The following is a 53,925-nucleotide window of genomic DNA, read 5'->3' on the forward strand; positions in this document are numbered from 1 at the left end:
TAGCAGGGGATTCTTTAAAAATAGGCGTACCTTTGCAGACTTTTAAAAATGAGGCGCTTATATGACAGCTATTAAAAACATTGCAATTATTGCTCACGTTGACCACGGAAAAACTACCCTGGTTGATAAAATAATGTATCATTGCCGCTTGTTTCGCGACAATCAAAACACCGGGGATCTTATCCTTGATAGTAACGATCAGGAGCGGGAACGTGGTATCACCATTACCTCCAAAAACGTTTCTGTAGTTTATAAAGACACTAAGATTAACATAATTGATACTCCTGGTCACGCCGATTTTGGTGGGGAGGTAGAAAGAGTATTGAATATGGCCGATGGTGTATTGCTTTTGGTTGATGCCTTTGAAGGTCCTATGCCTCAAACCCGATTTGTTCTTCAAAAAGCTATCGATCTTGGGCTTAAGCCTTGTGTGGTTGTAAATAAAGTAGATAAACCTAACTGTACTCCGGATGAGGTTCACGAGAAGGTTTTTGACCTGATGTTTGAGCTTGGAGCTGAAGAATGGCAGCTTGATTTCCCAACTGTTTACGGCTCTGCCCTGAATAACTGGATGAGCGATGATCCCGATGTTAAAACCGAAAATATAGAGCCGCTTTTAGATATGGTTCTTGAACATATTCCTTCTCCAAAGATCGAAGAAGGAAGCCCCCAAATGCTTATTACTTCTTTAGACTTTTCTTCTTTTACCGGAAGGATTGCCATTGGCCGCCTTCAACGTGGTACCCTAAAAGAAGGAATGCAGGTTTCTCTTGTAAAACGAGACGGATCGATTAAAAAAACGAAAATAAAGGAGCTTTTTACTTTTGAAGGTCTTGGTCGTTTAAAGGTTCAGGAAGTTCAGGCTGGAGATATTTGTGCACTGGTTGGGCTAGAAGGTTTTGAAATTGGAGATACCATAGCCGATATTGAAAACCCGGAAGGGCTTAAAACCATTGCTATAGATGAGCCTACCATGAGTATGCTGTTCACGATCAACGATTCACCTTTCTTCGGTAAAGATGGTAAATATGTTACCTCCAGGCACATCAAGGAACGTTTGACCAAGGAATTGGAGAAAAACCTTGCCTTAAGGGTAGAAGAAACCGATAGCGCCGATAAATTTTTGGTGTACGGGCGTGGTGTAATGCACCTTTCTGTTTTAATCGAAACGATGAGAAGAGAAGGTTACGAGCTTCAAATAGGTCAGCCGCAGGTTATCATCAGGGAAATTGATGGAGTGAAAATGGAGCCTGTAGAAGAGTTAACCATTGATCTTCCGGAAGAAGTTTCAGGAAAAGCTGTAGAAATGGTGACGATTAGAAAAGGGGAGATGCTTAGTATGGAAACCCGTGGTGAGCGTATGATCATCCAGTTTATGATTCCTTCCAGAGGAATAATCGGGTTGAGAAACCAGTTGCTTACCGCTACCGCCGGGGAGGCTATCATGGCCCACCGCTTTAAGGAGTACCAGCCATTAAAAGGTGGAATTCCACAGCGACAAAACGGTTCACTTATCTCTATGGAAAAAGGAAAAGCTATTCCATATTCTATCGATAAGCTTCAGGACCGCGGTAAATTTTTCGTAGATCCGGGTGAGGATATTTATGAAGGACAGGTTATTGGTGAAAATTCTCGTCAGGATGATATGGCGGTGAATATTACTAAAACCAAGAAACTTTCTAACGTACGTTCTTCCGGAGCCGATGATAAGGCTAAAATTGTACCTGCAATTAAATTCTCGTTGGAAGAAGCCCTGGAATATATTCAGAAGGATGAGTATGTAGAGGTTACTCCAAAACATATAAGATTGAGAAAGATCTATCTTACCGAGAACGAGCGCAAAAGAAATAAAATAGTTTAAGATAATTAATGATAAAAGACGTCATAGCAAAAGCTGCGACGTCTTTTTTATTTTTGCTGAAATATGGAAATATTAGGAATAAGTCTTACCGAATGGATTGGCTATATCGCCTCTTTTTTTGTGGCGATATCTTTTTTTATGAAGAATATCATCACCCTTAGAATTGTAAATACCATTGGCTGTATTGCTTTTATTGTTTATGGCGTATTGATAAATTCCTGGCCGGTGATCGCTACAAATGCAATAATTGTGGGTGTGAATTTCTATTATCTGTTTATTAATAAGACTCCTGTTCACGTGCCGGCAGATGAGGTGAAGCCTTAAGCTGGTACTTTAAGATTCGCTAGAGGGCAATTAAACCGATTTTTGCACCACCTCGAATACTCTTTGTCCGTCGCATTTCAATGTTTTAGAGGGATATTTTAGTAGGAGCGCATAATCGTGCGTGGCCATAAGAATGGTGTTTCCGTTTTTACTTATTTCCTGAAGAACTTCCATTACTTCTACTGAAGTTTGAGGATCGAGATTCCCGGTTGGTTCGTCGGCCAGAATGAGTTCTGGGTCATTGAGCAGGGCCCTGGCAATAGCCACCCGTTGCTGTTCTCCTCCTGAAAGCTGATATGGAAATTTAAATCCTTTGCTTTTCATTCCTACTTTGTCCAGTACCTCATCGATCTTGTGATCCATCGCATTTTGATCTTTCCAGCCGGTAGCTTTAAGAACAAAAAGCAGGTTGTCTTTTATATTTCTATCGGTGAGCAGTTTGAAATCCTGGAATACTACTCCCAGTTTTCGTCTTAGATAAGGAATGTCTTTTTCCTTAAGGGTTCTAAGATTATAATCTACTATGGTGCCTTCGCCTTCAGTAAGAGGAAGATCCCCGTAAAGGGTTTTCATGAAACTACTTTTTCCCGTTCCGGTCTTTCCGATAAGGTATACAAACTCCCCTTTGTTTACGGTTACATCAACCTCTGATAATATTAAGCTTTCCCGTTGATAAATAGCGGCATTTTTTAGGTCCAGGATGGTCTCTGACATAGATTTATGATTTAAGGGTAAAAGTAAGAACTAATTTCACATAGTCAAACAGCTTATAGCTTAAGATTGTTTCCGAATAACGGGAATAATAAAATTGAAATTGTGGAAAACAATTGCTTATTTTTATAGTTCTTAAATCCTAAACTTTATGAGACCCGTATTATTAGTAATCGTAATTCTTGTTTTCTCTATTAATTTTTCAACAGCACAGCAAGGGGAAGCCCTGCATCCTATTGTTAAAGGTTTTGGAGGCGTCTATGAGATCGAAGATGCAGTTGAAATACCTGAAAATAAAAAAACGAAGCTTCTGATTGATCTAACGAAAGCAGAAACCAACAGAAGTAACCCCGATGCTGAACCTGATTTCTCTAATCCTATTTGGGGACTCATAAATACTGCACGCTTACTCAATCTACATGGCGTAGGGGGAGTGTCTAAGGAAAATCTGGAGGTTATCTTGGTAGTCCACTCGAAGGCAGTAATGTCTCTCCTGGCTAATGAAACTTATCAAGATTTTTTCGAAACCAAATACGATAATCCAAATCTGCCAATCCTGGAGGCTTTGCACAAGGCCGGGGTAAGGATTGTGGTCTGTGGGCAATCGCTTTTAGCCAGAAGTATAAAAAAAGATCAACTATTCAAACATACAGAAATTGCTCTTTCTGCCTTAACCACAATTTCCAAAAGAGTACAGGAGGGTTATGTTGTTTACAATTTCTAAGTGTCTTTAAATAAATCACAATTTGTTTTTTAGTTTCTTTATTCCAGCTACTTGCATTAGTTTGTTTGGAGAGGTTCAACTGCAAAACCATTGTTCAGCTTAAATAACTTCTTCTTCAGAAAACCAAGGATATTCTATTTTTTTGCCCTTAACATAATTATCACTTTAAACCTGCGTTAATAAAGCAGCGTTTAAATATCTTTGACCATCAACTTAAATAAACATTCATGAGACTTAACAAGGCATTCCTGCTTATTGCTTTTCTTTTTCTCTCTGGTTCGGGAATTGCACAGCAGTCGGCAGCTTATACTCACGAGCTGGCCGATTTTAACCGTGCGCTCGAGCTTTATAACAATCAACAATATCTCGCTGCTCAAAATCTTTTTGATGAGGTTATGGATGAGACCGAAGACGAAAAAATTAAAGGAGATTGCGCTTACTATATCGCCAATGCTGCGGTACGGCTTAATCAACCCGGCGCCGACAGGCTGATGGAGCGCTTCGTAACCCGTTATCCAACCAGCACCAAAACCAATACGGCCTATATTGATGTGGCCGACTATTATTTTGAAACCGGGAAATATTCACTTGCCCGTAAGTGGTATGACAAGGTGGATGAAGGGAGTTTGGGTCGCAAAGACCGTGAACGCTACTACTTCAACAATGGGTATGCCTATTTTAGAGCAAACCAGTATGACCAGGCAAAAACTTATCTGGAACGGGTTCGCGATTCAAAAGAATATGGTTCCCAGGCAAAATATTATATAGGTTACATGGCCTATGAAGGTGATGACTATGAAGCAGCCAATGAAAATTTTGAACAGCTTAAAGATAATGAACGCTACAGCGAAAACCTGTCTTATTTCCAGGCCGATATGAACTTCAAATTAGGGAACTTTGAAGAAGCAATAAAATTAGGCAAGGAACAATTACCTAATTCCACCAGGATCGAACAATCTGAACTCAATAAAATAATTGGGGAAAGTTATTTCAACCTTCAGCAATATGAAGAGGCTATTCCTTATTTGAAGGAGTATCGTGGAATGCGCGGAAGATGGAATAATACCGATTACTACCAGTTGGGATATGCCTATTACAAGCAGGGCGATTATGAGAACGCGGTTTCAGAATTCAATAAAATCGTTGATGGTAAAAATGCCGTGGCTCAAAATGCTTACTATCACCTGGCACAAAGTTACCTGAATCTGGATAAAAAACAAGAGGCCTTGAACGCTTTCAAAAATGCCAGTGAAATGGACTTTGATGCGAAAATAAAAGAAGATGCACACCTTAATTACGCCAAACTCAGCTACGAAATCGGGAATTCCTATGAAAGTCCTTCGCAGGTGCTTATTACTTTCCTGGAAACTTATCCGGATTCGGAAGCAAAGCCTGAGGTTGAAAGCTTGCTTATAGATTCCTTTATTACTTCAAAGAATTATGAGGAAGCGATGCAACTTTTAGAGAACAATCGCAACTTTAGCGATAAGCAGGCTTACCAGAAAGTAGCTTACTACTACGGGTTGGAGCTTTATGAAGAAGGTGATTATCAGGAGGCGATCAGAAATTTTGAAAAGGCCCTCTCAGAACCTCGCAATCCCAGGATTACCGCACAGGCTACCTACTGGAAGGCCGAGAGTGAATATAGTATAAACCGAATAGACGATGCGATCATAGGATACCGTGAATTCAGCGGAATGAGCGCTGCCAGGGGTACTCCTGAAATGGAAAACCTGGATTATAATCTAGGTTATGCTTATTTCAAAAAAAATGAATATGCCCGTGCTGCCGATTATTTCAAGAAATATTCTTCAGATAATTCCAGGGATGGCGAAAGAAGAAATGATGCCTTGTTGAGATTGGGAGATAGTTATTTTGTGACCAGCCAGTACTGGCCGGCCATGGAAGCATACAATAAAGCCATTGATAATAATGTATCAAACAGCGATTACGCAGCTTTCCAAAAAGCGATCAGCTACGGATTTGTAGATCGAAACGAAACTAAGATCCAGGAATTAAACAGTTTTGTAAACCGTTATTCCCGTTCTTCTTACCGGGATGATGCTTTATACGAATTGGGGAATACTTATGTGGCCATGAACAATACTTCCCAGGCTATTCAGACCTATGATCGTTTGATTAGGGATGTTTCAGGAAGTTCGTTTGTGCCTAAAGCAATGCTGAGGAAAGCTTTGATCTACTATAATTCAGACCAGGGAGAAAGGGCGCTTAGTGATCTTAAGAAAATAGTATCCAACTATCCTAATACTCCTGAAGCTATGCAGGCGGTGTCTACCGCAAGAATGGTATATATTGATCTTGGTCGAACCGATGAATATGCCAACTGGGTTAGAAATGTTGATTTCGTTGAAGTAACTGATGCTGATCTGGATGACACTACCTATGAAGCTGCCGAGAATCAGTATTTCAATAATAATAATGAACGCGCCCTTAGCGGGTTTGAGAAATACCTTCAGAGCTTCCCGAATGGGATTCACTCGATAAATGCTAATTTCTATCTTGCCCAGCTTTATTATCGCAAGGGTGACAAAGAGAAGTCGGAAAGGCATTATGAATTCGTGGTGAACAAACCCAAAAATGAATTCACCGAGCAGTCTTTAGCGAGATTATCAGAAATTAAATTGGAAAAGGGCGAATACAGTCAGGCTGTTCCATTACTGGAAAGATTGGAAAAAGAAACCAGTTCCGAAGAGAACAGGATCTACGCCCAATCTAATTTGATGAAATCTTATGATGAATTGGATAGGCCTGATCTAGCTGCTTCTTATGCTGAAAAGGTGCTTGGAAATTCCCAGGCCGATACGCGTGCCAAAACCGATGCACAATTGATTGTAGCACGATCGGCTATTAAGAATGGAGATGAAGCCCGTGCCAAATCTGCCTATGCTGAAGTTCAAAAGAATGCCAAGGGCGAACTTGCTGCTGAAGCTTTGTATTATGATGCCTATTTTAAGCATAAAGATGGAAATTATGAAGCTTCTAATGCCGCCATACAGATCCTGGCAAAAGATTTTTCAGGATACAAGCGCTGGGGTGCCAAAGGTCTTGTGTTAATGGGTAAAAACTTTTACCAGCTTGACGATGCCTACCAGGCCACCTATATCCTTGAAAATGTGATCAAGAATTTTGGGAACTATCCCGACATTGTACAGGAAGCCAAAACCGAACTATCAAGCATAAAAGCTGAAGAGGCCAAAACGAACTCCTCAGTAGAAACAAATAATTAAAAGTCACTCAATCTACCTGAATATGAATAAAGTTTCGATAAAAGGAAGTCTGTTTTTAAGTTTATTCTTGCTAAGCGGAGTTCTTTTTGCCCAGGACCCCATTGGAAGTGAAACCGTAACTGTAGTAAAGCCATATACTCCCGAAGTGGGAGATGCTAATAAAATAAGGGTGAGTCCGGTTCGGGCAGATTCTGTAGACCTGGAAAAGAAACCGGTAAAATACAGTATATTTTCTGTGCCGGTAGCTTCAACTTTTACCCCTTCCAAGGGCCGTGCTACAACCGTGGAGCGGTCGCGACCTATTAAAGTTTACGATAACTATGCCACTTTGGGCTTTGGAAACTATACCAATGCCCTGGCCGAATTTTACAGTAATCTGGAGGTGAACCGAAGCGATAACTTCGGAATATATCTTCGGCATAATTCTTCGCAGGGAGGAATAGACGGAGTTGTTCTGGATGACAAGTTTTACGATACCGAAATGAATCTTAGTTATACTTCCCGTAACCGTGATCTGGGATGGAAAACCGAGCTTGGTGGAGAACATCAGTTGTTTAATTGGTATGGGCTCGAACCATCGGTTAAGCTTTCCGATACCGAAATTGCGTCCATAGATCCAAAGCAGAATTACTTTTCGGTGCATGCCGGTGGGGAAATTGAGCTCTACGATTCCTTTTTCGATAATGCTGAAGCCACCTTCAGGTACACAGGAGATTCCTATAAAACGGCCGAAAACCATCTTGACGCTACCGGAACTTTTGAATTTAATATCGCCGATGAACTTATCACCACAAATATTTATGCCGATATTTTGAATACTAAATATGAGGACACCTATTTCAACAGCGGATCTGGCCTGGATTTCACCTTTATGAATTTTGGTGTAAGTCCAAGTTTGTTGGTGTTGAGGGATGATCTTACCCTGGATCTGGGACTTGCATTCTTCTACAGTATGGATGCTGAAAACTCTGACAATAATTTTTATATCTATCCGAGAATATCGGCAAGTTATCGCCTGGCCGGGGAGTATTTTACTGCCTATGCGGGAGTAGAGGGAGATCTTGAGCAAAATACCTATTATAATTTCGTTCAGCAAAACCCATATATTTCTCCCACCACAGAAATACGGCCTACCAATAAGGAATACAATGCCTATGTTGGCGCTAAAGGTAAGTTGAGCAATAGTATTGGATACAACCTGAGAGGTAGTTATGTTTCTGAATTCGATAAAAGTTTATTTCGAAGAAATCCTTACGGAAGTATTGAAAATGAAAACGACTATACCTACGGAAATTCATTCAATGTGCGTTATGATGATGTTAGAACCCTTTCGGTGTTTGGGGAAATAAGCGTAGATGTAAATCGGGATTTCAGACTGGCTTTAAACGCTGAAGCTTTTGATTATTCTACCGATACTCAAACCGAAGCCTGGAATTTACCAGATTTTAAAGCCTCATTAAACGCCGATTTTCAGATCACCGAGAAATGGTATTCGGGAGCCAATATATTCTACGTAGGAGAAAGAAAGGATTTGAGGAGTTATGGAGATCCGCAATTAATGGATACCGCTCCTGAAACAATTACTTTGGATTCCTATCTGGATCTGAATGCACATTTAGGATATCGTTTTAACGACCAGCTTTCGGCTTTTGTGAAAGGGAGTAACCTATTAAATAACGATTATTACCCTTGGACCAATTTCCAGGTTCAGGGGCTTCAGGTGTTGGCAGGAGTGACTTATAAATTCGATTTCCAATAAGGTGAATTTTTAATAAAAATTTAAAAGCATCCCGGATTTCGGGATGCTTTTTTGTTTCTAATTAAATCTTATTTTTAAAAAATTCCGGAATATTTCGGTGTTTTTCAGTGTATTTACCTGTAAATCAAGATATTATTGATTTTGTGTAATTGCATTACTTAACATTTAGGCAACATTGGTAACTAAAAAATAACATAATATTGCAGCGCATAAATTTTAACCTATTTCTATCCCCAAATTAAATGGCAAAGGCAAAGAAATTTTATAGAGAAGACCGGAGTAAACCCTATTTGAATATTCTGGACGTTCTGGTAAAGGAGAAAACCTTTCTGGCAATTGTAATAATTGGTATTATCATGGCCGGAATTGCTTCCGGTTATGCCCAGGCCGGCATGTGGCTGGGTTTCTTTTTCGCAGCATATGCGACAGTAGCTAACGACAGTATACAGTCTTTAGGTACTTTTATTGAAAGTAATAAGGCAAAACGATGGTGGGTTTTATGGCTCTTCGTTGGAACTATTTTCCTGCTAACCGTGAGTTTTAGTTGGGTAGTTTTTGACGGAGACGTTACTTACCAAAGATTACTGAGCCCCGATGGCACCTCTAAATACCCACATCCTGAACATTTTAGCTTCTGGCAGATTATAGCGCCCTTGGTATTGCTTATCCTTACCCGGATGAGAATGCCGGTCTCTACCACCTTCCTGATCTTAAGTGTATTTAGTGCCGATACTTCCGGCATAACCTCGGTAGTTTGGAAGAGTTGGAGTGGTTATATAATGGCATTTATCCTGTCTTTCCTGGTATGGTATTTCTCCTATAACATGATCAAAAAATACTTCAAAAGCAGGAAAGCACACGGGGCCTGGACAGCGGTACAGTGGACTGTTAGTGGTACCCTGTGGGCCGTATGGGTAATGCAGGATGGTGCGAACATTGCTGTTTTCCTTCCAAGGCAGCAAAGTTTATTTGAATTTATAATTTTCGCTCTTACTATTTTCTTCGGTCTCGGGGTTTTATTCTACCTGCGTGGAGACAGGATCCAAAAAGTTGTTAGTGAAAAAGTGAGAATTTCAGATATTAGGGCGGCAACCCTGGTCGACCTTACTTATGTCATTCTGTTAATTTATAAGCTTTTTATAAGTACTGTGCCTATGAGTACAACCTGGGTATTCCTGGGGGTAATTGGTGGTCGTGAGATTGCGATAAGCCTTGCCCGAACCAAGAAAGGCAAGAAACACCGGAAGAAAGCCGGTAAGATGATCTTTAGAGACTTCGCCTATGCGATGGCCGGATTGTTCGTTTCGGTAGCGCTTGCAGCTGCGGCAAACCCCGGAATCAGAGAGGAGATCGCTACAGCAATTTCCAATCTCTTTTAAACCGAATTAAATAAATTAAGATAAAAAATGCGCCTTACCTGAGGCGCATTTTTTATTTTTAGACAAAATAAATTTAAAATGAAGAAATTACTACTTGTTTTAAGTCTGCTTGTTTTTCTGAATTCCTGTAATTCTGAAGAAAAAGAATCGGTAGATCTCTTGGTGTATAATGCGAAAGTATATACCGTGAATCCAGATTTTGAAACCGCCGAAGCTTTTGTAGTAAAAAACGGGAAGTTTTTGGAAACCGGTACTACAAATGCTTTAAGAGAAAAATATAAAGCAAATGAAAATCTGGATGTAGGAGGAAAAGCGGTTTTTCCTGGATTCATTGATGCGCATGCCCACTTTTTCGGTCTTGGTCTTCAGCAGCAAAAGGTAGATTTAACCGGCACTAAGAGCTTTGAAGAGGTAGTAGAGCGGATTGTGGCTTTCCAGGAAGAAAGAAACGCCGATTTCATCACCGGTCGTGGTTGGGATCAGAACGATTGGGAGGCGAAGGAATTTCCTGTTAAAGACACTCTGGATCAACTTTTCCCTGATACTCCCGTCGCTATAACCCGAATAGATGGGCACGCACTTCTGGCGAACCAGGCTGCTCTGGATCTTGCCGGGATCACTTCTGAAACTCCTTTTGAGGGTGGCGATATTGAACAAAAAAATGGAAAATTAACCGGTATCCTCGTAGATAACCCGATGGAGTTGATAGGTGATGCACAACCGGCGCCTTCACGGGAAGAACAGATTACTGCATTGCTTGAAGCACAGGAAATCTGTTTCAGCTATGGTCTCACCACGGTAGATGATGCCGGAATTAACAAAAGTACCGTAGAGCTAATCGATAGTTTACAGCAGGCAGGCGAGCTTAAAATAAGAATTTACGCTATGCTGAGTAATACCGATGAAAACCTTGATTATTACCTTGATAAGGACCCTATAAAAAGTGATAGGCTTAATGTTCGTTCGGTTAAATTTTACGGTGATGGTGCATTGGGCTCAAGAGGGGCTGCTTTAAAGGAAGAATATAGTGATCGCCCGGGGCATTTTGGAGCTTTGCTCTCTTCTCCTGAAGATTTTAAAAAAACAGCAGAAAGAGTAGCAAAATCAAAATTTCAGCTCAATACGCACGCCATTGGAGACTCTGCTAATTATTTAGTTTTGGAAACCTATGATAAATTGCTTCAGAATGGGGAAGATCGTCGCTGGAGAATTGAGCATTCGCAGGTAATCGATGAGGAAGATTTTAAATATTTCAGTAAAAATATTATTCCATCGGTCCAGCCAACCCATGCAACCAGTGATATGTACTGGGCAGAAGACCGGTTGGGGGAAGATAGGATAAAAGGAGCTTACGCCTATAAAAAACTTCTCGACCAGGCGGGAGTATTACCATTAGGTACTGATTTTCCTGTAGAAAAGGTGAGTCCGTTTTTAACCTTCTATGCTGCTACAGCCAGGCAGGATACCAACCAATTCCCTGAAGATGGTTTTATGAAAGAGCAGGCACTTTCACGGGAAGAAACTTTAAAAGGAATGACAATCTGGGCCGCCTATGCTAATTTTGAAGAAGAGGAGAAAGGAAGTATAGAAGCCGGGAAATTTGCAGATTTCATTATTCTGGATAAAGATATTATGGAAATCGAAGAGAAAGATATTCCCGGCGTAGAAGTACTGGAAACTTATGTTAACGGAGAAAAGGTAAACTAATCCATTTTGCCAAATTGAATTATCTTTGCAACTCAAAAAAACAGAAAAAATGAAAGACGGATTATATGCAAAATTCCATACCAGCAAAGGAGAGATTATTGTTGAACTGGAATATAAAAAAGTGCCGGGAACGGTTGGAAACTTTGTTGGACTTGCTGAGGGGAACCTGGAAAACCAGTCTTTTCCACAAGGCAAACCTTTTTATGACGGATTAAAATTTCACCGGGTTATCCCTGATTTTATGATTCAGGGAGGAGATCCCCAGGGAACAGGAATTGGTGGCCCCGGTTATAAATTTGAAGATGAAATCCATCCCGATCTTAAACACGATGCTCCTGGAAAACTCTCTATGGCCAATGCTGGTCCCGGAACTAACGGGAGTCAATTCTTCATCACACACGTTGAAACTCCCTGGTTAGATGGAAAACACAGTGTTTTTGGAAATGTAATTTCCGGGCAGGACGTAGTAGATGCAATAGAGGAAGGAGATGAGATTAAAAAACTGGAGATAAAGAGAGTAGGGGAGGATGCAGAACAATTCAATGCTGTTGAATCTTTCCGGAATTTTAATGGAGCAAAAGCCGAACGTGAAGCCGCTGCCAAGAAACGGGAAGAAGAGCTTATGGGGGAACTCTCTCAAGGCTTTAAAACCACCGAAAGCGGACTAAGATATAAGATCGAAAAAGAAGGAAAAGGACCAAAAGCCGAAAAAGGCAAAACAGTATCGGTGCATTACAAAGGAATGCTGGCTGATGGGACTGTTTTTGATTCCTCCTTTAAAAGAAATCAACCGATAGAATTTCCACTGGGTGTGGGTCATGTTATAGCAGGTTGGGATGAAGGTATTCAGTTATTGAAAGTTGGAGATCAGGCACGTTTCGTGATACCGTCGCATCTTGGGTATGGAGATCGCGGTGCAGGAGGAGTTATTCCCCCCAATGCAAGTCTTGTATTTGATGTAGAGCTTGTAGATGTAAAATAGAAGGAAGTTTTATCTATAAAAAAACCTCATAGCCGTAAGACTATGAGGTTTTTTAGGACTAGACAAGACTATTTTGACTCGGGTTGTGGAGTCATTCTTAAGTAAGGCTTTATTTCTTTAAAACCTTTTGGGAACATTTCTTTCGCTTCTTCATTAGAAACTGAGGGGCTAATCACCACATCTTCTCCTTTTTTCCAGTCGGCCGGAGTAGCAACCTTCTGGTAGGCGGTTAGCTGAAGAGAGTCGATAACCCTAAGTAATTCCTCGAAATTACGACCGGTACTTGCCGGATATGTGATCATGAGTTTAATGGTTTTGTCTGGTCCTATCACGTAAACAGAACGCACAGTAAAGGTTTCATCTACTTTTGGGTGCATCATGCCGTATAGTTCAGAGACCTTCCGGTCTTCATCGGCAATAATGGGAAAATCTACTGTGGTATTCTGGGTTTCATTAATATCCTTAATCCATTTTTTATGCGACTCTGAATCGTCAACACTTAAGGCTAGGACTTTAGTGTTTCGCTTGGCAAATTCCTCTTTGTATTTGGCCACAGCTCCTAATTCAGTAGTACACACCGGGGTAAAATCGGCAGGGTGAGAAAATAAAACACCCCAGCTATCTCCTAAATAGTCATAAAAATTTATTTTTCCTTCTGAAGTTTCTGCATCGAAATTCGGTGCTTTATCTCCTAATTTTAAACAACTCATATCTGTATATTTTTTTAAAATTAAACTTCTTATAAATTTAAGAAATCGAAATCCATATAAACTGCGAAATATCAGGCTTTGGCAGAGTTTAAGAAAAGATTAACGCAAGTCTTAATTTAAAACGAAGGAAGGATAGTTGCGGTGGAAGACTGATGTGCGATTTTCCTATTAGAGCCAACTTAGAGATTAGGTTTGTTTTTCCATTTAATGTTACATCCCACACTGGGTTTTTGGTTATTAGACACCTTTTTATTTGAGAGTACGGCATCCATAGCTTCCCTAAGGTCTCTGCCATTAACCGGAATTCCGTTGCCCGGGCGTGAATCGTCCAGTTGTCCACGGTAAATGAGTTTTAATTCGTCGTCAAAGAGATAGAAATCGGGAGTACAAGCCGCATGATAGTCACGAGCTACAGTCTGGGTTTCATCGTATAGGTAGGGGAAGGAAAACTGGTGTTTTCTTGCTACCTCCTCCATATTATCCGGATGATCTGCAGGGTGACTTTCCACATCATTGCTCATTATGGCGGCAAAACCAAAACCCTGCACACGGTAATCTCCTTCCAGGCGAACAATTTCTTCGTTCACATGTTTTACAAAGGGACAATGATTGCAGATGAACATGATTAAAGTGCCTTTGGTTCCTTTTATTTCATCCAGGGTATAAATATTTCCACTAATTACATCTCTAAGGCTAAAATGTGGTGCCTTTGTGCCTAAAGCAAGCATGTTTGACTGGCTACGGGACATATTTTCTTTTCTTATAAATTTACAAATTATCGCCGGTTTATCCTGATTTGTTTAATTTTCCTGAAAATTATGTACAATGGAAATCTCATGGAATGATTTTAAAAAAGTAGACATGCGGGTTGGTACCATAATAGAAATTCAGGATTTTCCTGAAGCCATGAATCCTGCCTATAAAATGAAGATCGATTTTGGAGAAAAATTAGGAATCAAAAAAACTTCAGCACAAATCACCAAACGCTATAAAAAAGAGGAATTACTAAACCGGCAAATTGTGGCTATTGTTAATTTTCCGGTTAAACAGATCGCCAATTTTATGAGCGAATGTCTGGTGTTGGGGTCAGTAGGTGAAAATAATGATGTGGTATTGCTTCACCCCGGGATGCAAGTGGAAAATGGCCTCCGAATAAGTTAGGGGCTGAAAATTATGGGAAACCTATTTGTTTAATTCAGCATATAAAAAGGGCCGAAAGTTAGAACTTCCGGCCCTTTAAAATTTTTATTAAAGTTAATTACATTTCATCTCCAAAGAATATCGCATTCATCAGGAGTTTATTGGTTCCAAACCAAAATGCTCTGAAGTTAGTGTTATCTGTAAACAGGATTACATTGCCCTTTTTCATTCTGGCGTGCTTAAAGGGAACTGTCCCCGCGATAGAATCAAGATTGGGTTTGCTTATATAACCGCTTAATAATGGTTCTTCTGAATATTTTAACGGGTTCTTGTAGCTCTGTTCATCGGCTTTAATGAATATAGTAGTGTTCCTGAAGAGTGCAATTTTATCATCTTTATATCCAAAATTAACCGGATGTGACCGGTCGATATTGGCCTCAAAGATAGCGCCACCAATACCCTGTGCTCCAGTAAAATCCCTTCGGTCTTCAAAAGAAATATTTTCGGCTACCAAAGTATCTTTCTTGATTTCCATTTCCATAAAATCGTGGCGTTTGAACCAGCGGGCCATATTTCGATAGCCTATAAGGGTTCCTCCATTTTTAACCCAGGTTTTAAGTTTATCGGCTTCATTCTTGCCCAATCCATTGCCGTTGCCCCAGGTATTCGGGATGATTATATCGGTATAGCGGCTGAGGTCGGCACCGGAAAAGCTCCGTAGATCCAGTTTAGTGATCTTCATATCATAACGCTGGTCGAACAAGTGCCAGATCTCCCCGGCATCATAGGGAGTTATTCCGTCGCCAACTACCAAGGCCACTTTCGCAGGCTCCAGAGCTCTAAACTTCCTGCTTCCAAGGTTAATTCCATTGGTGAGACCAGTGTTGATAGCGTTTATTTCTACATTGCTTTCTTCGGAAACCTTCTGAAGGAATTCATGAAGCTCTGAAGCATCAAGCTTCTGATTTTGAACCGGAATTAAAATGGTACCGTAATCATATTGCTTATCCCCGTTGCTGAACTGCTCCATGCCAACCTTTGCGCGAAGATCCTTTTCCAGGATCATATCCAGCGCTTTTGGGGCATAGAAATCGTGCCACTCCATTAAATAGGCATATTCAGATTTTTGGGGAGCAGAGATTACCGGTTTTCTAAGTTCCTGAATCTCCTTTCCGGCATTTCCTATTCGCACGTTATTGGCAAAATCAAGATTGAAAGCCATAGGAAAATTCCAGGCCGAAATATCGTAGAATAAACTATCCTGGAATTCGGTCCTTTTTTCAAACATAGCTTCCACCAAGCGGTGTTGACGCTGGTTTTTTGGTACTACGTAAGTGTTTCCTTTTTTGAATTGCTTTCCGCCAGTTTCAAAATTCTCTTTTAATTCGTGAATTTTAACTTTGTGTTTTTTTAGAATTTTGGCGAGTTCGTAGGCCGAAGAGGCATCTTTAGTACTTCCGAAAACCCAGGCGCCTTTTCCTGCCGAATTTCTTGCATTCTTGTAAAAATCGCGCTGGTAGTTCAGCAGTTTTACACGCATATTTTTAGCGGCTTCCAGGGTTGAAAGTGCTGCGGTGAACTGGTTTCTAATAGTGAAAGGGAAAGTGAGAATCCCGTTATCGGTCTCCTGGGCGTGCCCCCGGGAACTAGCTTGTTCAAAGAGAATTCCTATGCCGCCATTGATATCGGGGAAGGTAGAGCCTTTTCCATAGTAAAAATCGTCGTAATCCTCTTCGGTGTAATAGAAAGAACCAAGCTCATCAAAAGCTGCAGCATGGTAAGTACCTATTTCCATGGTTAGTTCCTGGTTGATATCCGGCGTTAAAGGATGCGTTCTGGAAGGGATTCCGGGCTGAAAGAAAAAGGTGGAGTTGGAACCCATTTCATGATGATCGGTTAAAATATTCGGGTACCATTTGTGAAAGGTGGTTAGTCTGGCCTGAGATTCGGCCAGTTGCCCCGGAAGCCAGTCCCGGTTCATATCAAACCAGTAGTGATTGGTACGTCCACCCGGCCATATTTCCCGGTATTCACGATCCTGGGGATCGGGGTTTATATTTTTGCTTTTGTTGGTGTTAGCCCAGTAGGCAAATCGTTGCAAGCCATCTGGGTTAAACACAGGGTCAAGCAGGATAATAGTATTTTGAAGTAAGTCTTCAATTTCATTGCCTTCAGCGGCAGCGAGGTGATAGGCTAATAATAGCGCTGCATTGGAGCCGCTTGCTTCATTTCCGTGAATGGAAAATCCCTGATTCACCACTACTGGCATATCTTCAGTATTGAGGGAAGCAGAATTTTCTTCGATTAAAGCCAAATGGTTTTTCCGTATTTCCTCAATATTTTGGTGATTTTCTTCAGAAGTTATGGTTAATAAGACTAGGGGGCGGCCTTCGTATGTATGTCCGCGGGTTTCCATGCTGATGCGGGGACTAAGTCTCTCAAGTTCCCTCATATAATTAAGAAGTAGATCGTGGCTTACGTGCCATTCTCCAGGGACATAGCCAATGATGTCCTGGGGTTTTGGTATATCCTGATTGTAGGTAACATCTTCTGGTAAATAATAATCCAGGCTTAAATCTTCCTCCTGGGCCTGTAACTGCAGGCAAAAAATGAGGCTTAAGGCAGTAATTATAACTCGCATATGTAATTGGTTTTTAATTCCTGAATATAAAAAAACCGTCCGGAATGATCAGGACGGTTCTTAGATAAAATTCTAAAGTAATTTTTAGATGTCATCAAAACTCACATTAGTAAATTTTTCGGCCGGGCTTTTTTCACCGTTTTCAGAAGGTTCGTTGTCATATTCCTTCTTGTAATCTTTCTGATGACGCTCGCTAATTACTTCCTCTCCCTTTTCGGAAACAATGAAATCGGTCATTTCCTGGAGGATCTCGTGGAATCCTGCAAAATCTTCTTTGTAAAGGTAAATTTTGTGTTTTTTGTAGAAAAAAGACCCATCGTCGTTGGTGAACTTTTTGCTCTCAGTAATAGTGAGGTAATAATCATCGGCACGGGTGGCTCTAACATCAAAAAAGTAAGTTCTTCTTCCGGCCCTTAACACTTTAGAGAATATTTCTTCTTTCTCCATCATTCCATTATCACTCATAAATAGATTCTTTAATAGTTAGTTTTTGTGTAGCTCAAAAATCTAAAAATTTTTAACATTCCCCAAAATTATTTCACATTTCTTTTTCATTTAACTGTTTTGCATAAAGTTCTTTATAGTAGCCTTCCTGATTTAATAATTGGGAATGAGTGCCTTGTTGAACTATCTGGCCGCCTTCCAGAATTATGATTTTATCGGCATTCTTTGCTGAAGAAATTCTATGACTTACAATGATGGTGGTTTTGTTAGTGGAAATCCTGAAAAGATTACTAAGAATTTCCTCCTCCGTTTCGGTATCTACAGCTGAAAGACAGTCGTCAAACAATAGGATTTTTGGATCATGAATAATAGCACGGGCTATGGAAACCCTTTGTTTTTGTCCTCCGGAAAGGGTTATACCGCGTTCTCCCAATACGGTATCATAGCCCTTACTGAAGCCTATAATGTTTTTATGCACCGAAGCATTTTTAGCGGCTTCGATAATTTCCTCCTCGGTTGCATCGGTTTTCCCGAATTTGATATTGCTCTTTATCGAATCGCTGAAAAGGAAAGCGTCCTGTGGCACATAGCCAATACTTTTTCTAAGACTTTCCAGGTTAAGTTCCTGTATGTTTTGGCCATCGATAGTGATTTCTCCATCTTCCACATCATAAAGCCTTCCTATGAGTTCAAGGATGGTAGACTTTCCTGCTCCTGTTTTTCCGATTATGGCGAGGGTTTCTCCGTTATTAATTTCAAAAGAAATGTTTTTTAGTGCAGTGATGTTGGTGTCATCATAGGTGAAACTCACATTTTTAAAAGCGATGTTTCCACCAATATCATCCGGGGTCTCCTTTGGGTTGGTAATCTCAGGTTCCACATCAAGAAATTCATTTATGCGCTCCTGTGATGCTTCTGCCTGTTGCACTAAAGAAGTTACCCACCCAATTGAAGCGATTGGCCAGGTTAGCATATTTACATACAGCAGAAATTCAACAATGACTCCCAGATCTATTAGGCCATTTATGTATTGGCGGCCACCAATATAAATTACCAATACGTTGCTTATCCCGATAAGTAAAACCATAAGGGGAAAGAAAAAGGCCTGGACCTTAACCAGAGCTATATTTTTATCCCGGCTTCCGTTAGAAAGCTCGGTGAAATCTTTATTGGTTTGTTGCTCTATGCCGTAGGATTTTATTACTGCGATACCGCTAAAGCTTTCCTGGGTGAAGGTATTTAACTTAGAAAGGTACTGTTGTACAACCGTACTTCTTTTATGAATGGCGACACTGATTTTGTAAATGGCGAAAGAGAGCACCGGCAAGGGAAGAACTGTATATAGCGTTAATAAAGGAGCAGCTTCAATCATAAAGATCAATACAACAACGCTGGAGGTAAGGGTGGTAACGCTATACATTAAAGCGGGACCAAGGTACATCCGTACTTTGGTTACATCTTCGCTAATGCGGTTCATGAGGTCCCCGGTTCGGTTTTTCTTATAAAAATTAAGGGATAATTCCTGGTAATGTTTATAAATCACGTTTTTAAGGTCAAATTCGATATGCCTAGAAACCACAATAAATGTTTGTCGCATTAGGAATGTAAAAAAAGCAGCTATAAGTGTGGCACCTATAATGAGCAGAATATTCCAGGCGAGTTCATCTTTTACGACCTCGATATCGGTGATCTCCCCATTGATGTATTTTTCGATTACATTGGTAGACCTCCCTGCCAAGGGAATATAGAACAAGGCGAAGATTCGCGCTGCCACCGTAATGATAAAACCAATTACCAGTCTCCATTTATATTTGAGAAAAAATTTATTGAGGGATTTAAGGTGTTTCATTCAGGATAAACCAATTTTTTGAGAATATGCCATTTTAACAGGTCTTAAAATCCTCTTTATTAAATTATTGATTATTTTTGCTAAACGATTTTCAGAAATATTGAAAATCATAATTTTAAAACCTTACAAGTTATGCAAGTTGACGTTCTAAACGCTAAAGAGCTTAAAAAAGCCGCACCGGTATTCGGACAGCTTTCTTTTGACAACCATGAACAGGTGGTTTTTTGTAACGACAAAGATACAGGATTAAAAGCAATAATAGGAATTCACAATACTGTTTTGGGTCCTGCCCTTGGCGGTACCAGAATGTGGAACTATAGCAGTGAATGGGAAGCCCTTAATGATGTGCTTCGGCTGTCCCGCGGTATGACCTTCAAGAGTGCGATCACCGGTCTTAACCTTGGTGGTGGAAAAGCCGTTATTATTGGGGATGCTAAAAAAGATAAGACTCCGGAACTGATGAGAAAATTCGGGGAATATGTTCATTCTTTGGGTGGAAAATATATCACTGCGGAAGATGTAGGGATGGAAACTTCAGATATGGATACAGTAAGAGAGGTGACTCCTTACGTAAGCGGAATTTCAGAATCTAAAGGAGGTTCTGGTAACCCGTCTCCAATTACGGCTTACGGGGTTTACATGGGAATGAAAGCCGCTGCTAAATATAAATTCGGCACAGATAATCTGGAAGGAAAATCGGTGATGGTGCAGGGTATTGGTCACGTGGGTGAAACTTTGGTAGATTATCTAACAAAAGACGGTGCTAAGGTTTACATCAGTGATATTAATGAAGAGCGGCTGGAAGAAATCAAAAAACAATATGGTGCAGTTATTTTTGAAGGTTCAGATGTGTATAGTGCCGATGTTGATATTTATGCTCCTTGTGCCCTTGGTGCAACGGTAAACGATCAAACTATAGATCGTTTAAAGGCAAAGATCATAGCGGGAGCAGCTAATAACCAGCTTGCCGATGAACTTGTACACGGGAAACTGCTTCAGGAAAAAGGTATCGTTTATGCGCCCGATTTCCTTATCAATGCCGGAGGTATTATTAATGTATACGCCGAGCTTGAAAAGTACGGTAGAGAAGAAATTATGCGTAAGACTGAAAATATTTACAATACTACTTTGGAAATCCTTCAGGCTGCCGAAAAGAATAATATGACCACTCACTTTGCCGCACTAAAAATTGCACAGCAAAGAATTGATGACAGAAAAAAACAAAATTTGAAGTAATCTATTTCAAAAGTTTGATATTTTTGCAGGGCGAAAGACAAAATCTTTCGCCCTTTCTAATTCTAAAAAAGTTCTTTTACAGTTATGTTGACAAGAAGACATATTCGGGTTAAGGTGATGCAATCGCTTTATGCCTTCAACCAAAGCCAAAACGATAATCTGGCAACAGAAGAAAAATTCCTGCTTAAAAGTATGGAGGAGATGTACGATCTGTTTCTTCTTCAGCTTAGTCTTATTACAGAGATAAGACAAAACGCCGAAACTTTTTTAGAAAAATCCCAACTAAAACACCTCGCTACCATCGAGGATAAAGACCCAAACCGTAAATTCTTAAACAACAGGGTTTTTGCACTTCTCAATAATCACGAAGCTCTGCAGGAGACTTTGGAAGATCGCAAAATCAATCATTGGAAGATGGATGATGAGTATGCTGCTATTATCTGGAATGAGCTAAGGCAGAGTGAAATGTATGAAAGATACATGGAAACCCGCGAGTCAAGCTTTAAGGAGGATAAGGACTTTATCGTTAGAGTTTTTAAAGATATTATCGTTCCTAATGAAAAGTTATACGAATATCTTGAAGATAAAAAATTAACCTGGCTGGATGATCTGCCTTTGGTAAATACTGCTATTCTTAAATTGCTTCAGAAATTAAAAGACCAGCCCGGGAATTCCTTTAATTTGCCTAAATTATTTAAGAGTGAAGATGATAAAGAATTTGCCAGGGAACTTTTTAGAAAAACTTACCTCAACGATGAGATGTTGGCCGATGAAATGCTGGGGAAAACCCCAAACTGGGATAAAGACCGTATTGCCGAAATAGATATGTTACTTATAAAGATGGCTATTTGTGAATTTCTGAAATTTCCTTCGATTCCTGTAAAAGTAACTATAAATGAATACCTGGAACTGGCCAAGGAATACAGTACTCCAAAAAGTAGTATTTTCATCAATGGGGTTCTGGACAAACTTTCAAAGGAATATGCCGAAAACGGTAAACTAAATAAAATAGGTCGTGGCCTTATGTAGCACCGAATTTTTTAGTAATTTTAACCTTTAAACCTAAAAAACAAGTAAAATGAAAAAAGGAATTTTAATGATAGCAGCAGTAGGGGCGATGCTATTCACTTCTTGTAAAGATAACAGCTCTAATGCCTCTGAAAAAGTGAAAGCAGAAAATGTTGAAACCGCAGCCGAACGTGATGCTCAGGCTACTGTTTATCCTGAAATCTCTTTTGAAGAAGAAGAACATGATTTTGGTAATATCCCAAAAGGTGAAGCCGTAGAGCATACCTTTAAATTCACCAATACAGGAAAAGCTCCTTTGGTTATTACCAATGCCAGCAGTTCTTGTGGATGTACTGTCCCAACTTATCCTAAAAATGAATCTATCCAGCCTGGAGAAACCAGGGAAATGGTTGTGAAATTTGATGGATCAGGAAAAGGGCAGGTAACCAAAACAGTTACCTTGAACGCGAATACCGAAAGCGGTAAGGAACGTATCAGGATTAAAGCTTTTGTAGAATCTGATGAAAATGCGAGTTAATAAATGGATCAATTAACCCAGTTTGCCCCAATAATTTTAATGTTTGTAGTGGTGTATTTTTTTATGATACGCCCGCAAATGAAACGCGCTAAACAAGAAAAAAACTTTGCTGCCGAACTTAAAAGAGGTGACCGTATTGTCACCAAAAGTGGTATGCACGGTAAGATTGTTGATTTTAGCGAAAAAAATAATTCGGTAGTTATTGAAACCGGTGCAGGAAAAATCACTTTCGACCGCTCTTCTCTTTCTATGGAAATGAGCAGAAAGCTTAACGAGCCGGCAAAACCTGAAAAGGAGAAAAAATAACTATCCCTTATCTATAAAAAAAACCTCACAGAATTCTGTGAGGTTTTTTTATGCGTTCATTTCAGAGAAATTTACTGAAATCTTTTAGAAGTAAGTTCAGCGATTTTTACGATCACTTCTGCAGCTTTTTGCATACTCTCTGCTGGGATATATTCGTATTTTCCATGGAAGTTGTGACCTCCTGCGAATATATTAGGACAAGGCAGGCCCATATAACTAAGTTGGGCACCATCGGTTCCGCCACGTATTGGTTTTATGATTGGCTCTATATTCACTGCATTCATCGCCTCCTCAGCAATTTCTACAATATGCATTACCGGTTCGATCTTTTCACGCATATTGGCATATTGATCCTTCAGCTCAATTTCTACACATTCCCTGCTATACTGTTCGCAGATCTCATTTTTTAGATCCAGGATCATATCTTTCCTGGCCTCAAAATGTTTTTTGTCATGATCGCGAATAATGTATTCCAGACTGGTTTGTTCAACATCTCCTTTAATATTGCTTAAATGAAAAAATCCCTGGCGATCTTTAGTGTGCTCTGGTGTTTCCAATCGTGGTAGAGAATTAATGAAATCCTGGGCGATGAATATGCTGTTTATCATCTTGTCTTTGGCATAACCCGGATGAACACTTTTCCCCTGAACTGTCACAATAGCCTGCGCAGCGTGGAAGTTTTCAAATTCAAGTTCTCCAATCTGGCTGCCATCCATGGTATAGGCCCATTCGGCACCAAATTTTTTCACATCGAACTTATGTGCACCTTTACCGATTTCTTCATCAGGAGTAAAACAAATCCTTATTTTTCCATGTGGAATATCCGGGTTGTCCAGCAGATACTGCATGGCGGTCATGATCTCTGTAATTCCCGCTTTATCATCGGCGCCCAATAAGGTGGTGCCATCGGTGGTGATAATGGTTTGACCTTTGTAGTTGGCTAATTCTTTAAAATATTCAGGTGAAAGGATTATGTTTTTTTCTTTGTTTAATACAATATCGCCACCGTCATAGTCTTCCAGAATCTGGGGATTCACGTTGGCACCACTAAAATCTGGGGAAGTATCAAAATGTGAAATGAAACCTATAACAGGCACTTCGTGAGCTACATTTGCAGGGAGCGTGGCCATAACATAGGCATTTTCGTCTAATTCGACCTCGTCCATTCCCATTTCACGGAGTTCCTGGGCTAATTTATTGGCAAGAACCCACTGTTTTTCGGTGCTGGGAGTAGTGTCGCTGTTGGGGTTACTTTGAGTGTCTATTTTAACATAGCTCACAAAACGATCTATGATGTGCTGTATGTTGGTCATTGGTTAGTAGTTTAGCCAAAAATAGACATTCGATAAATCGCTTCAAAACCTTTTAAGAATACACTAAGTTATTTTATGATTTCCTTTATTTTTGCACAAACCAACTACCATGTATAAATCACTTGTCAGGTCGCTTTTATTCCATTTCGACCCGGAATGGGTTCATGAATTCACTTTTAAAAGTTTACGAAATTTCGGCAAAATCCCGGGCCTTTCGACGATGTTACGTAAAAAATTTCAGCTGAATGATCCGCGACTGGAACGGGAAGTCTTCGGAATTAAATTTAAAAATCCTGTTGGCCTTGCTGCTGGTTTTGATAAGGATGCAAAACTATACAAGGAACTTAACGATCTTGGATTCGGTTTTATAGAAATTGGTACGCTCACTCCAAAACCACAACCAGGTAATGAAAAGAAAAGACTGTTTAGACTCAAGGCAGATGAGGCAATAATTAATAGGATGGGTTTCAATAATGGTGGGGTAGATGCTGCAGTAAAACGTCTCAAGGCTAATAAAAATGTAATTATTGGTGGAAATATTGGAAAAAATAAGATCACGCCTAATGAGAAGGCTGGTGAGGATTATAAGATTTGCTTTGAAGCCCTCTTTGATTACGTAGATTATTTTGTGGTAAACGTGAGCTCGCCAAACACTCCAAATCTAAGGGAGCTCCAGGATAAAGAACCGCTTACAGATTTGTTGAATAGCCTGCAGCAATTAAATTTAACTAAACCCAGGCAAAAGCCTATTTTGCTGAAGATCGCTCCCGACCTTACCGATGCACAACTGCTTGATATCATTGATATTGTAAAGGAAACAGGGATTGCCGGTGTGATTGCAACCAATACCACGATTTCCCGGGAGGGATTAACCTCAGAAAGCAAAAATGAAACCGGGGGGCTTAGTGGTAAGCCTTTGAGAGAACGTGCTACCGAAGTGATTCGATTTCTCTCTGAAAAAAGCAACAAAGCATTTCCTATCATTGGAGTAGGAGGAATTCATTCTGCTGATGATGCCTTGGAAAAACTCGAAGCCGGAGCAAGTTTAGTCCAGTTATATACCGGATTTATATACGAAGGTCCGGGTTTAATTAAGAGAATTAATAAAGCAATTTTAGCCAGAAAATAATCTATTGGTAGAGCAACTAATACCCTTTATAACTGCTTCGGTAATGCTCACCCTTTCTCCGGGGCCCGATATCATTTATGTGATGGTCCAGGGGATGGCCAATGGGAAAAAGCACGGAATTGTTACTGCCCTGGGCCTCGCAACAGGAATAATTATTCATACCAGCCTGGTAGCCTTTGGGGTTTCGGCGATAATTAAAAGTTCTGAAACTTTATTTTTTATTATTAAACTTTTCGGCGCGGCTTATCTTTTTTACCTGGCTTACCAGGTCTATAGAAGTAATCCTCAAATAGCTTATTCTTCTGAAGGGATTAAGCAAAAACCCCTATTTCGGCTTTTCAAACAGGGTTTTATAATGAATGTTTTAAATCCCAAGGTGACAATCTTTTTTCTGGCATTCTTTCCTGGATTTCTCTGGGAACCTAACGGAAATACGGTTTTACAATTTTATATTCTTGGAGGTGTTTTCATGCTGCAAACGATTTTAATATTCGGCTCGGTTGCTTTACTTGCGGGAAAGATATCTAATTACCTTAACCAACATGAACGTTCCGGATTGGTATTGAAGTGGTTACAGATAATTGTTTTTGTGGGAATTGCTGTCTTTATACTGTTTTAGGCTGAATGCTAATCTGAATTTTTTTATCAAAAGGTTACCTTAAATCTGGTTTTCCTTCTTTCCCTTATGTAAATTTTATTGAATGGGATATATTTTTAAATAATCCTTAAAATACTATCTTTGGAGGATATGGGGAAAATCAAGCTCATCGAATGTCCGCGGGATGCCATGCAGGGTATCAAAACCTTCATTCCTACAGAAAAAAAAGTGCAATACATCCAGGCTTTATTGCGCTGTGGATTTGACACTATAGACTTCGGGAGCTTTGTGTCTCCTAAGGCAATCCCTCAAATGGCCGATACCGCTGAGGTTTTATCCAAACTGGATCTTTCTACCACGCAAAGTAAATTGTTAGCCATCGTAGCCAATACCCGCGGAGCATCAGATGCTTCTAAATTTGAAGAAATAGATTATCTAGGCTATCCCTTTTCGATTTCAGAAAACTTCCAGATGCGGAATACCCACAAAACAATTGCAGAATCTGTGGAGATTTTAAAAGAGATTCTGGAAATTGCGAATAAGTCCAATAAAGAAGTGGTAGCTTATCTTTCTATGGGCTTTGGTAACCCCTATGGTGACCCCTGGAACCTGGAAATAGTGGGAACCTGGACCGAAAAACTTTCTGCCATGGGAGTAAAAATACTTTCGCTCTCCGATACAGTTGGCACCTCTTCTCCCGAAAATATTGAATATTTATTTTCAAATCTTATTCCTAAATATCCTCAAATAGAATTTGGTGCTCATTTGCATACCACGCCTTCCAAATGGTATGAAAAAATTGATGCGGCTTATAAGGCCGGCTGTACCAGGTTTGATGGTGCGATTCAGGGGTTTGGAGGATGCCCGATGGCTAAAGATGAACTAACAGGGAATATGCCCTCAGAAAAAATGCTTTCCTATTTCAATTCCAAAAAAGCTAATACCAATATAAAAATGACAAGTTTCGAATCTGCTCATAACGAAGCTTCTAAAATTTTCTCCACGTACTATTAGGGATCTCAATGGTTTTCCCTGTTTTCGATCACTTTTTTTTATTTAAATTTATTCTAAATAAGCTTGGGGAAAAGATGGCCCTGATATATCTTTGCGGCATCATTATTTTAAACAAGTCTAAATAAGAATCATGAATAAGTTTTTACTAACATTAGCAATAGGAGTCACTACAGCAGTTTCAGTTGCACAAACGCAGCAGGATTCGATCACATTTGACCCTCAATATCAACAAAACGCAGCACAGCGAATTTTATCTGCAGATAATAATGCCGTAACTCTTGGAGCATATGGGGAGATTACCTATAATCAACCTGAAGGCGATAACGGGGAACTGGATGTCCAGCGACTTGTAATGTTATTGGGTTATCAGTTTAATGATAAGGTCCAGTTTTTAACAGAAATAGAGTTTGAACACGTAGAAGAAGTATATATAGAGCAGGCTTTTGTTAATTATAATATCGCGAATAATGTGAATTTGAGAGCCGGTCTTATGTTGGTTCCAATGGGTATCATCAATGAGTATCACGAACCTACTACTTTTAATGGTGTGGAAAGACCTGCCATTGCCGGTTCAATTGTTCCGACTACGTGGAGAGAGATTGGGCTTGGAGTTAACGGAAGGATCAACTCAGCTTCCCTATCCTACCAGGCATATATTTTTAATGGATTCCAATCTACTACTTCAGACGGAACGGGGCTTATTGGTGGAAGCAGTGGACTTCGCGGTGGACGTCAAAAAGGGATTAAATCTACGGTTAACACACCAAACCTTTCTGCTAAACTTGAATACTACGGTATTCTTGGAATGAGATTAGGTCTTTCCGGGTATTTTGGGAGAACACAAGCCGCAGATGAGGTAGATATGCTTGATGGAGCTGATGTTGGAATGTCTATGCTAGGCCTTGATGCACGTTATGTTTACAAGCGTTTTACGGCAAGAGGTGAATATATTTATGCTTCTCTTACAGATACTGAAGATTATAACGCCTTAACCGGAAGGGATCTTGGTAGTGCTCTTTCAGGATGGTACGCGGAAGCAGCATACAATTTGTTGCCAATGAGAAATAGACAGAAGCTTTTTGCTTTCGCGCGTTATGAAGATTACGATACTCATGCTGAGACTGAGGGAAGTCTTACCGAGAACCCTGCCTATGACAGGAATGACCTAACCCTTGGTTTGAGTTATCATATCGCACCTGGTGTTGTCTTTAAAGGGGATTACCAGATTAAGAATAACGCTATTGATGGTGCAGATTCTATGAACCAGCTCAACTTTGGAGTTGGGGTTTGGTTTTAAGTAGTAGTATGTATGTCAGTCGGGGAGAGCATTTGTTTTCTCCGGCTGTTGGCATATGTTTTGCCCTATGAGAGAATAAAAGCTTAATTTGTACGAATGAAAAAAATTAGAATTCATATCGCATTTTTGTTAGTTCTACCTTTTATATTGTCCTTTGGTCTTGTTAAGGGGCTGGACAAAAAGATAGATCGTGAAATTAAAGATGAGTTTGAGGTGAACAATTATATTCATGAAGGAATAGCGGTTTCTACAGAGCTTCAGCAAAAATTGCCTTCAAGAATTTCAAAAGATAATTTTTTCCGGCTTAAAAATGAAGGTGCACTTTTAGGATATGTCTATCTGGACCAGGCACCCAGTAAAACCGCGCAATTTGATTACCTTGTTATCTTTGATAAAGATCTTAAAATTGCACGAACTAAAGTGCTTGTGTATCGTGAGGAATATGGAGGGGAGATAGGCAGTAAACGTTGGTTGAGACAATTTACAGGGAAGTCAGAACCTGGGGAAGTAAATAATATAGCTGCTATTTCAGGAGCCACTATTTCTGTACGCTCTATGAAACATGCTGTCAAAGACATCCTGACCAGTGTAGCGATCATTCAAAAAAACAACCTGCTTTAATGGGGTATAATGGCTTGCTTTTAACGCTTCCACGGGAAATTAAATCTTTCCTTGCTGTCTTTGTTATCGTATTAAGTATAGGTTATTTCACGGGTTTACTTTTTGTTAGTCAAACGGAATCTACTACTCCTGCCGGTATTAAAGAAAATTACCTGGGAAATGAGGAGGATGTAGATGCAGAGGTGATGAAATTTAAAAAAGGGGAGCGGGAAATGCTTACTATTATCCACACCCATGTCTTATCAATGTCTTTTATTTTCTTTCTTTTGGGGGGAATCGTCTTGTTTACAAAGTTGCCCAAAAAGTTAAAATTCTTTCTTATTCTGGAACCCTTCTTTTCTGTGCTGGCTACTTTTGGAGGCGTCTATTTTGTCTGGAAAGGAATTGACTGGGTAAAATATTTGGTGATCGTATCTGGAATTTTAATGACACTCATCTTTATCACTTCGGTATCAATTGTACTCTATCAATTGTTTTTTCAAAAAACTGCACCAAAGTCTTCAATTTAGGCCTGTACCTTTATGCATTGTAAGTGCTGAAAAGGCAAATAATTACCGGTTTCTAATCCGTGATTTGTTATTTTAAAAATGTATATTTGCACGCAATTAAATCTTTAATTGCTATGACTGCACACGATTCCAAAATTTTAGGAGAAGCCCTTACTTACGACGATGTTCTTCTAGTACCTGCCTTTTCCGATGTCCTTCCCCGGGAAGTTGATATAAGCTCAAAACTCACTAAAAATATCCGCATTAATGTTCCTATAGTTTCTGCAGCTATGGACACTGTAACCGAATCCCGTATGGCAATAGCTATTGCTCGGGAAGGAGGTATTGGAGTGTTGCATAAGAACATGAGCATTGAAGCCCAGGCCTTAAAAGTGCGTAAAGTAAAACGTGCCGAAAGCGGTATGATTATAGACCCCGTGACCCTTTCAATTTCGGCTAACGTTAGTGATGCCAAGGCCAGTATGAAAGAACATAGCATTGGTGGAATTCCCATTGTAGACGATGAGGGTAAACTCCTGGGAATTGTTACTAATCGTGATTTAAGATTCGAAAAAAATAACAATCGTCCGATTTCTGAGGTAATGACTTCAGAAAATCTTGTTACGGTTGCAGAGGGAACTTCGCTTGATGAAGCTGAAGATATCCTTCAGGAATTTAAAATTGAGAAACTGCCGGTTGTGAATCCAGAAAAGAAACTGGTAGGCTTGATCACTTTTAGAGATATCACAAAACTTTCTCAGAAACCAACTGCCAATAAAGATTCTTACGGCAGGCTTCGTGTTGCAGCTGCTATTGGAGTTACCGGCGATGCTGTGGAAAGGGCAGGAGCACTGGTTAAGGCCGGCGTTGATGCGGTGGTGATCGATACCGCTCACGGCCATACCAGGGGTGTAGTTCGTGTCTTAAAAGAAGTTAAGAAAAATTTCCCTGAACTAGAGGTGATAGTAGGAAATATAGCAACTGCTGAAGCCGCTAAATATCTCGCAGAAGCAGGCGCCGATGCCGTAAAGGTTGGAATTGGGCCTGGTTCAATTTGTACCACGCGGGTGGTTGCTGGTGTTGGCTTTCCTCAACTGTCGGCTGTATTGGAGGTGTCTGCAGCTCTCAAGGGATCAGGTGTTCCGGTTATTGCTGATGGAGGAATTCGCTATACCGGTGATATTCCTAAAGCCCTGGCTGCCGGTGCCGATTGTGTGATGCTAGGCTCTTTGCTTGCCGGGACAAAAGAATCTCCAGGAGAAACCATAATTTTTGAAGGCAGAAAATTCAAATCCTACCGCGGAATGGGATCTGTAGAAGCCATGAACAAAGGCTCTAAAGACAGGTATTTCCAGGATGTGGAAGATGATATTAAAAAGCTTGTGCCGGAAGGGATTGTTGGAAGAGTGCCTTATAAAGGTGATCTGGAAGAGAGCATTCACCAATTTGTTGGAGGTTTACGTGCTGGAATGGGTTATTGTGGAGCTAAAGATATTGAGAGTCTTAAAGAGAGGGGTAAATTCGTAAAGATTACTTCTTCCGGAATCCACGAGAGTCATCCTCATAATGTGACCATCACTAAGGAATCTCCCAACTATAGCAGATAGATTTTCAAAAATATTTATACTAAAAAACCCGGCAGCTGCCGGGTTTTTTTATTTTGAAAAAATCGAAGTTTATTCCTCCTCCTTAACTTCATTAAGATCTATGCCTAATTTTTTTAGTACTTTCTCGGTAACATCATAACGTGAATCGGCAAAAGCCAGGCTGTTTCCGTTAGCGTGAAAGATATGAGTGTAGCCGTCTTCCTGAATTACCTGTTGCATTGCCTGATTGATTTCTTCATATAGAGGTTTGGTGAGTTCGTTTTTGCGCATTTGCATCATTACAGAAGCTCGCTGGCGAAAACCTTTAATGTCATTCTCAAGACCGATAATTTCATTTTCCTTTTCGGCTCGTTCTTCTTCTGTTAAAGATTCGCGATCTTTTTGATATACCTCAATCAGTCCCTCATATTCCTTGATGGTTTCCTGAAGGTCTTCCTGCATCTCGGTGTTATAATTTTGTAGTCCAAGATTTACTTCTTCCATAGCAGGCATTTGGGCAAGAATATAATCGGCATCAATGGTGCCCGTTTTTGTTTGGGCATTTGTGATATGACCTAGAAGTACAAAAGCAATTAATAAGGATATTTTTTTCATAATTGTATAAATTTTTGGCAAATATAACCGCACAAATGGTTTAATCACAGTTTTTGTTTGATTAAAATGATGAATACTATTTATTGAAAAATAATTAGCTCCATTCAGAAATTAATTAATCGGATAATAATTTTCTAAAAGAATAATCGTTTTTGGATTAGCTTGTAGAACCTAAAGGAATTCTTATTTTTGCCCAAATGTAAAAGGCACAGAAGTAACTGTTTGTAATTGGTACATAAATTGCTTGCTTTAACCAAAAAAGTATTGAAAAGTATAGATCGTTTTTTAATAATTATATTGTTGGCCTTTGGTGTGACAGCTTGCAATTTATTTGAAGAAACCGACGCGCGAAAGGTGATAGTTCGGGTTAATGATTCTTACCTTTATGAAGAAGATATTAATGCTCTTCTTAATGAAGATACCAGTCCCGAAGATAGCAGCCTTATCGTATCTAACTATATTACCCGTTGGGCTACACAACAATTAATTGTAGACCGGGCCCGGCTTAATCTCTCTGAAGAACAACAGAAGGAATTTAACGATCTGGTAGAGAACTATAGAAACGAACTCTACACCAATGCCTATACCGAAGCTCTGGCCAGAAAAAATATGGATACCAGCTTTAGTGATACCGAGATTGAAGCTTATTATGAGGAGAATAAAGAAAACTTTAAATTAAGAGAAGATCTGGTGAAATTAAGGTATATAAATCTTGATAAAAACCTTAATAACACCAAACAAATTACCACCTGGTTTGAACGGTTTAATGAGGATGATAGGCAGGAGCTTGATAAAATTGCGCTTCAGTTTAAAAATTATTCCTTTAATGATTCGGTTTGGGTGAAAACCAAATCGGTTTATCAAAAAATAAACCCATTAAGTGTAGAAGACCGGTCAGACCTACTTAAAACTTCCAATTTTCTTCAACTTGAAGACTCTTTAAGCGTATATTTGATCTATGTTAATGATGTGTTGGAGAAGAATGAACAGGCGCCATTAGAATATGCCCGGCCCTCAATAAAACAGATTTTGCTAAATAAAAGAAAGCTTGATCTAACAAAAGAACTTGAAAAAGAAATTACAAAAGATGCAATTAAAAACAATCAATTTGAGATTTACGACTAAGCTTAGCGTATTTATTTTCGGATTATTTTTTAGTCTGAATACTTCTGCCCAGGAGATCATAGTGACAGATAGCACTGCCATCCAACCTGAAGAGGAATTGGCCCGGAATACTGATGAAAAAGGTGATTTTAAGCGTAGAAAGGTAGATGGGATCGCCGCCGTAATTGGAGATTATATTGTCCTGGAAAGCGATGTTCAGCTAATGTATAAAGATATGCAAAGCCAGGGTATGTCTACGGCAGGAATAACCGACTGCCAGTTGGCAGGTTCTCTTATGGAGAATAAACTTTATGCCCACCATGCCATTCAGGATAGTATTATAATTATGGATGCTGAAATCAATAATTATATCGACCAGCAAATCAATCAGATGGTAAATCAGGTAGGTTCTATGGAAAAGGTGCTGGAATTCTATAAGAAAGAAACTGAAGAGGAGTTCCGCAGTGAGCTATTTGAGCTTAACAAAGAAAGACAACTTGCCAGCCGTATGCAGCAGCGAATTATTGAGAATGTAGAGATCACCCCGGAAGAAGTTAGAGAATACTTTGATAATATTCCTGAAGATCAACTTCCCATGTTTGGGGAAGAGGTGGAGCTTGCTCAAATCGTTATAAGACCCGAAATACCTCAATCCGAAAAAGATAAAGTAATCTCTCGCCTTAATGAGTTCAAGGCAGATGTTGAAGATAACGATGCTAATTTTGGAACTAAGGCCATATTATATAGCCAGGATCCGGGAAGCGCTAGTAATGGAGGGCAAATAAGTCTTTCCAGAAAAGACAATTTTGTTCAGGAATTTAAGGACGTAGCGTTTAGTCTTCAGCAAGGAGAAGTGAGTGAGCCTTTTGAAACAGAATTTGGATACCATATCATTAAAGTAGATCGTATTCGTGGTCAAACCGTAGACCTGCGTCACATTTTACTTATTCCTGATGTAAATAACCAGTCGGTAGAGGAGGCCAAAAATGAGATAGATAGTATTAGGAAAAGAGTAAATGAAGGAGTATTGGATTTTGCTGAAGCTGCAAAAGAATTTTCAGATGAAGAAGAAACCAGGAATGATGGCGGGCGTCTTATGAATCCACAAACAGGGGATACCCGGTTTGAACTATCGAAAGTAGATCCAAAACTTTACGGCCAGATAGGCGAATTGCAGGAAGGAGAATTATCCCGTAGGTTAATCGAGCAGGACCGCACCGGTCGCCCGACTTTTAAGCTGATAAAAGTAACTAAAAGAATTCCGGAGCACAAGGCTAATTACTCTACTGACTATATGAAAATTAAAGAGCTTGCCCTGCGTGATAAGCAAATGGAAGCTATTGAGGAATGGCAAAAGTCCAAGATAAACGAAACTTATGTAAAGATTAGCGGAGATTACCGCGACTGCGATTATAGCAGTAACTGGCTTAAAAAATAAAAAAGAAATGTCTGACGTCACACTGGTAGAAAAACTGGTTGAAAAAAACCGGCAATTGAAAAAAGAAATTGCCAGGATTATCGTCGGACAGGATAAAGTTATAGATCAAATTTTGCTCTCCGTATTCTCTGGAGGGCATTCTTTGTTAATAGGGGTGCCGGGCCTGGCTAAGACTTTAATGGTAAACACCATAGCCAAGACTTTGGGTCTTGATTTTAAGAGAATTCAATTCACCCCAGATCTGATGCCGAGTGATATCCTGGGGGCTGAAATCCTGGATGAAAACCGGCACTTTAAATTTATTAAAGGACCAATCTTTGCAAATATCATCCTGGCCGATGAAATAAACCGAACCCCACCAAAAACACAGGCTGCTTTACTGGAGGCAATGCAGGAGCGGGCTGTAACCGTTGCAGGTCATCATTATAAGCTGGCCACACCCTATTTTGTGCTTGCCACTCAAAACCCTATTGAGCAGGAGGGGACTTATCCTTTACCTGAGGCCCAGTTAGATCGGTTTATGTTTGCGATTAATCTTGAATACCCCAGTTTTGAAGAAGAAGTGAATGTAGTGAAGAACACCACTTCCGATGAGGAGGTGGAAGTTGATGCTTTATTTAATGCTGAAGAAATTATACAAATACAACATCTCATAAGAAGAATTCCCGTCGCAGATAATGTGGTCGAATATGCAGTTAGCTTAGTGGGGAAAACCCGGCCTTCTTCTGATGAAGCACCTGAAATTGTTAAAAATTATCTGGATTGGGGTGCCGGTCCCCGGGCTTCCCAAAATCTTATTCTCGCCGCCAAGGCCAATGCAGCAGTAAACGGCAAATTTTCTCCAGATATCGAAGACGTCCAAAAAGTTGCTATTGGCATTCTACGCCATCGAATTATAAAAAATTACAAGGCCGAAGCCGAAGGTATTTCTGAAGAAAAAATAATTACCGAATTATTTTAGACTGAAATTTTTAGACCAGCTGATCTAATTTTGTCGATATCGTAATTTCTTACCTTTAATTTTAATATCACATAATTTTCAACCATACTATTTGATGATAATTGAATTATTTTCAAGTAATTTTGAAAATAGGTTCTAATTTTCAAAATCCACCCGGAATTCGTAAATTTGCGAGACTTTTTAGAACTTAAAAATAACAAATATGGCATTCGATATTGATATGATCAAGAAGGTGTACAGCCAAATGCCCGAGCGTGTGAATAAAGCCCGCGAGGTGGTTGGAAAACCTTTGACCCTTTCAGAAAAAATCCTTTATTCTCATTTGTGGGATGGGGAAGTCAAAGAGGCTTACCAAAGAGGAAAAGATTATGTAGATTTTGCTCCCGATAGGATTGCCTGCCAGGATGCAACTGCTCAAATGGCTTTGCTGCAATTTATGCAAGCCGGTAAAAAGGAGGTAGCCGTACCAACAACTGTACATTGTGATCACCTTATCCAGGCTAAAATGGGTGCCGTGGTAGATTTGCAGGCTGCCAATAAGTCAAGTCACGAAGTTTTTGAATTTCTGGAATCGGTTTCTAATAAATACGGAATCGGTTTTTGGAAACCGGGAGCAGGAATCATCCACCAGGTGGTTCTTGAAAATTATGCGTTCCCCGGAGGAATGATGATTGGTACTGATTCCCATACCGTTAATGCCGGTGGTCTTGGAATGGTAGCTATAGGTGTTGGTGGCGCCGATGCTGTTGATGTTATGGCCGGAATGGCCTGGGAGCTTAAATTCCCAAAACTTATTGGAGTGAAGCTCACCGGAAAACTTTCCGGATGGACTTCAGCTAAAGATGTGATCTTAAAAGTTGCCGGAATTCTTACCGTTAAAGGGGGAACCGGTGCTATTATTGAATATTTTGGAGACGGAGCCCGCTCAATGTCGGCTACCGGAAAAGGAACTATTTGTAATATGGGAGCCGAGGTAGGAGCTACAACCTCAACCTTTGGTTACGACGATTCTATGGAGCGTTACCTTAGAGCTACCGACCGTTCTGATGTTGCAGATGCGGCTAACCAGGTAAGGGAACATCTAACCGGAGACGATGAAGTCTATGCAAATCCTGAGCAATATTTCGATGAACTAATTGAGATTAACCTTTCAGAATTAAAGCCACATCTTAACGGACCGTTTACTCCGGATCTTGCTACCCCGATTTCGGAAATGGGAGTTAAAGCAAAGGAAAACGATTGGCCAATTAATGTGGACTGGGGACTTATTGGTTCCTGTACCAACTCGTCTTATGAAGACCTTACCCGTGCAGCTTCTATAGCCAAACAGGCAGTAGACAAGAAAATTAAATCGAAGTCAGATTTCGGAATTAATCCGGGATCAGAACAAATTAGATTTACTGCTGAGCGCGATGGATTGTTAAAGATATTTGAAGATCTGGATGCAACTATCTTCACCAATGCCTGTGGACCATGTATCGGGCAATGGGATAGAAGTGATCGTAAGGGAGAAGAAAAGAACACCATTGTTCACTCCTTTAACCGAAACTTCTCTAAACGAGCTGATGGTAACCCAAATACACACGCCTTCGTAGGTTCCCCGGAAATGGTTGCCGCTATCGCAATTTCAGGACGTCTTGATTTCGATCCAACCCGTGATAAATTGATCAACGAGGATGGAGAAGAAGTGATGTTGGACGAACCAAAAGGCATTGAATTACCGGAACAAGGTTTCGCTGTTGAAGATGCAGGTTATATCCCACCAAAAGAGGACGGAAGTTCTGTTGAGGTGAAAGTTGCCGAAGACAGTGAGCGTCTGCAATTGCTTACACCTTTTGAGCCCTGGGATGGTAAAAACCTTACCGGAGCCAAATTGCTTATAAAAGCATTCGGAAAATGTACCACCGACCATATTTCTATGGCTGGACCCTGGTTGCGTTACCGTGGTCACCTTGATAATATTTCCAATAATATGCTAATTGGGGCCATCAATGCATTTAATAAGAAAACAAATTTTGTAAAGAACCAACTCACCGGTGAATACGATGGTGTACCAAGCGTACAGCGTGAATACAAAAAAGCGGGAGTCCCAACGGTTGTGGTAGGAGACCATAATTACGGAGAAGGATCTTCCAGAGAGCACGCTGCTATGGAGCCTCGTCACCTTGGAGTGAAGGTAGTACTGGTTAAATCTTTTGCGCGAATTCACGAGACCAACCTTAAAAAGCAAGGTTTGCTCGGGGTAACCTTTGATAATGAAAGTGATTATGACCTTATTCAGGAAGACGATACCTTTAACCTTATAGATTTGGAAGACTTTGCTCCGAACAAACAAATCACAATTGAAGTGGTTCACGCCGATGGCAGCAAGGACACTATAAAAGCCAATCATACTTATAACAATTCTCAAATAGAATGGTATAAGCACGGGTCGGCTCTAAATCTGATTAAAAAGCAGAATGGTGCCTAAACAATCCAGGTTTACTATAAATGATAAAATCCCGCCACTTTAAGGCGGGATTTTTTTTTGCCCAAAATTGCTTTGTTAAGTTTATCTTTGTTTCTCGTCTAATCCTGAAATCTCTTGTATGAAGTTTTTCAAAAATCAATGGTCAAATATTATCTTTATAGTATTGATCCTTCTTCTCATAATTCCACAAACCCGCAAACCAATTCAAATATTCGTAAATAAGGTATTTTCCTTTAGTCCATCGGTTACCGATGAGGAGGATCGGGAAAAACTTGCCGATTATAATTGGATTCTTGAAAACAGTGAGGGAGAAAGGCTTAATTTTTCCGATTCAGAAGGCGAAGTAGTAATCGTTAATTACTGGGCTACCTGGTGCCCGCCTTGTATTGCCGAAATGCCCAGTTTCCAGGCGTTATACGAAGATTATAAGGATAAGGTAGATTTTTATTTTGTTTCAGGAGAAGAACACGTCACCACTCAAAAGTTTCTCAATTCAAAAAATTATAGTATTCCCAGTTATAGGATGCTTTCCAAAGATCCCAAACCTATGGATGGTTACTCCCTTCCAACCACTTATCTCATCGATAGAAATGGGGAAATCATTATTAGAAAAATTGGAGCTGCCGACTGGAATAGTAAGAAGGTGAGAAGCAAACTGGACGAATTAATAGCTGAATAATACCTTTTAAAAAATTTTTCTGAAGAATGATTTGATAAAATCAAAGCTATAAAGCGACATCATTATTTTTAGATCTTCAGAAATGGTGGTCTCCTCATCGAGATAACTAAAAATCTCCTCGGGTGTATTTTTAGTGTAAAACTTCGTAAAAATCTCTTCCCCTTTCTCATTATTATTGGCAAGTACATCGAGAAAAATCCCGTCGTATCGTTTAAATTTTTTATTGATCAAGCCTTCTCCCGGTTGTTCTCCACTTTTTAGGTTTTCTACTATTTTGTTAACTCTTTTTTGGGTATTTATGAAGGAATAACCGGTGGAAGCTTTAACCCAACTTCCCCCTGTGCCTATTTTTGTTATATTGGGGGTGTTTCCTTTTTCAAATGGAAAGTCGGTCATCGGGATAATTCCCGTTTCAATGTTTGTTATCCTGTAATCTTTTAGCTTTAGTATTTCGCGTAGGTAACGCTTAAGCATTTTATCATAGGTGGCATCTTCGGTTAGAAACGGGGTAAAAAAAGTGAATTCTATAAGAGCTTTGGTCTCCGTAACCGGAAGAACATAAGTGAAAGCCGTCGCATCTTTATATTTCAGGCGGTAATCCATCATGGTAAACTCTTCTGGAGAAAAGGTAGGTTCCTGGGTTTCAATTTCCCAACCCTTAAAGTGCTGATAAATTAAAGTGTGTTTTCCATCTTCCAAATATTCGGGGTCTACACGGCTATCAAAAAAATGGGCTGCGGTATAATTATTAAACTTCCCGGAAGCTTTTCTGGTAACAGGGTCTATTTCTGAAATTTCATCCCGAATTAACTTTATGTCTTTCGATGCTTCCAGCTCCTTAAGTATTTCCCTGTAAAAATTTTCGGCTTTAATCATTTTATACTGGTAGGGTTCCAGCTCCAGTTTTTTATTTATTTCAGAAGTAATGAAGCGACCGTTTTTCCAGGTTTTTGATACCAGACTGTCCCACTGGCCATGCCCTTTTTCCCAGAAACACCAGGTTTTGTTAGGAGTTTTGAAATCGGGGTCTATTACTGCGATCTGTTTTCCTTTAAAAAAAATATCCCGGCTAAGTTGCCGGGCAAGTTGCAGTCCTGCTAGTCCTCCTCCTACAATTACATAAAAATATTTTGGTACCTGCATAGCAATGTAACGAGAGAAATTGGAAGTTATTTTTTGAAGTATTTAAAAGGCACCCACAACATTCCAAAACATTCTCCATCTTCTTTACCCAGGTGCTTATGATGCATTTTGTGAGCTCTTCTTATGCCTTTTGCAAAACGGTTATTTGCATTGCGAAAGATCTTAAAGCGTTGGTGGATAAAAATATCGTGAACGGTAAAATATGTTATTCCGTAAGCCAGGATGCCAAGACCCACAGGTAAACCAAACCATACCCCCTCATATCTCCACAAGAGGAAAAAACCTATACTTACAAAAGCATAAAAAATAAAAAAAAGGTCATTTCTTTCCCACCAGTGGCTGTGATCTTTATGATGATGATCTTTATGTAAAGACCAAAGAACACCATGCATGATATATTTATGGGTAAACCATGCCATCCCTTCCATGATGATGAAGGTGACAAGGAAAACTGCTATCCAAAGTAAAATACTCATTTAAAGTAAATTTAATCTATACGAAATATACGATTTTGCCAGCAAACCTACCTTCTGATAGTCGGAAACTCTTATTCGACGGTTTTTTATTTCCATTGGCGGAGTCTTTTTTAGTTTATGAAGCAGCTTTTTATAGTAAATAAATGCGGTATAAACTCCAAATTTGGCTTCTACCGGTAATTTGGCAATTCCTTCAAACCCGTGTTTAAAATCGCTGTCTATTTCATCTATAATTTGTTTTTTACCCTTTTCGTCCAGCTTTGCCAGATTGGTGTGCGGGAAATAGCTACGGCTTAGATCTTCATAATCTGCTTTGAGGTCTCGAAGAAAATTTACTTTTTGAAAAGCAGAGCCCAGGCTCATTGCAGAATCTTTTAAAGCTTCAAACTTTACAGGATCGCCTTTAACGAAAACTTTTAGGCACATAAGTCCAACCACATCTGCACTTCCGTAGATGTATTCTTTGTAATCTTCATAACTTTTGTATTCAGTTTTATGAAGATCCTGGCGCATACTTTTCATAAAAGCATTATATAGAGAGGCTTCAATATTATATTTGTGTACTGTTTCCTGGAAAGCGTTCAGGATTGGGTTTAGGCTTATTTTGTTTTCTATGGCCAGATGAAGGTCCCGTTCAAAATCATTAAAAAGACTTTCTTTATCATAATCGTGAAAACTATCTACGATCTCATCGGCCAATCGCACAAAACCATAAATGTTGTAAACATCCTGTCTTATGAAAGGTGCCAGCATTCGGGTGGCTGTAGAAAAAGATGTACTATAGGCGCGCGTCACGCTCTTACTACAGGTGTGGGAAAGGGTGTCAAAGATTGTTTTCATAGTTATTTTTTTGAATTTTGAATAAGGCCTGCGGCTAGCTTTCCTGAAATTAGCGAAGGTGGTACTCCTGGTCCGGGAACAGTTAACTGACCGGTAAAGAAAAGGTTATTAACTTTTTTGCTTTTTAGTTTAGGTCTTAAAAAGGCCGTTTGGAAGAGTGTATTGGCCAGGCCGTAAGCATTTCCTTTATAAGAATTGTATTCTTTTTTGAAATCCAACACACAAAAAGATTCCCGGAAGAGAATATTATCGATTACTTTTTGTTGAGTAATATCTTCAAATCTGGTCATTATCTTCTGGAAATATTTTTCTCTTATTTCCTCTGAATCCTCAACATCGGGGGCAAGAGGGATTAAGAATATACCGGCTTCTTTACCTTCGGGCGCGGCTGTGGCATCTGTTACAGAAGGAAAACTCGCATAAAAAAGAGGGTCTTCGGGCCATTTAGCTTCATCGTATATAGCCTGGGCATGCTTTTCGAAATCGGTATCAAAGAAGAGACTGTGATGGGTAATATTGACCAGTTTTTTATCGAATCCAACATAAAATAACAGGGAGGAGGGAGCGAAAGTTTTCTTCTCCCAGTAAGATTCCGGGTACTGCCTGTTGTTTTTCGGTAAAAGGCTTTCTGTATGGTGATAATCGGCACCGCTTAAGATGTAATCACTCTGAATACGTTCCCCGTTAACAAGTATTCCTGAAGCGGTGTTGTTTTTCACAAAGATTTTTTCAGCTGGTGCACTGGTGTTTATTTTAACACCCAGAGAATGGGCGAGTTGCTCGATTCCTTCAATTACTTTATACATACCCCCTTTTGGGTGCCAGGTGCCCAGGCCAAAATCGGCATAATTCATAAAACTGTAAAATGCCGGAGTATTACTGGCTTTAGCGCCCAGGAATAAAACCGGGAATTCCAGGATCTGAATTAGCTTTGGGTTCTTAAATTCTTTTCTCACTTCTCTGGAGATGGTGCTAAAAAAACTTCCGAGCTTTTTTGCTGTGGTTGGTGTCACCAATTCTAAAGGTGAAACTCCGGGGCGGTACACCAGGTCTTTAATTGCAATATTATAGTTGTCCAGGGCTTCTTCAATGAATTTCTCCAGTTTCACAGCGCTCCCCGGTTCCTCTTTTTCAAAGGCTTTGTAAATTTTTTCCAGAGTATCTTCAATGGTTATGCTGTCTTCTTTTCCGAAGAAAACCTTGTAGGCTGGATTGAGTTTCTCTAGTTCATAAAAATCAGCCGGAGTTTTTCCGAAATCGGCGAAAAAACGTTCAAAAACATCGGGCATCCAATACCAGGTTGGGCCAATATCGAAAGTAAAACCTTCTTTTTTTAACTGTCTGGCACGCCCACCAACTTTTTGGTTTTTTTCAAAAATTTCCACTTCATAGCCATCTCTGGCTAAATAACATGCTGCGGCCAGGGAGGCGAAGCCCGAACCAATTATTGAAACTGTTTTTTTCATAGACTCAAAAGAAACTGGTTGAGATTATCAAATTTTTTGATAAATGGGGGGAATTTTTGGGTTTCTACCTCTTTTAATTTTTGCCCGAATAGAAGGAGCTCATAATTCTTTTTCTGGCAAACCTGTTTTTGGAACTCCTTTATAAATGCATTAATATCTACCGGGGAAGTGGTGAAATAACTCAAAAAACAAATGTCCTCATGGCGATCCATTAGATAGCTTAGATCTGAGAGAGGAAGACTTGGTCCCAGGTAAATTGCATTTCTGTGATTGTATATCAATTCATAGTATAGATATATTAAGCCAATGTCATGGATTTCATTTTCCGGAAGGAAGAGTACATAAAGACGCTCCGTGTTTGGCTTTTTGGTTTTCTTGATCTCTGCAAGATGAAGGTAAATCTTTTGCTTTATGAGATCTACTATAAAATGCTCGTGGATAGGTTTGATAGTGTCGGTTTGCCATAGCACTCCAATATTTCCCAGAAACGGTAGAAAAACCAGATGAAATACTTCTCTGAAACTTTTATCCTTACGCAGGTCTTCATAAGTAGTATTAAAAAGTTCTTCGTCAAAATTTATCATGGAAAGTTTAAGGGCATTCAAAGCTCTGTTTTCGGTGCTGGCTTTGGCGTTAATATTCCTCACCATCTTATTTATTTCCTCCTCATTTAATTTAGAAATGCGGGAAATTTTATAACCATGTTCATTAAGAAAGGAAATATTCAGCAGCTTCTGTAGGTTAGAACTATCATAAGTTCTTATATTAGTAGCAGTACGATCAGGGTTGAGAATATTGTATCTTTTTTCCCAAATTCTTATCGTATGAGCCTTAATTCCTGTTAAATTCTCAAGGTCTTTTATGCTAAAATTCTGTTTTATTAATTCCATATTGTTTTAAAGATAAACAAATCTAAATAATATTTGTATTACAACTAATTATCAAAATGTTAAATTGTTTAATTTTATAGTTAAAATATTAAACAAAATAATTTAAAGAATGACCAAAATTAAGTCGAGCTGTGTGCTAATAACTGGTGGAGCTTCCGGTATTGGTAGAATTATGGGCCGGGAGGTTCTTAAAAAAGAAGGTAGATTGATAATTTGGGATCTTGATGCCAAAAAGCTAATTGAGGCCCAGGAGGAATTTAAAAATATGGGCGAAGTTTATACCTTTGAAATTGACATTACCGATGAGCAGAAGGTAAAAGAACTTGCAGCTATAATTGAGAAGGACATTGGGCCGGTGGATATTTTGATTAATAATGCCGGAATTGTGTTTGGTGGTAATTTTCATGAGTCTACTCCTGAAGCGATCAATAAAACTATGGCTGTGAATGCTCTGGCGCCAATGCATCTTACGCAGGAGTTTTTACCCGGAATGATTCTTCGGAAGTTTGGACATATTTGTAATATAGCTTCCTCCGCAGGCTTGGTTTCGAACCCTAAAATGGCCATTTATGCCGGAAGCAAATGGGCTTGTACCGGGTGGTCTGATAGTTTGAGGCTTGAAATGAAGGCTTTAAAAACCGGAGTTGGAGTTACAACGGTAACTCCTTATTATATTAACACTGGGATGTTTGATGGGGTGAAATCTTTTATTCCTATATTAAAAGAGGAAAAAGTGGCGTCAAAAGTTATTAAAGCTATTGAAAAAGACAGAATTTTTCTGAGTATGCCCTGGAGTATGCACTTTGTGAGGTTTTCTCAGGGAATATTCCCCATTTGGTTTTATGACTGGTTTGTAGGGAAGGTATTAGGCGTTTATAAAACGATGGATGATTTTAAAGGAAGAAACAATAAATAATATGGAAGAAACATCGGGAACTAAAATTGAAGCTATTTTTAAAAGTCAACAAGAATTCTTTGGAACTCACCGTACTAAAAAAGTGTCTTTTAGAATTGAACAACTAAAGATCCTTAAAAAGGCTGTCTTGAGTTATGAAGATCGAATTTATCAGGCTCTTGCACAGGACCTTAATAAAAGCAGGGAGGAGGCTTTTTTAACAGAGGTGAGTATAGTTTTACAGGAAATAGACTTTCATCTTAAAAAGCTTAAAAGCTGGGCTAGCCCAAAAAAAGTATCATCTCCAATGGTGCTCTTCCCATCAAAGTCTAAAATCCTGTATGAACCTTTGGGAATAGGGCTTATTATTTCTCCCTGGAATTATCCTTTTCAGCTTAGTCTTAATCCTCTCGTTGGGGCTATTTCTTCAGGTTGTTGTGCGATTTTAAAGCCCTCTCCCGATTCGGTTAATACTTCCAGGCTTTTGGAAGAAATGATTAACGAATATTTTCCTTCTGAATATATAAGCCTGGTGCAGGGAGGGAAACAAACCAACCAGGAATTGTTTGATTTTCCTTTTGATATCATCTTTTTCACAGGAAGCTCCAGGGTTGGAAAAATAGTAATGAAAGCTGCTGCAGAGCATCTGAGCAAGGTAGTCCTGGAGCTCGGTGGGAAAAGCCCTTGTATTGTGGATAAGGATGCCAATCTTGATCTTGCCGCCAAACGTATTGCCTGGGGGAAAACGATTAATGCAGGTCAAACCTGTATTGCTCCCGATTATCTTTTAGTTCACAGTTCAGTTAAAGAAGTATTACTAAAAAAGATTGTGGAAGCCTGGAAAGAAATGTATGGTGAAAAAATAAAGGATAGTAAGCATTACGCGAGGATTATAACTGATAATGCTTTCGAGAGGCTTACCGGATATTTAGAGGGTAAGGATGTTTATCATGGAAAGGGAAGCGACCCGGAGACTCGATTCATAGCTCCTGCTATCCTGGATAATGTAAGTTCGGAAGACCAAATTATGCAGGAAGAGATTTTTGGGCCAATTCTTCCACTTATGAAATTTGAAGATACTTCGGAAGCCATAACTTTTATCAATGCAAATAAAAAGCCTCTGGCATTATATTATTTTGGAGGTAAAGAAAAAGCGAATGAAGTTCTTAATAAAACAAGTTCGGGGGGAGCTTGTATAAATGACACTTTACTGCATATCGCAAACCATAAAATTCCTTTTGGGGGAGTGGGGTATAGTGGTATGGGTAATTATCACGGGTATAAAAGTTTTCTTGCCTTTAGTCACGAAAGAGCAGTAGTAAGCTCATCTACTCTAATAGATTTAAGTCTGAAATATCCGCCTTACCGGTTTTTTGGAGTGATAAAGAAAATACTGGGGTGAAAAAGAATATAAAAGTGTGCCCGGAGCGGGAGTCGAACCCGCACGCCCTAATGGACACATGGCCCTCAACCATGCCTGTCTACCAGTTCCAGCACCCGGGCAAAAGCAGGATTCGAGAATCTAACTTTCAATAGGGTTTCAGTAATTTTGAATTCCAATAGAATTCTGAACTTATTAAGTGATTTGAGTTTTCACTTAAAAAAGTGATCTGGCTGGGGCTTCCTTCGACTTCACCTATCGGCTTGCTCAGGATAAACTTCTCGCCCAACATAATCAGTATTTCAAAAAGTGATCTGGCTGGGGCTCGAACCCAGGACCCTCTCCTTAAAAGGGAGATGCTCTACCAACTGAGCTACCAGATCTGGTTTTTGCGTCTGTAAAAAGAACTGTGATATGGCTGAAGCTCCCCGAAATTCCATTCCACTGCGTTTCATTTCGTTCGGGACTCCCGATAGCTATCAGGATCTCACTCAACATGATCATTATTTCAAAAAGTGATCTGGCTGGGGCTTCCTTCGACTTCGCCTATCGGCTTTCTCAGGATAAACTTCTCGCCCAACATGATCAGTATTTCAAAAAGTGATCTGGCTGGGGCTCGAACCCAGGACCCTCTCCTTAAAAGGGAGATGCTCTACCAACTGAGCTACCAGATCATTTATGGCATACGTCGTTTTGCGAATGCGGGTGCAAATATACACGCATTAATTTATTTTTCAAGACTAAAATCACATAAATTTGCAATTGTTTTCAATTCATCTAAAAACGAGTAAATTATACTATGAAAATATTTCTTGCCGGATATATGGGTTCCGGAAAATCCCTGTTAGGAAAACAGCTTGCCAAAAGATTAAACCACGATTTTCTTGACCTTGATGATCAGATCGAAGTGATGGAAGGCAATAGCATCCATGATATATTTAATAAAAAAGGGGAGTTATATTTCCGTAGACTCGAAACTAAAGTTCTAAAAGATGTGCTGGAAGATAAGTCAGATCTTGTAGTTTCACTGGGTGGCGGCACTCCCTGCTATGGAAAAAACCTTGAGCTAATCAAGGAAACTCCTCAGTCAAAAATTATTTATCTAAAAGCTTCAGTAGAAGAATTAACCCGTCGCTTGTTTCCCGAGAAAATTCACAGACCTGTCATCAGCCACCTGGAAACCCAGGAAGCTCTGGAGGAATTTATCAGAAAACATATGTTCGAAAGAGGGTATTATTACCATCAATCAGATATTATCGTAAATGTAAATAATGCTGAGCCTGAAGATACATTGAATGAAATAATGGAGAAATTAAAATAACTCTGCTTTGTTATTTCCTTCCTCAAAAGTCAATGTAACTGTTTCGTGAATGGAAGTTGATAGTGATATTCCTTTAAAATCGGCCTTGACCGGATATTTTTTGTGGTTCCTGTCAACCAGGACAGCAGTTTTAAATTGTTTTAAAGGAACTTCGAGAAAGTGTTTCACTCCATAAATTAAAGTGGTTCCTGAATTTAGCACGTCATCTGTCAAAATCACTGATTTATCCTGGTAGTCGGCTTTTTCAAGAGAGGTTGTTATTTTACCAAGTGGATCTTTCTTGTCGATATTTACCTCGCAGAGACTTATTTTTAAAGGTGAGATTTCTTCTAGCCAGCTCTTTAACCGCTGAGCAAACTCATAGCCGTTTTTTGAAATTCCGGCAAGAACGATCTCTTTTTCTTTCAGGTTACTTTCGTAAACCTGATAGGCAATACGCTTTATTTTATGCTGAATCTGTTCATGGTTTAAGATCAATACACCTTTTTTCATAGTTTCTTGAATTTAAAAAAGAGTTCATTTCCTTGTCTTGGCTTAATAGAATTATAGCACGGCTCCAGGATTTCAATTTTAAAGTACTCGCTAAAATACGTTAAATATTCATTTTTATTGCCACCAAAGGGAGGCCCGTTTTCTGTCAATTTAAAATTAAAAAGTACTCCCGCAACTTTCCCATTGTCCTTTAAGAGGTCATGACATTTCCTGGCATAAGCAGGTCTTTTTTTAATAGGAAGCGCACAAAAGAAGGTCTGTTCCAGGATGAGATCAAAATAATCTTCGATCTCAAAAAAATCGGTGTGCAGGATTTGTTCCTGGGGGAATTTGGAATAGCGTTTAGAGAAATTTTCCAGAGGCTCATTAACAAGATCGACTACGAAAGTATTCCTGAAACCTTTTTCAAAAAGATATTCGGCTTCCCAGGAATTACCTGCTCCCGGAATAAGAATTTTTAGTTCCTTGTTAGTAAGCTGATCGATATAGGTCTTTAGGGGAGTCGATATTTGCCCAATATCCCAGCCCGTTTTACCCTGTTTATAGCGTTCTTTCCAGAAACCTGCATCCAGTTTATTTCTCATCAGGGCTTGAAGGGTCAGTGTTGTCAAACCATTCGTCTATATCGCGCCGATCTTTTTTCGTGGGGCGACCTGTACCTTTTTTTCGGTAGTAATCCTTGGAATATTTCAATAGCTCCAGTTTTTCGAAGGCTTCTTTAGGAGTTAAATCATGAATATATAAATTCACCAGTTTAGCACCAACCCTGCTTGGTGGGATATCCAGAACCTCGAGCTCATAATTGATCTGGTTTTTGCGTACGCTTATCTTATCCGTGGGGAAAACCTCTCTTGAAGCCTTTACATTGCTGCCTTCCATCTTTACTTTTCCCTGTTTACAGGCGTGGGTAGCAAGGCTTCGTGTTTTAAAATATCTTACACACCATAAAAACTTATCAATCCTCATAAAACTGCGGTTTAATCCTTAAGCAAAAATACAAGAATATTGTATCTTGCGGCCCAAAATAGACGAATGATGAAATTGAAATCTTTATTTTTAACGGGTATTATTTTAAGTATGGCCCTGGTTTCCTGTAGTGATGATGACGATGACGGGGTTGAAGATGTTCCCGAGAGAGACAAGGGAGAGCAGGCCATCGAGGATGACCAGGCCTTAAAAGCATACCTGGAAACCCATTTTTATAACTATGCGGATTTTGAAAATCCCGATGAAGACTTTGATTATATAGTACGCTTTGATACTATTGCCGGCGAAAATGCCGATAAAACTCCAATTATAGAATCAGATAAATTGATTCAAAAAAAATACAATAAGGATGATGTAGATTATAATATTTATGTTCTTAAAGTAAGAGAAGGAGTAGGGGAGCAACCAACCTTCGCTGATTCGACCCTGGTAACTTACCGTGGGGAATTACTTGATCATTCAACTTTTGATAATGCAAAAACTCCGGTATGGTTTGACCAGCTTTCATTGATCGATGGCTTTACACAAGGATTAATTGAATTTAAGGGAGCTTCGGGATATACTGTAAATGGAGATAATACGGTAAGTTTTAACAACGATTATGGGGTTGGTGCGGTATTTATGCCTTCTGGGTTAGGATATTTTTCTAATTCACAAGCAAGAATTCCAGCATATAGTCCGCTTATTTTTAGCGTTAATCTTTTGCAGGTGAATGAGGCCGATCATGACGGTGACGGCATCCCTAGCTGGATGGAAGATCTTGATGCCGATAAAGACCTTAGCAATGACGATTCAGATGAAGATGAAACTCCCAATTTTGCCGATAGCGATGATGACGGGGATGGTACCCCAACTCGTGAAGAAATTATCATCAATGAAGATGGCAGCCTTGAATTCCCCGATACTAATGGAAATGGAGTTCCGGATTATCTGGACCCGGATACATTTTAAGTAAAAATAAAGAAACTAAAAAGCCCCTAATTGGGGCTTTTTTTTGTTTTATGCTTTCCGTATTTTAAAAGGAATATGAAGCACTCAATATCCACTGGGAAGGTCGGGAATCAAGAGAAAACCTCTCGGAAGCTGTTTCTACGAAAGCAGTATTTTCGCTAAAGGCATTTTCATATCGAAGGTCAAAACCGAGACGGCCAATATTTAAGCCAGCACCTAATTGATAGCCTATAGTGATATCATTTTCAACATCACCAATCTCAAGTGAAGTTTCTTCTAATTCATTGTTTAAAATATACTGAAAAGATGGTCCTGCCTTAACACTTAAGGGCCCCAATACGTTAACTCCAACTAAAACCGGAGCATCTATTTTGTTTAATTTATAATCAAAAGATTCGTATTCGGTAGTAAGACTTGTGTATACTAATTCTGGCTGAAGAAAAATTCCTAAGATTCCAAATTTGCTGTAAGCCCCAATGTGAAATCCGGTCTTGTTCTCTCCTTCTTCAAAAGAAGCTCGAAAATCTTCGGCACCTTCATTTACATTTTCAAAATCTCCGGAAGCTCCGTAGTTCAATCCTCCCTTAATTCCAAATTCGGCTTCCTGGGCCATTAGGCTTGTACCGGTTAAAAAGATTGCGATAATTATTAACTTTTTCATTCTGTTTCAATTTTAAGTTAGGCCTTCCATAACGCATAAACAATGCCGTTTATTCTGAAGATATGAAAAAAGCCTTTCAGAAATAATGCTGAAAGGCTTCTAAGTTACTGAATTACAAAAATTTATTTTCTGCTTAAAACTTTTTCGCTTGCCTTGATAATAGCTTCGGCATTAAGCCCATATTTGTCCATTAATTGTTCGGGTGTACCACTTTCTCCAAAAGTATCCTGGGTAGCCACGAATTCCTGCGGTGCAGGATTATTTTCAGCTAAAGTACGGGCTACACTTTCTCCAAGACCGCCAAGGAAATTATGTTCTTCGGCAGTAACTACACATCCTGTTTTCTTTACCGAATTAATAATTGCCTCTTCATCGAGGGGTTTAATAGTGTGAATGTTAATTACTTCTGCACTTATTCCTTTTTCAGAAAGTTTTTCGGCAGCCTGAAGTGCTTCCCAAACCAAATGACCGGTGGCAAGGATGGTGACATCGTTACCTCCGTATAATTTTACCGCTTTTCCTATTTCGAATTTTTGATCTTCAGGAGTAAAATTAGCCACTTTAGGCCTTCCGAATCTTAGGTAAACCGGCCCATCATGGTCTGCAATTGCGATAGTTGCCGCTTTAGTTTGGTTGTAATCACAGGTGTTGATCACTGTCATTCCCGGCAGCATTTTCATAAGCCCGATATCCTCCAGGATTTGGTGAGTTGCCCCGTCTTCCCCAAGGGTTACGCCTGAGTGACTGGCACAGATCTTCACATTTTTTCCGGAATAGGCAACACTCTGTCTTATTTGATCGTAGACCCTGCCAGTAGCAAAATTAGCGAAGGTTCCGGCAAAAGGTATTTTTCCTCCTATGGTTAAACCAGCTGCTATACCAATCATATTGGCTTCCGCGATTCCTACCTGGAAGAAGCGCTCTGGGTTTTCGTCTATGAAATCCTGCATTTTAAGTGAGCCTACAAGATCGGCACAAAGCGCAACAACGTTTGGATTTTTTCTTCCCAATTCGGTGAGTCCATCCCCAAAACCTGAACGGGTATCTTTTTTTCCTGTATCTGTATATTTTTTCATATTATCTTCTTTGTCATTTCCGTCCCGCAAATAAGCGGGGTAAATTGCGACGGAAATCTATTTTTTTTATTGACTACCTTAATAATCGCCTAAAGTTTCAGGGTTTTGTGAAAGGGCTTTTTCAAGCTGCTCGTCGTTTGGCGCTTTTCCGTGCCATGCATGGGTATGCATCATAAAATCCACCCCGTGACCCATTACTGTTGTCATTAAGATACAAACCGGTTTACCTTTTCCGGTGCGGGTTTTGGCTTCTTTCAAGCCATCTATAACCTGCTCGATATCATTTCCATCTTCTATTTCGAGAACGTCCCAGCCAAAAGCTTCAAATTTCTTTTTGAGGTTTCCCATTGGGAGTACAGTTTCTGTGCTTCCATCAATCTGCTGGCCGTTTAGGTCAACTGTAGCGATAAGGTTATCTATCTTATTTGCAGCTGCATACATGATCGCTTCCCAGTTTTGTCCTTCCTGAAGTTCACCATCTCCATGAAGGGAAAATATCAGGTGCTTATCTTTGTTTAACTTTTTAGCTTCAGCAGCCCCAATCGCAACAGACATTCCCTGGCCTAAGGAGCCGGAAGCTACGCGTATTCCGGGTAGGCCTTCGTGAGTTGTGGGGTGCCCCTGTAAACGGGAATCGATTAATCTAAATGTATTTAACTCCTCCACGGGAAAATAACCGGTGCGGGCAAGTACGCTGTAAAATACCGGAGAGATATGGCCATTGGAGAGAAAGAATAAATCCTCATCTTTACCATCCATATCAAAGTTGGTATTATGGTCCATCACCTCTTTGTAGAGTGCTGTGAAAAATTCGGTACAGCCTAAAGAACCTCCGGGATGCCCCGAATTAACTTTGTGTACCTGTCTTAAAATATCTCTGCGCACCTGCGTGGCAAAGTCTTTTAATTCCTGAATGTCTGACATTATAGTATTGTGTTGTTTAAATAATGGCCACAAAAATAGGCTTTTAAATAGCTTTGACAAAGCCCCAAATGCCCAGTTATTAACTTTGAGGTTCAAGTAACTAACAATTTTGGTTTTTCATTAGCTTCAATTTGATATATAGTTAAGTATCTTTGCAGCGATTTAAATAAAACTATGAAATTTGATTTGTTGGCTACCGATGCTGGTAGTAAAGCCCGTGCAGGAACCATCACTACCGATCACGGTAAAATTGAAACCCCTATTTTTATGCCGGTGGGAACGGTGGCCTCGGTAAAGGGTGTGCACCAGCGAGAGCTTAAAGAAGATATTAATCCGGATATAATCTTAGGAAATACTTATCACCTTTATTTAAGACCACAAACCGAAATTTTAAAGAAAGCCGGTGGTCTTCATAAGTTTATGAACTGGGACCGCAATATCCTTACCGATAGTGGTGGATACCAGGTGTATTCATTGTCTGCAAGAAGAAAGATAAAAGAGGAAGGCGTAAAGTTTAAATCGCATATCGATGGCTCTCTCCATACTTTTACTCCTGAAAATGTAATGGAAATTCAGCGTGCCATTGGTGCCGATATTATTATGGCATTTGACGAATGTACCCCTTATCCCTGTGATTACCGGTATGCCAAAAGATCTATGCACATGACGCATCGCTGGTTGGATAGATGTGTTAACCACCTGGATAAAGTGGAGCCTTTTTATGGATTCAATCAAACCTTATTCCCTATTGTTCAGGGAAGTACTTATAAAGACTTGAGAGAACAATCTGCCGAATATATTGCTTCCGTTGGAGCTGAAGGTAATGCTATTGGGGGCTTATCGGTAGGTGAACCTGCCGAAGAAATGTATGCGATGACCGAGGTGGTAACCAAAATCCTACCGGAAGATAAACCCCGATACCTGATGGGTGTAGGAACTCCTATTAATATCCTTGAAAATATTGCTCTGGGAATAGATATGTTTGATTGCGTAATGCCCACGCGGAATGCCCGAAATGGAATGCTCTTTACAGCCCATGGAACTATAAACATAAAGAATAAGAAGTGGGGAGAAGATTTTTCTCCTATAGATGAGATGGGGATTACCTGGGTGGATACAGAATATTCTAAAGCCTATCTGAGACATCTGTTTACAGTTAACGAAATGCTTGGCAAGCAAATTGCTACCATCCATAACCTCGGCTTTTACCTTTGGTTGGTGAGAGAGGCCAGAAAGCATATCTTAGCGGGAGATTTCACGCCCTGGAAGGATAAAATGGTTAAACAAATGGATAAGCGTTTATAAATTGAAGATTCTTGACTGGTACATATTAAAGCGATATCTGGGAACTTTTTCCCTGATGTTATTGCTATTTATACCTATTGGGATAACGGTCAACCTGGCGGAGAAAATCGATAAAATCCTTGAAAATGAGGTGCCGTTTATTGAAGTTGCCTTTTATTATCTTGATTTTACAATTTATTTCGCCAATCTGCTTTTTCCATTATTTCTCTTTTTATCGGTTATCTGGTTTACCTCCAAGTTGGCCAATAATACTGAAATTATTGCCTTTCTAAGTAGCGGGGTTTCTTTTTACAGGTTTTTACGCCCATATCTAATTGGCGCTACTATTGTTTGTGGTTTTGCTCTTGTACTCAGTATGTATCTGGCACCAAAAGCGAGTAAGGGTTTTAATGAATTTAAATATGAATATCTAAAAAAAGGCACTCAAACCCAGGAGACCAGTGATGTTTACAGACAGATTAATGATGATGAATATATTTACGCCAGTCACTTTCAGCCAAGAACAAAAACGGCCAGGAACTTTACCCTTGAACATTTTGACGGAAACGAACTTAAATTTAAAATAAGTGCTTCCCGTCTTAAATACAACGAGGAGGATTCCACCTATACCCTTAGTGTTTTTGATAAAAGAATAATCGGTGAGAAAGAGGATGAAATAATACATGAAACTACGGTAGATACCATTCTCCCGTTTGATTTTGATGAGCTCACCCCGGAAAACTATATCGCTGAGACTCTTAACTATACGGAACTTAATGAATTTATAGAAAAAGAACGCCGCCGGGGTTCAGGGAATATTAATCGTTATCTGGTAGTGGCCTATAAAAGATGGAGTATTCCGGTCTCAGCATTTATTTTAACAATTATTGCTGTGGCAGTTTCTTCAATAAAAAGAAGGGGAGGAATGGGGGTGAACCTTGCTTTAGGAATCACTTTGGCCTTCGTATTTATTTTCTTCGATAAAGTATTTGGTACTATGGCCGAGCAGTCTACTTTCCCGCCTCTTGTTGCTGTCTGGTTTCCCAATATAAGTTTCGGAATATTAGCTGTTTATCTACTATTTAAGGCCAAGCGATAGGTCTCTGAAATTCCTTGGTAAAATATTGTAGAATCATAGGAAATCTTCCTTTTAAAGTTTGTTATATTTGTAAGCTAATAAAAAACACCCATAACTACTTATGGAATATTTAGATTTTGAATTACCCATTAAAGAGTTAGAAGAACAGTACGAGAAGGC

Annotated in this window: 50 protein-coding genes and 3 tRNA genes; 31 read left to right on the top strand and 22 right to left on the bottom strand. The window is 39.6% G+C overall.

The window, feature by feature from the left end; genetic code table 11:
• Positions 1-61 precede the first annotated feature (61 nt).
• Both typA and VIM94_RS03590 read left to right on the top strand, forming a co-directional pair.
• Positions 62-1,861 (top strand): translational GTPase TypA, encoded by a 1,800-nt coding sequence (gene typA / locus VIM94_RS03585; protein ID WP_332037924.1) that lies wholly within the window; start codon positions 62-64, stop codon positions 1,859-1,861.
• 63 nt (positions 1,862-1,924) lie between these two features.
• Entirely contained in the window at positions 1,925-2,185 is a 261-nt protein-coding gene (locus VIM94_RS03590) for a uroporphyrinogen decarboxylase (protein ID WP_332037925.1), read from the top strand.
• A 30-nt stretch (positions 2,186-2,215) separates the two neighbouring features.
• Here VIM94_RS03590 and VIM94_RS03595 read toward each other — a convergent pair whose 3' ends face one another.
• A complete protein-coding gene (locus VIM94_RS03595; RefSeq protein WP_332037926.1) occupies positions 2,216-2,899 on the bottom strand; it encodes a cell division ATP-binding protein FtsE in 684 nt (227 codons plus the stop codon).
• A 148-nt stretch (positions 2,900-3,047) separates the two neighbouring features.
• On the opposite strand from VIM94_RS03595, the gene VIM94_RS03600 reads away from it, so the two are divergent.
• From VIM94_RS03600 to VIM94_RS03625, 6 genes are all read left to right on the top strand, one after another.
• A complete protein-coding gene (locus VIM94_RS03600; protein WP_332037927.1) occupies positions 3,048-3,620 on the top strand; it encodes a DsrE family protein in 573 nt (190 codons plus the stop codon).
• A gap of 227 nt (positions 3,621-3,847) precedes the next feature.
• Entirely contained in the window at positions 3,848-6,868 is a 3,021-nt protein-coding gene (locus VIM94_RS03605; RefSeq protein WP_332037928.1) for a tetratricopeptide repeat protein, read from the top strand.
• A 22-nt stretch (positions 6,869-6,890) separates the two neighbouring features.
• Positions 6,891-8,627, top strand: coding sequence for a TonB-dependent receptor (locus VIM94_RS03610; protein WP_332037929.1), 1,737 nt, complete (start codon positions 6,891-6,893; stop codon positions 8,625-8,627).
• A 242-nt stretch (positions 8,628-8,869) separates the two neighbouring features.
• On the top strand, positions 8,870-10,006 hold the full coding sequence (locus tag VIM94_RS03615) for a hypothetical protein (protein ID WP_332037930.1): 1,137 nt from the start codon (positions 8,870-8,872) through the stop codon (positions 10,004-10,006).
• Between the two features lie 78 nt (positions 10,007-10,084).
• Complete coding sequence (locus VIM94_RS03620) at positions 10,085-11,713, top strand: amidohydrolase (protein WP_332037931.1); 1,629 nt, start codon at positions 10,085-10,087, stop codon at positions 11,711-11,713.
• Positions 11,714-11,762: 49 nt separating this feature from the next.
• Positions 11,763-12,695 (top strand): peptidylprolyl isomerase, encoded by a 933-nt coding sequence (locus VIM94_RS03625; protein ID WP_332037932.1) that lies wholly within the window; start codon positions 11,763-11,765, stop codon positions 12,693-12,695.
• A gap of 68 nt (positions 12,696-12,763) precedes the next feature.
• On the opposite strand, the gene VIM94_RS03630 is transcribed toward VIM94_RS03625, so the two are convergent.
• Together VIM94_RS03630 and VIM94_RS03635 are read right to left on the bottom strand one after the other, a co-directional pair.
• Positions 12,764-13,405 carry a peroxiredoxin gene (locus tag VIM94_RS03630; RefSeq protein WP_332037933.1) on the bottom strand — a complete coding sequence of 214 codons (642 nt, stop codon included), beginning with the start codon at positions 13,403-13,405 and terminating at the stop codon, positions 12,764-12,766.
• Positions 13,406-13,584: 179 nt separating this feature from the next.
• Positions 13,585-14,154, bottom strand: coding sequence for a thioredoxin family protein (locus VIM94_RS03635; protein WP_332037934.1), 570 nt, complete (start codon positions 14,152-14,154; stop codon positions 13,585-13,587).
• 76 nt (positions 14,155-14,230) lie between these two features.
• Between VIM94_RS03635 and VIM94_RS03640 the strand changes: the two genes are divergently transcribed.
• The gene (locus VIM94_RS03640; RefSeq protein WP_332037935.1) at positions 14,231-14,566 is read left to right on the top strand and encodes a tRNA-binding protein; all 336 of its coding nucleotides are present in this window, start codon (positions 14,231-14,233) and stop codon (positions 14,564-14,566) included.
• 97 nt (positions 14,567-14,663) lie between these two features.
• Here VIM94_RS03640 and VIM94_RS03645 read toward each other — a convergent pair whose 3' ends face one another.
• The 3 genes from VIM94_RS03645 to VIM94_RS03655 all read right to left on the bottom strand — a co-directional run bounded on the left by VIM94_RS03645 (position 14,664) and on the right by VIM94_RS03655 (position 19,479).
• Positions 14,664-17,186, bottom strand: a complete 2,523-nt coding sequence (locus VIM94_RS03645) for a M14 family metallopeptidase (protein WP_332037936.1) — start codon at positions 17,184-17,186, stop codon at positions 14,664-14,666.
• 84 nt (positions 17,187-17,270) lie between these two features.
• On the bottom strand, positions 17,271-17,651 hold the full coding sequence (locus VIM94_RS03650) for a PUR family DNA/RNA-binding protein (RefSeq protein ID WP_332037937.1): 381 nt from the start codon (positions 17,649-17,651) through the stop codon (positions 17,271-17,273).
• 73 nt (positions 17,652-17,724) lie between these two features.
• Positions 17,725-19,479, bottom strand: a complete 1,755-nt coding sequence (locus VIM94_RS03655) for an ABC transporter ATP-binding protein (protein WP_332037938.1) — start codon at positions 19,477-19,479, stop codon at positions 17,725-17,727.
• A 132-nt stretch (positions 19,480-19,611) separates the two neighbouring features.
• Here VIM94_RS03655 and VIM94_RS03660 point away from each other — a divergent pair, with 132 nt between their 5' ends.
• The 4 genes from VIM94_RS03660 to yajC all read left to right on the top strand — a co-directional run bounded on the left by VIM94_RS03660 (position 19,612) and on the right by yajC (position 22,567).
• Positions 19,612-20,715, top strand: coding sequence for a Glu/Leu/Phe/Val dehydrogenase (locus VIM94_RS03660; RefSeq protein ID WP_332037939.1), 1,104 nt, complete (start codon positions 19,612-19,614; stop codon positions 20,713-20,715).
• Between the two features lie 84 nt (positions 20,716-20,799).
• A complete protein-coding gene (gene nusB, locus VIM94_RS03665) occupies positions 20,800-21,744 on the top strand; it encodes a transcription antitermination factor NusB (RefSeq protein ID WP_332037940.1) in 945 nt (314 codons plus the stop codon).
• Between the two features lie 49 nt (positions 21,745-21,793).
• Positions 21,794-22,261 carry a DUF1573 domain-containing protein gene (locus VIM94_RS03670; RefSeq protein ID WP_332037941.1) on the top strand — a complete coding sequence of 156 codons (468 nt, stop codon included), beginning with the start codon at positions 21,794-21,796 and terminating at the stop codon, positions 22,259-22,261.
• Between the two features lie 3 nt (positions 22,262-22,264).
• Positions 22,265-22,567 (top strand): preprotein translocase subunit YajC, encoded by a 303-nt coding sequence (gene yajC / locus VIM94_RS03675; RefSeq protein ID WP_081209405.1) that lies wholly within the window; start codon positions 22,265-22,267, stop codon positions 22,565-22,567.
• A 71-nt stretch (positions 22,568-22,638) separates the two neighbouring features.
• Here yajC and pepT read toward each other — a convergent pair whose 3' ends face one another.
• Entirely contained in the window at positions 22,639-23,880 is a 1,242-nt protein-coding gene (pepT, locus tag VIM94_RS03680) for a peptidase T (protein WP_332037942.1), read from the bottom strand.
• A 109-nt stretch (positions 23,881-23,989) separates the two neighbouring features.
• On the opposite strand from pepT, the gene VIM94_RS03685 reads away from it, so the two are divergent.
• The 7 genes from VIM94_RS03685 to guaB all read left to right on the top strand — a co-directional run bounded on the left by VIM94_RS03685 (position 23,990) and on the right by guaB (position 30,634).
• Positions 23,990-25,009 (top strand): quinone-dependent dihydroorotate dehydrogenase, encoded by a 1,020-nt coding sequence (locus VIM94_RS03685; protein ID WP_332037943.1) that lies wholly within the window; start codon positions 23,990-23,992, stop codon positions 25,007-25,009.
• Positions 25,010-25,013: 4 nt separating this feature from the next.
• Positions 25,014-25,628 (top strand): LysE family translocator, encoded by a 615-nt coding sequence (locus VIM94_RS03690; protein WP_332037944.1) that lies wholly within the window; start codon positions 25,014-25,016, stop codon positions 25,626-25,628.
• Positions 25,629-25,757: 129 nt separating this feature from the next.
• Complete coding sequence (locus VIM94_RS03695) at positions 25,758-26,621, top strand: hydroxymethylglutaryl-CoA lyase (RefSeq protein ID WP_332037945.1); 864 nt, start codon at positions 25,758-25,760, stop codon at positions 26,619-26,621.
• 130 nt (positions 26,622-26,751) lie between these two features.
• Positions 26,752-27,918, top strand: coding sequence for a porin (locus VIM94_RS03700; protein WP_332037946.1), 1,167 nt, complete (start codon positions 26,752-26,754; stop codon positions 27,916-27,918).
• A gap of 96 nt (positions 27,919-28,014) precedes the next feature.
• Positions 28,015-28,539 (top strand): FMN-binding protein, encoded by a 525-nt coding sequence (locus tag VIM94_RS03705; protein WP_332037947.1) that lies wholly within the window; start codon positions 28,015-28,017, stop codon positions 28,537-28,539.
• Positions 28,539-29,048 carry a hypothetical protein gene (locus VIM94_RS03710; RefSeq protein WP_332037948.1) on the top strand — a complete coding sequence of 170 codons (510 nt, stop codon included), beginning with the start codon at positions 28,539-28,541 and terminating at the stop codon, positions 29,046-29,048. Before VIM94_RS03705 ends, VIM94_RS03710 begins: the two co-directional genes overlap by 1 nt.
• Before the next feature lie 113 nt (positions 29,049-29,161).
• Positions 29,162-30,634 carry an IMP dehydrogenase gene (guaB, locus tag VIM94_RS03715; protein ID WP_332037949.1) on the top strand — a complete coding sequence of 491 codons (1,473 nt, stop codon included), beginning with the start codon at positions 29,162-29,164 and terminating at the stop codon, positions 30,632-30,634.
• A 69-nt stretch (positions 30,635-30,703) separates the two neighbouring features.
• Here guaB and VIM94_RS03720 read toward each other — a convergent pair whose 3' ends face one another.
• Positions 30,704-31,228, bottom strand: coding sequence for an OmpH family outer membrane protein (locus tag VIM94_RS03720; protein ID WP_332037950.1), 525 nt, complete (start codon positions 31,226-31,228; stop codon positions 30,704-30,706).
• A gap of 264 nt (positions 31,229-31,492) precedes the next feature.
• Here VIM94_RS03720 and VIM94_RS03725 point away from each other — a divergent pair, with 264 nt between their 5' ends.
• The 5 genes from VIM94_RS03725 to VIM94_RS03745 all read left to right on the top strand — a co-directional run bounded on the left by VIM94_RS03725 (position 31,493) and on the right by VIM94_RS03745 (position 37,880).
• Entirely contained in the window at positions 31,493-32,353 is an 861-nt protein-coding gene (locus tag VIM94_RS03725; protein WP_332037951.1) for a peptidyl-prolyl cis-trans isomerase, read from the top strand.
• Positions 32,337-33,770 carry a peptidylprolyl isomerase gene (locus tag VIM94_RS03730; protein ID WP_332037952.1) on the top strand — a complete coding sequence of 478 codons (1,434 nt, stop codon included), beginning with the start codon at positions 32,337-32,339 and terminating at the stop codon, positions 33,768-33,770. Before VIM94_RS03725 ends, VIM94_RS03730 begins: the two co-directional genes overlap by 17 nt.
• 7 nt (positions 33,771-33,777) lie before the next feature.
• Positions 33,778-34,731, top strand: a complete 954-nt coding sequence (locus tag VIM94_RS03735) for a MoxR family ATPase (RefSeq protein WP_332037953.1) — start codon at positions 33,778-33,780, stop codon at positions 34,729-34,731.
• 202 nt (positions 34,732-34,933) lie between these two features.
• Positions 34,934-37,201 (top strand): aconitate hydratase, encoded by a 2,268-nt coding sequence (locus VIM94_RS03740; RefSeq protein ID WP_332037954.1) that lies wholly within the window; start codon positions 34,934-34,936, stop codon positions 37,199-37,201.
• Positions 37,202-37,319: 118 nt separating this feature from the next.
• Positions 37,320-37,880 carry a TlpA disulfide reductase family protein gene (locus tag VIM94_RS03745; protein ID WP_332037955.1) on the top strand — a complete coding sequence of 187 codons (561 nt, stop codon included), beginning with the start codon at positions 37,320-37,322 and terminating at the stop codon, positions 37,878-37,880.
• A gap of 6 nt (positions 37,881-37,886) precedes the next feature.
• Here the strand turns inward: VIM94_RS03745 and VIM94_RS03750 are convergent, their stop codons facing one another.
• The 5 genes from VIM94_RS03750 to VIM94_RS03770 are packed head-to-tail and all read right to left on the bottom strand — an operon-like array spanning position 37,887 to position 42,695.
• Complete coding sequence (locus VIM94_RS03750) at positions 37,887-39,023, bottom strand: lycopene cyclase family protein (RefSeq protein WP_332037956.1); 1,137 nt, start codon at positions 39,021-39,023, stop codon at positions 37,887-37,889.
• A 26-nt stretch (positions 39,024-39,049) separates the two neighbouring features.
• A complete protein-coding gene (locus VIM94_RS03755; protein ID WP_332037957.1) occupies positions 39,050-39,499 on the bottom strand; it encodes a beta-carotene hydroxylase in 450 nt (149 codons plus the stop codon).
• A complete protein-coding gene (locus VIM94_RS03760; RefSeq protein WP_332037958.1) occupies positions 39,500-40,339 on the bottom strand; it encodes a phytoene/squalene synthase family protein in 840 nt (279 codons plus the stop codon).
• A gap of 2 nt (positions 40,340-40,341) precedes the next feature.
• The gene (locus VIM94_RS03765; RefSeq protein ID WP_332037959.1) at positions 40,342-41,805 is read right to left on the bottom strand and encodes a phytoene desaturase family protein; all 1,464 of its coding nucleotides are present in this window, start codon (positions 41,803-41,805) and stop codon (positions 40,342-40,344) included.
• Positions 41,802-42,695: a MerR family transcriptional regulator gene (locus VIM94_RS03770; protein ID WP_332037960.1), complete on the bottom strand. Its 894-nt coding sequence runs from the start codon at positions 42,693-42,695 to the stop codon at positions 41,802-41,804. The genes VIM94_RS03765 and VIM94_RS03770 overlap by 4 nt, the downstream gene beginning before the upstream one ends.
• 109 nt (positions 42,696-42,804) lie before the next feature.
• Here VIM94_RS03770 and VIM94_RS03775 point away from each other — a divergent pair, with 109 nt between their 5' ends.
• Together VIM94_RS03775 and VIM94_RS03780 are read left to right on the top strand one after the other, a co-directional pair.
• Positions 42,805-43,611 carry an SDR family oxidoreductase gene (locus VIM94_RS03775; RefSeq protein ID WP_332037961.1) on the top strand — a complete coding sequence of 269 codons (807 nt, stop codon included), beginning with the start codon at positions 42,805-42,807 and terminating at the stop codon, positions 43,609-43,611.
• A gap of 1 nt (position 43,612) precedes the next feature.
• A complete protein-coding gene (locus VIM94_RS03780; RefSeq protein WP_332037962.1) occupies positions 43,613-44,992 on the top strand; it encodes an aldehyde dehydrogenase family protein in 1,380 nt (459 codons plus the stop codon).
• A gap of 17 nt (positions 44,993-45,009) precedes the next feature.
• Here VIM94_RS03780 and VIM94_RS03785 read toward each other — a convergent pair.
• The 3 genes from VIM94_RS03785 to VIM94_RS03795 all read right to left on the bottom strand — a co-directional run bounded on the left by VIM94_RS03785 (position 45,010) and on the right by VIM94_RS03795 (position 45,645).
• Positions 45,010-45,093 (bottom strand) — tRNA-Leu (locus VIM94_RS03785).
• Between the two features lie 188 nt (positions 45,094-45,281).
• A tRNA-Lys gene (locus VIM94_RS03790) sits at positions 45,282-45,354 on the bottom strand.
• Positions 45,355-45,572: 218 nt separating this feature from the next.
• A tRNA-Lys gene (locus VIM94_RS03795) sits at positions 45,573-45,645 on the bottom strand.
• 125 nt (positions 45,646-45,770) lie between these two features.
• Here VIM94_RS03795 and VIM94_RS03800 point away from each other — a divergent pair.
• Positions 45,771-46,292 (top strand): shikimate kinase, encoded by a 522-nt coding sequence (locus tag VIM94_RS03800; protein ID WP_332037963.1) that lies wholly within the window; start codon positions 45,771-45,773, stop codon positions 46,290-46,292.
• Here the strand turns inward: VIM94_RS03800 and VIM94_RS03805 are convergent.
• The 3 genes from VIM94_RS03805 to VIM94_RS03815 are packed head-to-tail and all read right to left on the bottom strand — an operon-like array spanning position 46,284 to position 47,750.
• Positions 46,284-46,784 carry a phosphoribosyltransferase family protein gene (locus VIM94_RS03805; protein WP_332037964.1) on the bottom strand — a complete coding sequence of 167 codons (501 nt, stop codon included), beginning with the start codon at positions 46,782-46,784 and terminating at the stop codon, positions 46,284-46,286. The genes VIM94_RS03800 and VIM94_RS03805 overlap by 9 nt on opposite strands.
• Complete coding sequence (locus VIM94_RS03810) at positions 46,781-47,368, bottom strand: methyltransferase domain-containing protein (protein ID WP_332037965.1); 588 nt, start codon at positions 47,366-47,368, stop codon at positions 46,781-46,783. Before VIM94_RS03810 ends, VIM94_RS03805 begins: the two co-directional genes overlap by 4 nt.
• Positions 47,358-47,750, bottom strand: coding sequence for an RNA-binding S4 domain-containing protein (locus tag VIM94_RS03815; RefSeq protein ID WP_332037966.1), 393 nt, complete (start codon positions 47,748-47,750; stop codon positions 47,358-47,360). Before VIM94_RS03815 ends, VIM94_RS03810 begins: the two co-directional genes overlap by 11 nt.
• Before the next feature lie 66 nt (positions 47,751-47,816).
• Here VIM94_RS03815 and VIM94_RS03820 point away from each other — a divergent pair, with 66 nt between their 5' ends.
• Positions 47,817-48,722 (top strand): hypothetical protein, encoded by a 906-nt coding sequence (locus VIM94_RS03820; protein ID WP_332037967.1) that lies wholly within the window; start codon positions 47,817-47,819, stop codon positions 48,720-48,722.
• A gap of 64 nt (positions 48,723-48,786) precedes the next feature.
• Here the strand turns inward: VIM94_RS03820 and VIM94_RS03825 are convergent, their stop codons facing one another.
• From VIM94_RS03825 to VIM94_RS03835, 3 genes are all read right to left on the bottom strand, one after another.
• Positions 48,787-49,383, bottom strand: coding sequence for an outer membrane beta-barrel protein (locus VIM94_RS03825; RefSeq protein ID WP_332037968.1), 597 nt, complete (start codon positions 49,381-49,383; stop codon positions 48,787-48,789).
• A 122-nt stretch (positions 49,384-49,505) separates the two neighbouring features.
• A complete protein-coding gene (locus VIM94_RS03830) occupies positions 49,506-50,459 on the bottom strand; it encodes a transketolase family protein (RefSeq protein ID WP_332037969.1) in 954 nt (317 codons plus the stop codon).
• Positions 50,460-50,537: 78 nt separating this feature from the next.
• Entirely contained in the window at positions 50,538-51,383 is an 846-nt protein-coding gene (locus tag VIM94_RS03835) for a transketolase (protein WP_332037970.1), read from the bottom strand.
• Between the two features lie 174 nt (positions 51,384-51,557).
• On the opposite strand from VIM94_RS03835, the gene tgt reads away from it, so the two are divergent.
• A complete protein-coding gene (tgt, locus tag VIM94_RS03840; protein WP_332037971.1) occupies positions 51,558-52,688 on the top strand; it encodes a tRNA guanosine(34) transglycosylase Tgt in 1,131 nt (376 codons plus the stop codon).
• A gap of 1 nt (position 52,689) precedes the next feature.
• Positions 52,690-53,766, top strand: a complete 1,077-nt coding sequence (locus VIM94_RS03845) for an LptF/LptG family permease (RefSeq protein WP_332037972.1) — start codon at positions 52,690-52,692, stop codon at positions 53,764-53,766.
• Positions 53,767-53,925: the final 159 nt, after the last annotated feature.

Source organism: Salegentibacter sp., assembly GCF_036568425.1.
Lineage (GTDB): Bacteria > Bacteroidota > Bacteroidia > Flavobacteriales > Flavobacteriaceae > Salegentibacter.

Coding starts and splice junctions, on each gene's coding strand:
- typA (WP_332037924.1), top strand. CDS start 62: ATGACAGCTATTAAAAACATTGCAATTATTGCTCACGTTGACCACGGA.
- VIM94_RS03590 (WP_332037925.1), top strand. CDS start 1,925: ATGGAAATATTAGGAATAAGTCTTACCGAATGGATTGGCTATATCGCC.
- VIM94_RS03595 (WP_332037926.1), bottom strand. CDS start 2,899: ATGTCAGAGACCATCCTGGACCTAAAAAATGCCGCTATTTATCAACGG.
- VIM94_RS03600 (WP_332037927.1), top strand. CDS start 3,048: ATGAGACCCGTATTATTAGTAATCGTAATTCTTGTTTTCTCTATTAAT.
- VIM94_RS03605 (WP_332037928.1), top strand. CDS start 3,848: ATGAGACTTAACAAGGCATTCCTGCTTATTGCTTTTCTTTTTCTCTCT.
- VIM94_RS03610 (WP_332037929.1), top strand. CDS start 6,891: ATGAATAAAGTTTCGATAAAAGGAAGTCTGTTTTTAAGTTTATTCTTG.
- VIM94_RS03615 (WP_332037930.1), top strand. CDS start 8,870: ATGGCAAAGGCAAAGAAATTTTATAGAGAAGACCGGAGTAAACCCTAT.
- VIM94_RS03620 (WP_332037931.1), top strand. CDS start 10,085: ATGAAGAAATTACTACTTGTTTTAAGTCTGCTTGTTTTTCTGAATTCC.
- VIM94_RS03625 (WP_332037932.1), top strand. CDS start 11,763: ATGAAAGACGGATTATATGCAAAATTCCATACCAGCAAAGGAGAGATT.
- VIM94_RS03630 (WP_332037933.1), bottom strand. CDS start 13,405: ATGAGTTGTTTAAAATTAGGAGATAAAGCACCGAATTTCGATGCAGAA.
- VIM94_RS03635 (WP_332037934.1), bottom strand. CDS start 14,154: ATGTCCCGTAGCCAGTCAAACATGCTTGCTTTAGGCACAAAGGCACCA.
- VIM94_RS03640 (WP_332037935.1), top strand. CDS start 14,231: ATGGAAATCTCATGGAATGATTTTAAAAAAGTAGACATGCGGGTTGGT.
- VIM94_RS03645 (WP_332037936.1), bottom strand. CDS start 17,186: ATGCGAGTTATAATTACTGCCTTAAGCCTCATTTTTTGCCTGCAGTTA.
- VIM94_RS03650 (WP_332037937.1), bottom strand. CDS start 17,651: ATGAGTGATAATGGAATGATGGAGAAAGAAGAAATATTCTCTAAAGTG.
- VIM94_RS03655 (WP_332037938.1), bottom strand. CDS start 19,479: ATGAAACACCTTAAATCCCTCAATAAATTTTTTCTCAAATATAAATGG.
- VIM94_RS03660 (WP_332037939.1), top strand. CDS start 19,612: ATGCAAGTTGACGTTCTAAACGCTAAAGAGCTTAAAAAAGCCGCACCG.
- nusB (WP_332037940.1), top strand. CDS start 20,800: ATGTTGACAAGAAGACATATTCGGGTTAAGGTGATGCAATCGCTTTAT.
- VIM94_RS03670 (WP_332037941.1), top strand. CDS start 21,794: ATGAAAAAAGGAATTTTAATGATAGCAGCAGTAGGGGCGATGCTATTC.
- yajC (WP_081209405.1), top strand. CDS start 22,265: ATGGATCAATTAACCCAGTTTGCCCCAATAATTTTAATGTTTGTAGTG.
- pepT (WP_332037942.1), bottom strand. CDS start 23,880: ATGACCAACATACAGCACATCATAGATCGTTTTGTGAGCTATGTTAAA.
- VIM94_RS03685 (WP_332037943.1), top strand. CDS start 23,990: ATGTATAAATCACTTGTCAGGTCGCTTTTATTCCATTTCGACCCGGAA.
- VIM94_RS03695 (WP_332037945.1), top strand. CDS start 25,758: ATGGGGAAAATCAAGCTCATCGAATGTCCGCGGGATGCCATGCAGGGT.
- VIM94_RS03700 (WP_332037946.1), top strand. CDS start 26,752: ATGAATAAGTTTTTACTAACATTAGCAATAGGAGTCACTACAGCAGTT.
- VIM94_RS03705 (WP_332037947.1), top strand. CDS start 28,015: ATGAAAAAAATTAGAATTCATATCGCATTTTTGTTAGTTCTACCTTTT.
- VIM94_RS03710 (WP_332037948.1), top strand. CDS start 28,539: ATGGGGTATAATGGCTTGCTTTTAACGCTTCCACGGGAAATTAAATCT.
- guaB (WP_332037949.1), top strand. CDS start 29,162: ATGACTGCACACGATTCCAAAATTTTAGGAGAAGCCCTTACTTACGAC.
- VIM94_RS03720 (WP_332037950.1), bottom strand. CDS start 31,228: ATGAAAAAAATATCCTTATTAATTGCTTTTGTACTTCTAGGTCATATC.
- VIM94_RS03735 (WP_332037953.1), top strand. CDS start 33,778: ATGTCTGACGTCACACTGGTAGAAAAACTGGTTGAAAAAAACCGGCAA.
- VIM94_RS03740 (WP_332037954.1), top strand. CDS start 34,934: ATGGCATTCGATATTGATATGATCAAGAAGGTGTACAGCCAAATGCCC.
- VIM94_RS03745 (WP_332037955.1), top strand. CDS start 37,320: ATGAAGTTTTTCAAAAATCAATGGTCAAATATTATCTTTATAGTATTG.
- VIM94_RS03750 (WP_332037956.1), bottom strand. CDS start 39,023: ATGCAGGTACCAAAATATTTTTATGTAATTGTAGGAGGAGGACTAGCA.
- VIM94_RS03755 (WP_332037957.1), bottom strand. CDS start 39,499: ATGAGTATTTTACTTTGGATAGCAGTTTTCCTTGTCACCTTCATCATC.
- VIM94_RS03760 (WP_332037958.1), bottom strand. CDS start 40,339: ATGAAAACAATCTTTGACACCCTTTCCCACACCTGTAGTAAGAGCGTG.
- VIM94_RS03765 (WP_332037959.1), bottom strand. CDS start 41,805: ATGAAAAAAACAGTTTCAATAATTGGTTCGGGCTTCGCCTCCCTGGCC.
- VIM94_RS03770 (WP_332037960.1), bottom strand. CDS start 42,695: ATGGAATTAATAAAACAGAATTTTAGCATAAAAGACCTTGAGAATTTA.
- VIM94_RS03775 (WP_332037961.1), top strand. CDS start 42,805: ATGACCAAAATTAAGTCGAGCTGTGTGCTAATAACTGGTGGAGCTTCC.
- VIM94_RS03780 (WP_332037962.1), top strand. CDS start 43,613: ATGGAAGAAACATCGGGAACTAAAATTGAAGCTATTTTTAAAAGTCAA.
- VIM94_RS03800 (WP_332037963.1), top strand. CDS start 45,771: ATGAAAATATTTCTTGCCGGATATATGGGTTCCGGAAAATCCCTGTTA.
- VIM94_RS03805 (WP_332037964.1), bottom strand. CDS start 46,784: ATGAAAAAAGGTGTATTGATCTTAAACCATGAACAGATTCAGCATAAA.
- VIM94_RS03810 (WP_332037965.1), bottom strand. CDS start 47,368: ATGAGAAATAAACTGGATGCAGGTTTCTGGAAAGAACGCTATAAACAG.
- VIM94_RS03815 (WP_332037966.1), bottom strand. CDS start 47,750: ATGAGGATTGATAAGTTTTTATGGTGTGTAAGATATTTTAAAACACGA.
- VIM94_RS03820 (WP_332037967.1), top strand. CDS start 47,817: ATGATGAAATTGAAATCTTTATTTTTAACGGGTATTATTTTAAGTATG.
- VIM94_RS03825 (WP_332037968.1), bottom strand. CDS start 49,383: ATGAAAAAGTTAATAATTATCGCAATCTTTTTAACCGGTACAAGCCTA.
- VIM94_RS03830 (WP_332037969.1), bottom strand. CDS start 50,459: ATGAAAAAATATACAGATACAGGAAAAAAAGATACCCGTTCAGGTTTT.
- VIM94_RS03835 (WP_332037970.1), bottom strand. CDS start 51,383: ATGTCAGACATTCAGGAATTAAAAGACTTTGCCACGCAGGTGCGCAGA.
- tgt (WP_332037971.1), top strand. CDS start 51,558: ATGAAATTTGATTTGTTGGCTACCGATGCTGGTAGTAAAGCCCGTGCA.